Below are 52,389 nucleotides of genomic sequence, written 5' to 3'. Positions count from 1 at the left end.
ACCAGGCCATCACCAAAACCGGCAAGAACCGTAACAGCGCGATCGACGAACGAACCACCCGGCATCCGGGATACGGCATGTCGCAATCGCGCCGGCCGATGGTCGAGTGCATTTTCGGATGGGGCAAGCAGCATGGCACCATGCGCAAGACCAAACATCGGGGCATCGCTCGCGTCGCCGCCGACTTCCTGCTTAATCTGATCGCCTATAACCTGATCCGAATTCCCAAACTGCTCGCCGCATAGCCACCCCGCGCCGGGGCACACTCAATACCAAGCTAGAAATTACATCCAACTCTACCGCGCCGCTCCAAAAACGATCGGCGGAAATATGAAAATTCTCCATTTCAAGGTTTTTCAGCAGACTGCTAGATCAAAGATGAAATCGGCGACGCCGTCATTCTACGGTGATGGCCGATTTGATCGTTTTTCGATGCCCTCAAACGGGCATGAACGTGCAGACGCATCTCGAGAAGCAGCAGAGACAGGAGGGGCGAAGCTTCGCCTCCTTCGCCTGTCCCGCCTGCACGCGGCTCCATTTCATCGACCTCGCCTCCGGCCGGCCGATGAGCCGAGACCGTTGACGACGACATCGATCTGCCGGGCTTCATGCCATGATGTCCGCAATACTACGGCCCGGAATCCGGTTTACTGAAGCGCGATGTTTCGCCATTGATGACGATGTACTGACGTTCATTTGATTGTCACATTGCAGCATCCGGCCAGACACATGTTGTTCGACGGCCTCGCCCCATCCTCAGCGCTTCAACTGATCGGCTTTGCCGACGTCGATGCATTTTGGCCGATCGAGTCGATGGAGGATGCGAGAAGCATTCCGCTCGACGTCCCGAACTTCGCCGCGGCCCGTGCCGTCGTCTCCCTGCCGGCGTGCCGCATCGTCCTGACGCGCTCGTTCGCGCGCATCCTCGACACCGCCTATCGGATGCCCGGCGGGATGGTGATCCTGTCCATGACGGACGACCTTCAGGTCAATTCCAAGGGAATGGATCTCGACGCGCGCTTCTTCGTTGCGCTCCGCGGCAACGATGAATGCCATTTCGTCGAGCCCCAGACCAATCATCATGCGATGATCATCCTCTCACCCGGCCTGAGAGACCGGGGTTGGTTCGATCGGGCCGACGATTTGCGGGCCTATGTCGCGAACCGGCCCGCTTTGCTCCACATACGGCAACTCCTGCTCGACATTCTGCGAACCGCGTCGATGCAGCCGTTGCTGTTCGAAACCACCGAGGTCGCCGGCCATCTCCAGGAAGGCCTGCTGCTCGCGCTCGACGATCTGTTTCGAATCGATCCGCTCCCCGACCGGAGTGCCTCGGTCCAGGGCGAGCGATCGATCAAACTCGTGCAGCGGATCGACGATTACGTCGCGGCACATCCGACTGCTCCGATCTACACAGCCGATCTTGCCGGTGAATTTGGCGTCTCGATCCGGACGCTTGGCGGCGCCGTCAGCAAGGTACGCGGCATGAGCCTGCACCACTACATCCGCCTGAAAAGGTTGTGGGCCACCCGCGCCCGGCTCCTCAAAGGCGGCGGCGCCACCGTCGCCTCATGCGCGCGCGCCCAGGGCTTCCATCACCTCGGCGAGTTTGCCGCAGCTTACCGCGCGACATTTCGCGAGTCGCCCTCGGACACGCTGGCAAGGGGCCGGCACACGGGTTCGCCGGCAGACTGACCAGACACGGCTCCGGCCTTGCACATGCGGCGCCAGCCGCACGGGGAACCAGTTCCTTCGAGCCGCATTATCCCAGTCAACGCAGTGCGCCGCCAGCCCCGAGGCGTATCGATGCACCCCGCGCCCCCATGCGCGGGGTTTTTCTCGCGGTCAACCAAGTGGTTCAGGGAAAAGAATGTCCATCAGCCGCAATCTATTGTTTCTGATCATCGGTGCTCTGGTCGTCACGGCGGCCGTGCTCGGCTACAATCTTTACCAGACGAAGAAGCAGCCCGACGGCCTGCAAATCAATGTCGGTCCCAACGGGCTGAAGATCCAGGGCAAGTAGCGGCGGCTCCCGGCCGCGGCCAGATCCGAAAAACTCTGGCCTGAGAATTCGCGCGCTCGGAGAGATTCGAACTCCCGGCCCTCGGAATCGAACTCCGCCCAGCCGACCAGCAAAATCAACGCACGTTCTGAACTTTCCCGATCCGTTCACGCATTGACGGCATTGGAGAATTTCGCACGTTCAGAACGTTGCACCGGAGAAATCGATGGCTGACATAAGATTGGACGCCGTCCGGATCGAGCGGATCATATCGCAATTGCTGCGAGACGACGCCAAGTTGCCCCCCGCAGAGCTAACGAATTAGCTTCCAATATCTGCACTCGCCTCAATGCGTCGATGGCTACACCGACGCAGCCCCCGCCTCAGCGGCTATCGGATAATACCGTCGCACCCGTCCTTTTGGGGCGACTTCGATGAAGCCGCTAAGAAGCTGGCCCAAGCTGACCACATGGTTGCACGCACGCTTTGGGGGGCCACCGTCTTCGTCTATGTGAACACCGCCATGCAAGTTGGCGACGTCGAGCACATCAAAATCTTCTCGACCGAGGACGCCGCCAAGGCTTGGCTCGATGAGAACGATCCCGAGGGCGTGGCGTTCGAGTACGTGGTCATAGGCCCGCCAGCCTGAACTTGCACTCGCAAAACAGGCCGCCAACCATGCCAGAATAGGAACGACGCAACAGCCGCAGATTGATCGTAGCCGGCATGCCGCCGAAGATGCGGCCTTACTCCGGAGGCCGCAAACCGGACGAGGAAACCCAATCACTGAGGCGCGCGCCCGTTTCCGCGAACCGCGCCTTCCTGAGAAGGCGCTCGCGCTCCGCGCCAGCGGGCAATTGATTGGCTTGGTCTTTCAGCTCGGCGGCCAGTTCGGCCATTCGTTCTTCCAGGGAGCGGGTTTACTTCACTCTGCGGCGGTGCTCAGTCATGTCGCACTCCGTGAGCCGTATTGACGACTCCAAAACGGAAGAACGTAAGTTCAGTTCCCGCTCTGGAACAAAAAAGCCACCGGGTTACGCTTGGACCAATGGGGGAAAGGCCGCAGGGTGGTTCCAGCCTCCCACTGCGGCCATCCCGGACAACTGAAAATTGATGAGTACTTAAATCTCGCCGGTGTTCACACAGTAGAACACCCCGTTCCAAAAATGGAGTCGGTACAACTACCGGAGTCCGCCTTTCTACCAATTGTCGTTAAGAGGCGAACATGGCACGGCTCACTTTCCAGCCCCAATGCTCCCGGCTGCCGATTCAATTGCGGATCAGAGCGCCGGGAGTGCTAGGACCGCCAAGTGAAGCGGGTCACCATATTTTCGGGTTGTCGCTTCAGGCCCAAAGGCGATCCGCATCCGTCTTCGTATCGAGCCACGTCACGCCCACCGGGCTATTCAGGCTGTAATCGCCGTGAACCCGCGGCCTGTACCGCTGATCTTTCAAAAATTCACTGACGCGCGTTCTCGCGTCGCTCAGTTGCTTAAGTGGCGCGCTCGGAGAGATTCGAACTCCCGGCCCTCGGAATCGAAATCCGATGCTCTATCCAGCTGAGCTACGAGCGCCCTGGCCCAGGCGATGGGCCTCAACCGAGACGCCAAAGGACCGCTGCTTGCGAGCCAGCAGGCCGGACGACGTTCGGATGGGTTCGAATTAGCAGAGAGGCCGGCCAATAAAAAGCCCTTCCCGTGCCGATTCGAGACGGTTCAGACGGGCCCTTACCAGGTGCTGTTGAAGAAACCGAAATGCGGCTGCTGCGCCAACACCATCATCGGCCGACCCTGCTGCGGCGCCGGATGCGCTCTGGCGACCTTGCGCCTGGGATGAGCTGGAGCCTGCAGCTTGGGATCGGTCTTCCCGGCTCCGCGGGTATCGGCCTTTCCGGCCGGCGTAAATTGGGCGAACGTCTCGCGGACCCGCGTCTTGGCCGACATCTCGGCCAAAGCCGGCGACACGCCCTCCACGGGCGGCTTGGGAGCCGCGACAGCGGCGATCTCCACCGCAGGCGCGGCGATCGTCGGCTGACTGGTATCGAGCACGACGCGCTCTGGCAGGTGGCGATCGGACCGGATCCGGATCGACGGCTGTTCGTTGCTCGCGGTTGCGACAGCCTGCGTCACAGGCGAAGCGGGCAGAACGTAGTTCGCCGCGAACAGCAGTGCGAGCAGAGCTCCACCGACAAACATGAAATACCGAAAGATGGGCATTGGCCGCGCTCCGCCCGTCGCATCCCACGAGGGCTCTCCGTCTTAACAGGCGATCATTCAATTGGTTCCTGGCCCAGCCGTTCGGTTCAAATGGCGACGCCAAGTTTCTGGTCCAAGGCCCAAGGACAGTAACTTTTCCGCTATCGGAAAATGCCGCCCTCACGCCCGACGCGCGGCCACAAGCGAACACTTCGCCTGATCGGCATTCACGTTGACGAATCCGACGGGAATGCGCGCAAAAGTCTTGCGGCTCTTCATGCTGACCGGGTCCGCCAGAACGCGGCTGCGGTCGGTGAGATGACTCCCGTCGCGCCGGGCAAAAGCGCAGACGATCTCGACATCCTTTACGGCATAGTCATTGTCGTTTCGCAACGTGAACGTCACCAGCGCCTTCGAGCCAAGGCCGCCGCGGCGCCAGGTCTGCGATGAAATCCTCATCCGACCGAGTTCTGCCATTGCCGGAATCTGAGCTTCGGAAGCCGGTGACACGGCTTCTGCCGCTTTGCCCGAAGGCGCCGTCTCGACCGCTGCCACGTCGGACGTCACCGGCTCGGCACTATTGCCTCTGGAGAGTGGGAGCAGCATCCAGACGCCGCAACCAACGATCATGGCCGCCAACGTCCACAGCAGGACCCGCCCAAATGAGACGCTCGCGATCGTCACGGCCCGTGCCAGTCGCTCGCCGGTTCCGGCGAAACGCCTCAACCCGATGCGGTCAAACCCAGCATTCATGATTGCATCACCGATAGCGGCGGAAGCACGTTCGACGACGGACCCGGCCACTGTTTACCTTAATCTGGAAGACCAACTAAGGTTCCCGCGCAGCTATCGAATCGGCAAGGGCGGTGGCGGTCACCGGCCGGGGCCGCTAACATGCGCCGCAACATCGAAGACACGTCGGGAGAACATGACATGCCAGTCGTCACTTGGGATCACGTCCATCTGCGCAGCCCCAATCCGGAGGCTACGGCGGCCTGGTTGCGGGACATCCTCGGTGGCGAGATCGTGCACGCACCGGGACGGATCGACGTGAATCTCGGTGGCGCAAAAATCTTCATTGCACCGCTCGAGGGCGACAATGCGGTCAACCCCCCGCCGCCGCACCCGCACCAGGGCCTCGACCATTTAGGTCTCACGGTGAAGGACATCGACGCCGTCGCGGCCGAGATCAAGGCCAAGGGCGTCACCTTTACGCGCGAGCCGACCACGATCCGCCCCGGCGTCCGCATCTGCTTCATCCGCGGCCCCGAAGGCATCTCCATCGAGCTGCTCGAGCGCGACAAGAAATATACCTGAACGGCGCGTCGGTGTCCGAGAGCGCCGAGCCGTCGGCATCGGAGCAGCAAGGCCCCTCGCCGCTGCGCAGTCCGTCGAACCAGGCCTTCAATTCGGCACTGGTGTTGACGAACTGGTCGCGGTCTCGCGCGTGCGCGGAGGGGGCTGCGAGCGCAATCAGGGCCAAGGCGCAAGCGGAGGCTCGCCACGTTTCGCCAGCGTGCCGCGCCGCCAATCCGCCGTTGTCGTGTTTCGCAAATCGTGGGACGCGCACTGTGCAGACGCGGCTCATTCGCCGCCGGAATCGATCCAGTTGCTCACGTTTGTCTTGCTCCAGCACCCCGCGGCCAGTGCAACGATAGTTATGCATTTCGCGGGCCAACCTGATTAGCAACGACAGGCCTCGCTTCATGATCAGACCGTCATGACAGTCTCATAGACAATCCGGGACAACTACGGCTCACGGGCAGGCCCGCACGGCCGGCGGCCAAACTCCCGCGTTGCGTGAGCGGATGCGCTTTGGCATAAATGCCCTACCGGTTACGCCATTGGGCGATGGCGGCCGGCCTCGGGACGTTATGAAGAACGGCCTCTATTCAATTCACGTGAACCTGCTCGATGGTCGAGTCGGCAAGGGCAGCGGCGTGATTCTTTTTCGCGACGGCAAGATTCTTGGCGGCGATGCCTACCTCTATTACACCGGCCGCTACACGGTGAAGGACAACACCTTCAAGGGCGAGGTGCTGGTCCAGCGTCACACCTCGCCGCGGGGCGACGACAATCCGCTGTTCGGTGGCCCTGCCGCGGTCGGCATCGGCGTCAGCGGCACCTTCACGGAGACGCGCGGGGACATGACAGGCACCGCGCTGGTCGGCAAGGCCAGCCAGATTTTCGGCGCGACGCTGCACAAGCTCGCAGAGGCCGACTAGGGCATTATCGGTTCTGATTGAATCAGAACCGAAGCTCCAGATTTTGTTTTGAAGTGTTTTCTTCGCGAACCGATATCCACTTCGCCCGAAAACGCTCCAGCTATTCCGCGGCCTGCTCGAGCGGCGCCACGCGCGGCAGGATGATCTGGATGCGTGTGCCGCTGCCCGGCTCGGAATCGAGATCCAGCCGTCCGCCGAGCCGGTTCGTGACAATGCTGTAGACGATGTGCAGCCCGAGACCGGTCCCGCCCTGGTCGCGCCGCGTCGTGAAGAACGGATCAAATGCACGTCGGCGGACGTCGAGCGACATGCCGCAACCATTGTCGGAGAAGGTGATCTCGACATTGTCCTTGCCGGACTCGCGCACCTGGATATCGATGGTCCCCGGCCGTCCGTCCGGGAAGGCGTGCGCCACCGCGTTGAGAAACAGATTGGTCAGCACCTGGCCGTACGGTCCGGGATAGCTGTTCATGGTCAGATCAGGCTGGCATTCGACATTGAGCGTCAAATTGTGCTTGCGCAGGCCGGGCCGCAGACTCATCACTACCTGCTCGGTGAGGTCACCGAGATCGAAGCTGCGCTGATCCGAATAGTTGCGGTCGGCGGCGACCTGCTTGAACGACTGGATCAGCTCGGCGGCGCGGTTGAGATTGGAGACGAGCTGCGAGGACGCGTCGCGGCTGGTGTGAAGGAAGTCGTTGAGCGTAGAGCGGCGCAGCTCGCCGCGCTCGACCTCGGCGGTGAACATCGCGGTCTTGCGCTCCAGCGCGGAGGCAACCGTGAGGCTGATGCCGACGGGATTGTTGACCTCGTGGGCGACGCCGGCGACGAGGCGCCCGAGCGCCGCCAGCTTTTCCGCCTCTATCAGCGAGGCCTGAGTCTCGCGCAGATTGCGCAGCGCGGTCTCGGCGGATTCCTTGGCTTTGCGCATCTCCTGCTCGCCGCGCTTGCGCTCGCCGATGTCGAGCGCCACGGTGACGATCCGCTCGATCTCGCCCTCGATATCGAGCAGCGGCAGCTTATTGACCAGCCATTGCCGCATGTGGCCGGAAGAATCCTTGTACTCCTCTTCGTAGAAGCCGAGACCTTTTCGAAGCCTGAGCACGCGCTTGTCGTTCTCGTCGGTCTTGGCTGCACCGTAGCGCGACATCAGATCCGCCGTGGTGCGGCCGAGCGCATCGCCGGGCTCGATGCCGAAGATCCCGGCCATGTAGCGGTTCATCAGCACGTAGCGCAGGTCGCGGTCCTTGACGTTGATCACTGCCGGCACGGTGTCGATGACCTGCTGGAGCAGGCGCCGTCCTTCGGCGATGGCGTCTTCCGCCCGCTTCTGGTCGGTGATGTCGCGCAGCGTGCCTTCGTAGCGGACGATGTTGCCCGCCTCGTCGGGGACGCCGGTGGCGCTGTCGGACAGCCACAGGATGTTGCCGCTGCGCTGGCGTACCTGGTATTCGAACTCGCGCACAATGCCGTCGCGGGCCATCAGCCGCTGATATTCGACGCGCGCCTCGGGATTGACGTAGATGGTGTGGGCGATGTCGTCGATGCTGTCGATGAGCTGCTTGGGGCTGTCATAGCCCATCATCCGCGCCAGCGCCGGATTGGCGTTGAGGAGATCACCGGCCGGTGTCGTCACGTAAATGCCGTCGACCGAGCCCTCGAACAGTTTTCGGTAGCTCTCTTCGGCGAGGCGCTGCTCGGTCAGCGCGCGCACCGCTGCCTCGCGCGCCGTGTCGGCCTCCTCCAGCGCGCGGCGGAACACTTCGGCCGCGCGGGCGATGTCGCCGATCTCGTTGTCGACGTCGGCGGACGGGATCGAGGTATTCTTCTCGCCTGCTGCGAGCGCGCGGATCGACCGTGCGATCTGGGCGAGCGGACGGACCGTCCGCCGCACCACGAAGCCGGCCGCGAGAATGCCGATCAGCACGCCGATGGTGCCGAGCACGATACTCTGCCAGCGCGCCTCCGTCAGCGTCCGGGCGAAGTCGCGCGACAGCACGTGGCCGCGCCGGGCACTGACCTCGCGCAGCAATTCGGTGACGCGCCCGATCAGCCGGCCCTCGGTTCCCAGCACCTCGCGATCGATATCGGCGATCTGCCGTTCCCGGACCGCGACCGCAATGATGGCCCCGGCATAATTATTGACGGACGATTTCAGCCCGGCATCGCCGATGTCCATCGCCCGCATGCTCTGCGCCGCCTGCTCGGCCGCGGACGGATTGCGCGCGAGCAGTCCGAGCGCGATCCGGCTCTGCGCCTCCGACAGGCGGGAGGCCAGCTCGCGGTCGGCGGTGCCCGCGACCGCCACATCGAATTGGTCGCGCAGCGGCGGCAGGCCGGCGAGCAGCTGGGCGCGACGATCAATCAGCGTCGAGATCCGCTCCAGGCCGCTGCGATAGGTCGCAAGCCGCTCGGTGACCCCGTCGATCATGTCCTGCTGCTCGGGCGCAAGCTCGATGCGGGTCTTCTTCAGGATGTCGCTGAGCGTCGAGGCCGCCTCGCCCACCTGCTTGAATTGGGTGCCGGCGCCGGGGTCGGTGACGAAATCGCGCGCGGCGAGCCGCAACTCGTTCATGCGGCGGTCGATGTCCTCGGCGAGGTCGCCGACGCTCTGGAGCCGCTGCAATTCGACAAAGGTCGTGTCGATGTGCCGGATCGCGATCACGCTCGCGGTCGAGGTCACGATGATCACCGCCAGCACCAGAAGGAAGCTGCCGAACGTGAGCTGGCCGATGGAGAGCGAGAATATTCGCTTTTTCTCAGGGGTCGGCGTCAATTCGGCGGACATTCGTGATTTGAGGACCGGGGCTGCTGGAGGCGCAATATACGACGTATTGCGGCCCCGGGGGAACACGCGTCAGCCGCCGAATATCCTTAATATTGCAGCCCGGTCGCCTTTCCTGGCCCCGGCTTTATGACGTTTTGACGCTGGCCGGCCGCCGGGCCGGGATAGTCATGGCGGCGACGCCGAGGACGACGCAGGCAAGGCCGATCCAGGCGGTCCGGCTCAGGCTCTCGCCGAGGAAGGCGACGCTGATGGCAACCCCGATCGGCACGCGGAGATAGGCCTGCGCGGTGGTGCCGACCGAGCCCAGGGTCTGGATCAGGCGGAAATAGATCACGAAGGCCGCGGCGGTCGAGAAGGTCGCAAGCGCGAGCAGCGCCAGCACCGAGCTCTGGGAGGGAGACAGCGTCCAGGGCTGTTCAACGATCAGCGAGGCCGGGATCAGCGCCGCGGCCCCCGCCAGCAGCGAACCTGCCGCGGGCGCCATGGGATCGAGGCCTTTGAAGCCGCGGCCGAAGATCGCGGCGCATGCGTAACAGATGGTGGCGGCAACGATCGCGGCCTCCGCGACGAGACCGCTGCCGATATCATGGAAGGCATCGACGCCGACGATCAGCAGGATGCCGGCCATGCCGGCGACCACGCCGACCAGCTTTCGCGGTGTCGTCGACTCGTGGCGGGTGACGACCGCCGTGAGCAGGAAGGTGAAGATCGGCCCGGCCGAGTTGAGGATGGTGGCGAGCGCGGCATCGACGTGGCGCTCGCCCCAGGCGATCAACGTCCAGGGGATCACGCTGTTGAGCACGGCCTGAAAGGCGAAGCGCTGCCAGGTCGCGGCATCCGTCGGCATCCTGATGCCCCGCGCCCACATGATCGCGAGCAGCAGCAGGCCCGCAATCGTGGTGCGCGCCGCGATCAGCGTGATCGGCGGGATGGTGGCGACGCCGAGCTTGATGAAGGTGTAGGAGCCGCCCCAGAGCGTTGCGAGCGCGAGCAGCAGCGCCAGCTCGACGGCGACGTTGTTGTCCTGCCGGTTGTCCATGTCGCGCGCTCCGTCCCGTTGTCAGGCACGGAACCTAGCGCGTCTGCCCTCGTCAATACTTCGCTTTGTATCGAAGTGTCCTAGCCGACCGCCCCGACCTCGAACACCTCGCCGTCATAGCCGGCCTCGCGGGGGATGCGGAGCTGGCGGCCGGTTTCGGTCCTGGTCATGACAGGCATCACCGTCACGACGGACATGCCGCGGGCGTGCTCCAGCGCCGCGCTTACGCTCGACTGCTTGGCGAGCCGGATCAAATTACGTGTGGTCGGGAACGGCAGCTTGAAGCGGCCGCTCTCGCCGCCCTCAACTGCCTCGCGCGGGGAGACCCAGATCGAGTCGGTCGATTCCCGGCCGTCATGCGCGCCGAGCTGGTCGGGCGGGGCTGCGGCGAGGAAGAACCAGGTGTCGAAACGTTTTGGCATGCCCTCGGGCGTGATCCAGTGCGCGTAAGGCAAGAGCGTATCGAGCGCGAGCTGGAGACCGTTGTCGGCCAGAATGCTTAGGAAGCTGACCTTGTGCTCGTTGAGCGCGACGCGATGCGCATCGGCGATCTCGCCGGCGCGCTTGGCGTCAACAGGCGTGCCCGAATCCTTCGACCGTGCCAGCAAAATGCCGCTCTCCTCAAAGGTCTCGCGGATCGCGGCGATACGAAATCCGCGGTCCGATTCACTCAGGCCCTCGCCGCCCGAATACAGGTCGGAGCGCTTGACGATCTCCTGATCGCCGGCATCGACGCTGCCGCCGGGAAACACCAGCGCGCCCGAATTGAACTCGATCTGATGATGGCGGACCATCATGAAGACTTCGATTTCCTTCGCTGCGGCGCCGTCGCGCAGCAGGAGGATCGTCGACGCGGGACGTGATGCTGAGGCCTCGGCCATTCAACTTAACCTGCGGCGCTGGATTGCGGCCCAAGATTGGCGCGCTTGTCGATTCGAGCGACGCGCGACAGCAGGTACTCGACCTCTGCCTTTGCCGCCGGCGTGATGGTCGCGGCGGGCTTGCGCTGGGCGCTGGAGGCGATGATGCCGCGCCTCTGCAGCACGTATTTGCGCACGGCAAGGCCTGCACCCGGCTGCTGCTCGTAGCGGATCAGCGGCAGATGCGCGTCAAACAGATCATGCGCGGCGTCGCGCTTGCCGGCCTTCGAGAGGTTCACGATGTCGATCAGAAGCTCGGGGAAGGCGTAGCCGGTCATGGCGCCGTCGGCGCCGCGCTCCATCTCGAAATCAAGGAACGTGCCGCCATTGCCGCAGAGGATCGAGAGCGGTCGCAGCGAGCCGTCCTTCTGGAAGCTGCGCAGCGTCGATATCTTTTCCAGGCCCGGCCAGTCCTCGTGCTTGAGCATCACGCAGTTTGGATTGTCCGTGACGATCTTGCGGATCACGGCGGGGGTGAACACCACATTCAAGGTCAGCGGATAGTCCTGGAGTACCCAGGGCACGTCGGGACCGATCGCCTCGGCCGCCTGCTTGTAATAGCCGACGATCTGGTCGTCGGTGCGGAGCGACGGCGGCGGCGCGATCATCACACCGGCCGCACCGGCGTCCATCGATGCTTTGGCAAGTGAGCGCATGGTGGCAAAGCCCGGCGCGGAGACGCCGACGATCACCTGCATCTTCTTGGCACGCTTGACGAAGCGCACCGCCACCTGCTCGGCCTCGGCGGCGTCGAGCTTCGGCGCCTCACCAAGGATGCCCAGCACCGTGACGCCGTCGCAGCCGACCTCCTCGTAAAAATCGGTCAAGCGGTCGATCGAGCGCTCGTCGATCCGGCCGTCGTCGTGGAACGGCGTCGGCGCGATTGCGAAGGTGCCCTTGGCGTCGGCAGTGAGTTTCATCAGTCCCTGTATCCTTTGTTCGTGATCCCGGGCTCGCGCGTTGCGGGGTCCGGGAGACCATGGCCTAAAACCGTCGCGCGCCCATCTTGATCTGCTCCTCGGAGAAGAAGATCTCCTTGGCATGCTCAGCGATGTCCCGTGCGTTCCAGCCCGTGTGCGGTGGTTTCCAGCCGTCCATCTCCATCATCCGCATTTCGCGCACGCCGCGGGGCCCGGATACGCCCAGCACCTTGCCGGTCTGATCGCCCGACAAATCGCTGACCATGTATAGCACGGCCGGCGCGATGCCGTCCGGCCCCAGCGCCGCACCGGGGTTCTCCTTATAGCGGGGCAGGTCTGCGGTCATGCGGGTCAGCGCGCCCGGCGCGAGCGTCCAGATCCGGATGTTGTATTTCCGGCCCTCGATCGCCAGCACGTTGGACAGGCCCCAAATGCCGCCCTTGGCCGCGCCGTAATTGGTCTGGCCGAAATTGCCGATCAGGCCCGAGGTCGAGGAGGTGTTGACGATGACGCCGCCGCCGTTTTCCCGCATCCAGCGAAACACCGGCATGGTGCAACAAAAGGTGCCCTTCAGATGCACTTTGATGACCTTGTCCCAGTCGGACTCGCTGGCCTTGGAGAAGGTCTGATCACGTAGAATGCCCGCATTGTTGACGAGGATGTCGGCGCGGCCAAAATGCTTGATGGCGTCGTCGAACACCGACTGGCCGCCCTCCATCGTGGAGATGTCGGCGCCGTTGGCGACGGCCTTGCCGCCTTCGGCCTTGATCGCATCCACCACGAGCTGCGCCATCGATTTGTCGGCGCCGGAGCCGTCACGGGGGCCACCGAGGTCGTTGACGACGACGGAGGCCCCTTCCCGCGCGAACAGCTTTGCATAGGCCTCACCGAGCCCCCCGCCCGCGCCGGTGATCAGCGCAACCTTGCCGTCGAGTAGTCCCATGGTGGCGTCTCCCTGTTGTTTTTTTGTGTCCCGGACGCGATGCAGCGTGCAACGCTGCGTCGCAGAGCCGGGACCCAGCTCTTTCTTTGCTTGGGCTCGCTAGACCCCCGGCTCTGCAGCGCACCGCTGAAGAAGCGCTGCGCTGCGTCCGGGGCACGAGACCGCCCTAACCCAGCACCGTCTTGCCGTTCTTGATCACGGTGACGCCGCGCGACTTCACCTTGGCTTCGAACGAGATCGTGTTGCCGTCCTTCCAGAGGTCCATTGTCACGGTCTCGCCGGGATAGACCGGCGAGGAGAACCGCGCGACGTGCTGGCGGAAGGCGGAGGCGTCGTAATCGGCATAGGTCTGGAGCACGCCGCGGCAGGTGATGCCGTAGGTGCACATGCCGTGCAGGATCGGGCGCGGGAAGCCGGCCTTCTTCGCAAATTCGGGATCGGAGTGCAGCGGGTTGCGGTCGCCGCAGAGGCGATAGACCAGCGCCTGGTCGGGGCGCGTGACGATGTCGATGGTCTTGTCGGGTGAGCGCGACGGCATCTTGTGCGGATCGGGCTGGGTCAGGTTCGGCCCGCCAAAGCCGCCATCGCCGCGGGCGAAGCGCGAGGCGACCAGCGTTGCCAGCTTCTCGCCCTTCTCGTTCTTGAGCACGGTCTGATGGCTGATGACGACGCCCTTGTCCTTGCCCTTGTCGTAGACTTCGACGACGGAGGAATCGGCGGTGATGTACGCGGCGACCGGCAGCGGTTGGTGGAAGGTGATGTCGCGCTCGCCGTCGACCACCATCACGCGATTGAGGTTCATTTCGCCGGGCCCTGCGCCCCACGCCGCAACGGAGGCGAACGTCGGCACCACCTTGAGCGGCCGCGGCGTCAACGTACCCTCGTTGACGAAGGCAAGCTCGTTCTCGTCCATCGGATCGGCGCCGAGGCCGATGCCGTAGGCGTAGAGCATGACTTCGCGATCGCTGTAGGCGTATTTCTGGCCGATGTTTTTCAGACCTTTGAGCTCTTCGTATCTGGCGGACATTTTGTTTGTTTCCTTCCGGATGGTTCTCATCCCCATGGTGAGGAGGCGCTCTTGCGCCGTCTCGAACCATGAGGATGCCCGAAACGCTTTCTTTGTCGTGGCCATCCTTCGAGACGCTTGCTTCGCAAGCCCTCAGGATGAGGACCGTCCTACGCCGGCGTAAAGAACGGCAGCGGCGCGCCGTCGGTCGGCTTGAACACCACCTTCACCTTCTGGCCGATCTTCAGCTTCTCGAGATCGCAATCGACGAAGTTGGTCTGGAGCGAAGGTCCCTCTTTCAGCGTGACGTAACCGATTGCGTAAGGACCGGTCGGCGACTTCCGCATCAAGCTGTAAGTGTAGATCGTGGCTTCGCCCGAACTCTCCTCCCACACCGTCTTGTCCGAATAACAGAACGGGCAGATCGCGCGTGGAAAGTAGTGCGCTTCGCCGCAGGCGGTGCAGCGCTTGATCATGAACTTGCCCTCTTTGGCCGCGTCCCAGAACGCGGCGGTCTCGGGGTTCGTCGCCGGGGCCGGATATTTCTTTGTCTCGCTCATCACACGCGCTCCAGAATAGCAGTCGAGGCAGCGTGGCGCACGCCCAGCAATCCGCCGGTGCCGTGGGCGATCGCGAGATCGCAGTTTTGAACCTGCACCTTCGGATGCGCCTCACCGCGCAACTGCCGGACTGCCTCAAGGATCTTGGTCATGCCGCCGCGGTTGACGGGATGATTGCTGCAGAGGCCGCCGCCGTCGGTGTTGAACGGCAGCTTGCCGACGCCCGAGATCAGATTGCCGTCGGCGACGAACTTGCCGCCCTCGCCTTTCTTGCAGAAGCCAAGGTCTTCGAGTTGCATCAGCACGGTGATGGTGAAGCTGTCGTAGATCGAGGCGTACTTGATGTCCTTCGGCGTGATGCCGGCTTCCTCGAACGCACGCGGGCCGGACCAGATCCCGGCGGAGTAAGTGAGGTCGAGATCCTTGCCGCCGCGCGGGCCCTTCATGGCCTCGCCATGTCCGATTAGTCTGACCAGCGGCTTCTTGAGGCTCTTGGCGATCTCGGGCGTGGTCACGATCAGCGCACCGCCGCCATCAGAGACGACGCAGCAATCCATGCGATGCAGCGGATCTGAGATCATCGGCGAGTTCAGCACGTCCTCGACGGTGACGACATCCTTGAGCATCGCATGCGGATTGTATTGCGCGTGATGCGAAGCCGCGACCTTGATCCAGGCGAGCTGCTCGCTCGTGGTGCCATAGTCGTGCATGTGGCGCATGGCACACATGCCATAGGCATTGTGCGTGGTCGCGCCGTAAGCCATCTCGAAATCGGCCTCGGCGCCGGCCGCACGCGGCGGCATCGCCCCGGTGCGCGGTTTCCCTGCCAGCGTGATCAGCGCGATCGAGCACTTGCCCGCGGCGATCGCCTCGGCGGCGTGGCCGAGATGGATGATGTAGGAACAGCCGCCGGTTTCGGTGGAATCGACGTGGCGGAGCTTTTTGGTATTCAGGCCGAGATAATCGACCATCGGCCAGGCGCCGCCGGGCGCATCGCCCGCGCAAAAATAGCCGTCGACATCGTCCTTGCTGAGCCCGGCATCCTCGATCGCGCCCTTGGCGACCTCGGCATGAAGCTGAGCGGTGGATTTGTCCGGCGCATGCCGGGTCGGGTGTTCAAAAATCCCGGCAATGTAGGCCTTGCCCTTGATGGTCAAAACTTCAGGTCTCCGCTGGCGTTTCTTCTTGCTCCGTTTTTCTGAACCGCGGTGGCCTGATTGGCAAGCGCGGAAATATTCCGTCGGGCGAGAGGGCGGCGGCTTGGCGCAAATGATGCGCCCGTGTCCGGACGCGCTGCAACGCCTCAACGTTGCCGCGCAGAGCCGGGGCACGAGAGCTTCGTTCGGTCCAAGTCGTAAAGGTGTTTTGCCCGACGGCACAAGCGGTTTCGTTTTATCGAAAGCCTGTTTTTATCGAAAACAACCCCATGCACAGTAGAACGGTGGTTGATTTCAAACATGATTTCGCAGGGTGGGTAAGCGAACCCACCCTGCGAAGTTCTACTCCGCCGCGATCTGCCTCGGCGCGGGCGGCGGGTTGGCAAGATCCGCCGCGAGCTGGGCGTAGCGGGCCTTGGCGTCCGCGACGGCCTTCTCCTTGACCGGGCCGTAGCCGCGGATGCGGTCGGGCAACGAGAGCAGCTCCACCGCGGTGTCGATCGTGAGCGGCGACAGCAGGCCGAGCACGGTGGCGACGTCCTTCTCGTAGCCGGTGATCAGGTCGCGTTCGAGCTTGCGGTCAGCGCTGCGGCCGAAGATGTCGAGCGGCGTGCCGCGCAGCACCTTGAATTTCGCAAGCACGCGGAACATCGGAAGCATCCACGGGCCGAACGCGCGCTTCTTCGGGCGGCCGAGCGCATCGACGCCACGGCTAAGGATCGGCGGTGCCAGATTGAAGCTGAACTTGAAGTCGCCCTCGAACTGGTCGCGGAGCTGCTTTTCGAACGCGCCGTCGGTGTAAAGGCGCGCGACTTCGTATTCGTCCTTGTAGGCCAGCAGCTTGGCGTAGTTGACCGCGACGGCGCGGGTCAGCGCCTCGTCATAGCCGCCCTGCCTGGCGGCTTCGCTGACCTGGTCCACCAGCTTGCGGTAACGCTTGGCCAGCCGGCCGTTCTGATAAGCGGTGAGATGCTTGGCACGGTGATCGACGATCTCATCGAGCGTCATTGCGTCCAGTGTCTTGGGCGCGATGACCTCGTCCGTTCCCTTCAACATACCGGCGAGACGCTGGGGGTCCGCGACCGCGAGACGGCCGAGGCGGAAAGCTTCCTTGTTCATCTTGATCGAGACGCCGTTGACCTCGATCGCCTGCTCGATCGACTCCGCTGACAACGGCAAGAGCCCCTTCTGATAGGCGTAGCCCATCATCATCATGTTGGTGGCGATGCTGTCGCCGAGCAGCTGCTCTGCCGGCTTGGTGAAGTCGAAGAACACGGAGTCCTTGTGCAGCGCCGTTTCCAGCAACCCATTCAACTTGCGGGTCTGGAAGTTGAAGTCGCGGTTGAGGACGAAGTCGGCGGTGGGAATGACGTGGCTGTTGATGATGCCGCGGGTGCGGCTGGTGTCGCAGAGCGAGATCGTGTCCTTGGCGACCGCGACCACCTCATCGGCGGCGAGCACGACATCGGCCGTGCCTGTGACGATGCGCGAGCAAGTCACCTCGGCCGGATGGTCGGACAGGCGCACATGGCTGAGCACCGCCCCGCCCTTCTGCGCCAGACCGGACATGTCGAGGATCATCGAGGCCTTGCCCTCGATATGGGCGGCCATGCCGAGCAGCGCGCCGATGGTCAGCACGCCGGTACCGCCGACGCCGCCGACCGCAATGTTGTAGGGCTTGTCCAAATTGGGGCGCGACGCCGGCTCAGGCAGATCGCCGATATCGCCGACGCCCGCCGGCGCGCGCTTGCGCATCTTGCCACCATCGACGGTGACGAAGGACGGGCAAAAGCCCTTTACGCAGGAATAATCCTTATTGCAGGTCGACTGGTTGATGGCGCGCTTGCGGCCGAACTCGGTCTCCAGCGGCTCGACCGAAATGCAGTTCGATTGCACCGAGCAATCGCCGCAGCCTTCACACACCGCGGGATTGATGAGCACGCGGCGTGCCGGATCCTCCAGCGTGCCGCGCTTGCGGCGGCGGCGCTTCTCGGCCGCGCAGGTCTGCACGAAAACGATCGCGGACGCGCCCTTGACCTTGCGCAGCGTTTTCTGGACCGCGTCGAGCTCGTCACGATGCGCGGTCTTGACGCCGGGCGCGATCTCGCTCGCCGGATAGGCGTCGGGATTTTCCGAGACCAGATAGATCTCGCGGATGCCTTCGCTATGGAGCTGGAAGGTGATCTGCTGGGGCGACAATTCGCCGTCGACGTGCTGGCCGCCGGTCATCGCGGTCGCGTCGTTATAAAGGATCTTGTAGGTGATGTTGGCGCCGGAGGCGATCGCCTGGCGGATTGCTAGGCTGCCGGAGTGGAAATACGTGCCGTCGCCGAGATTGGCGAACACGTGCTCTTCCTTGGTAAAGGGGGCAACGCCGACCCACGGCACACCCTCGCCGCCCATATGGGTGAAGGTCTCAGTGGAGCGATCCATCCACAACGCCATGAAGTGGCAGCCGATGCCGGCAAAGGCGCGACTGCCTTCGGGCACCTTGGTCGAGGTGTTGTGCGGACAGCCGGAGCAGAAATACGGGGTGCGGGCGACAGGCGCGGTCGCCTGCATCTGCGAAGCCTGGCGGCCGTTGAACCAATCGGCCTTGGCACGCAGCATCGTTGCAATTTCGGGATTGAGATCAAGTCGAAGCAGACGCTCGGTCAGCGAACTGGCCAAAGAGGCGACGCTGAGTTCTTCGGCAAAGGGAAGGAAGCGCTTGTCGTGATCGTCCATCTTGCCGATGATGCGGGGACGGACATCGTCGCGCCAGTTGAACAGCTCCTGCTTCACTTGATTCTCGACGATCTCGCGGCGCTCTTCGATGATGAAGATTTCCTCGAGGCCTACAGCGAATTGCCTGACGCCTTCCGGCTCCAGAGGCCAGGGCATGCCGATCTTGTACAATCGAAGTCCGATCTTGGCCGCGACCTCGGGTGTGATGCCGAGCTCACGCAGCGCCTGCCGGATATCCTCGTAGCTCTTGCCGGACGCCATGATGCCATAGCGGGCGTTCGGCGAATCCATGGTGATGCGGTTGACCTTGTTGGCACGCGCAAAGGCGATCGCGGCAAAACCCTTGTAGTCCTGCAGCCGGCGGTCCTGGGCAAAGCGGTCGTCGGGCCAGCGCAGATTGAGGCCACCCTCGGGCATCTCGAAATCGGTCGGGATCACGAACGGCGTCATCTCGTCCGTGAGGTCGATCTCGGCGGTGGTCTCCACCGTCTCCGTGATCACCTTCATGCCGACCCAGCAGCCCGAGTAGCGCGACATCGCGATACCCAGAAGGCCCATCTCGATCATCTCGTGGACGCTCGAGGGGTAGAGATAGGGCATCAGCGCCGACATGAAGGCGTGGTCGGACTGATGCGGGACGGTGGAGGATTTTGCACCGTGGTCGTCGCCGGCAAGACACAGCACGCCGCCGTTCTTGGCGGAGCCAGCAGCATTGCCGTGACGGAACACGTCGCCGCAGCGATCGACGCCGGGGCCCTTGCCGTACCAGATGCCGACCACGCCGTCATATTTGGCGCCGGGCGAGAGGTTGAGCTGCTGCGAGCCCCAGACCGCGGTCGCGGCCAGATCCTCGTTCACGCCGGGCTGGAACTTGATGTTGTACTGCTCGAGATGCTTGCGCGCGGCGAAGAGCTGCTGGTCATAGCCGCCGAGCGGCGAGCCGCGATAGCCGGAGATGAAGCCCGCGGTGTTCAGCCCCGCGGCACGGTCGCGCCGGATCTGGGCCATCGGCAGGCGGACCAGCGCCTGAATGCCGGTTGTGAAAATATGTCCCGTGTCCTGGGTGTATTTCTGATCGAGACTGATCGGACCCTGGTTGATGCCCATTATGTCCTCTTCCGCCCTTTTGAGCGCTTGGCTGCTTAAGCCGTTGCCTGCCCGTTGTTTTTAGCTAGGGCGCGCCGACCATCTTTGCCACTCTATGTCGGATATTTCACGCTCCGCATCACAAATCTGGCCCAGAGACGGCGCCGGGTGATAATCGCAATTTCGTGGCTGCAATGGCATCGGCGATTGTCAATTTGTGTCACGATACCCCCGCCGTCGCGAAACGAATTGACGCCCCGGTCACGCGGGACGGCGTCGATGGGTCGCAGGAGAGGCTTTCGATGCGGACGATTCTGGCTGGCTTGGCTCTCGTGGGTCTGGCGTTGTGCAGTGCGGTTACGAGCGCGGCCCTCGCTTCAGAGCCGTCGCCGGAGCTGATCGCCTACGGCAAGGTGCTGGTTGAGGCCGGCGATTGTGCGGGCTGCCACACCGCTGATCCCGCAAAACCGTTCGCGGGCGGAAAACGCATCGACACGCCCTTTGGCGCAATCTACGCGCCGAACCTGACCCCGGACCGCGACACCGGCATCGGCTCCTGGACGGATGCCGATTTTACCCGCGCTGTGCGCACCGGCGTCGCACCCGACGGCTCGAACTATTATCCGGCGTTCCCCTATCCCTACTTCACGCGGATGACGAAAGACGACACGCTGGCGATCCGGGCCTATCTCGGAACGCTCGCGGCCGTCACGAGCCGGAACAAGCCGCCGGAGCTACGCTGGCCGTTCGGCTATCGCGGCCTGATGCGGATCTGGAACATGGTGTATTTCAAGCCCGGCTTGTTCGAGCCGGACCAGAGCCAGAGCGCGGCGTGGAATCGGGGCGGTTATCTCGTCACCGGGCTCGGCCATTGCGGCGCCTGCCATACGCCGAAGAACTATTTTGGCGCAGACAAGCAGGCGCAAGCACTCTCGGGCAACAAGGTCGGCGGCTGGTACGCACCAAGACTCGATGGCGCTCCCCGCGCCGGGCTGAAGTCGTGGAGCGTCGAGGACATCACCGAATATCTTCAGAGCGGGCGCAACGCCAGGAGCCATGCCGGCGGGCTGATGGCAGAGGTGGTCGTCAACTCGACCTCGAAAATGAGCGATGCCGATGTGCGTGCGATCGCGGTTTACCTGAAGGGCCTGCCGCCGGCACGGCGCGAGACGATCGTGACGCCGCCTGACGATGCCGAGATGAAGGCCGGCCAGGCGGTCTACGCCAAACTCTGCATTGCCTGCCACGAGGCCGACGGCTCCGGCGCGCCGCGCATCTATCCGCCGCTGCCTGGCAACGCGCTGCTGCAATCGGTCAATCCGTCCTCGACATTGCGCATCATCCTCGACGGCGCCCAAACCGTGACAACGCGGCGTGCGCCCAACACCGGCGAGATGCCGGCCTATGGCAAGCAATTGTCCGACGAAGAGATCGCGGCGGTGACGAACTACATCCGCAATTCCTGGGGCAATGCCGCGCCGCTGGTGACGGCATCACAGGTCGCCAAGGCGCGGAGGCAGGAGCCGTAGTCAGGGCTTTCGCTCCTCATCTTCCGTGAAGACGAATTTCGGCATCTCCCATTTGTAGCGCACCGCCAGCAGGCGGAAGCTGATGCCGAGGATAAAGGTCAAAATGGTCCAGAGCTCGGTGTTGAGCTTGAGGCCGAAGGCGGTCGCATAGAACAAGCCGGTAACGACCGAGACGCTGGCGTAGAGCTCGGAGCGGAACAGCAGCGGCACGTCATTGCAGAGCACGTCGCGCAACACGCCGCCGGCGCAGCCGGTCACCATGCCGGAGACGATGACGATCGGCAGCGTGGCGTCCATCTGCCAGGCGATATCGCAGCCCGTCATTGTGAAGACGACGAGGCCGATGGCATCGAGCACGATGAAGGCCACCTTCAGCCGGTGCACGAGGCGCGCCATCAGGATGGTGAGGAAAGCGGCGCCGCCGGCCAGCGCGAGGTAGATTGGGTTTTGCACCCAGGCCAGCGGATAGTGACCCAGGAAGAGATCGCGCAAGGTGCCGCCGCCGAGCGCCGTGATGCAGCCGAGGAAGCAGACGCCGAGCCAGTCCATGCTGCGGCGGCCGGCTGCGAGCGCGGCGCTCATGCCTTGCGCTGCGACCGCGACCAGCGACAGCAGGTGCAGCACGCTATCGCTCGGCGGCAAGCTCCACATCGTTCAGTTCCTTCCTATGCCACGGAACTTACGCTTCGGGTTCCCAGGCGAACAGGTTCCCGATTCCCGGCATGGGGGCAACATGCGACGAAAGCATAATGGGGAATGGAACAGAATCTCGCACCTGAGGGTTGTCCGAGCGCAATAATCGAGGAGACCAAATCGATGGCTGACGACCGTTTTACCAACGATCCGTATCGCCCGAATCTCGCCGATGATGAGTATCGCAACGCGGCGCGACGGGATGCCCAGCTTCAGGCCGATCCCGAGCTTGGTGAAGGCCCTGCCTCCAGCGGCAAGGTTGCGATGTTTGCAGTAGCAATTGCGCTGGTGCTGGGTGCCGTATTCTACGGCCTGAACAACACACACACCGGCAACGAGGCGAGCAACGCGCCGGCGACGCAGACTGCGCAGCAGGCGCCGTCGGCCAATCCGGCGGCACCTCCCGGCATGCGCGACGTGACGCCGCCGCGCACCAACACCGGGCCTGGCGTGACCACGGGCGCCGCGCCGAGCAAGCCGGCCCCGGATACCCAGAAGCCGTCTGACGGCGCGAAGTAACGATTTGCAACAACATGCAACAGCGGCGGGACTCACGTCCCGCCGTTTTCGTTTGCCTCTACCGTCTGAGCATGATCTTTTCGGAGAACCGCTGCACACTTCTCCGGATCATGCTCTAGCTGAACATCTTGTTGAGCTCGCCGCCGGGATAGCCGCTCCCGAGTTCCGCGAAGGTGCCCTTCTCCGCCATTTCCTTGGCGGCCCGCATGAAGCCGCCCCAGGCGGCGCGTGCGAGCGAGCCGCCGACGCTGATCCGGCGCACACCGAGATCGGCCGCTTCCTGCAATGACAGCCCGGAGCCGCCGATCAACAGGTTGAACGGTTTGGGATGAACCGCCTTCACCACCGCGGCGATGTCCTCACGGCTCTTCAGGCCCGGCGCGTAAAGGCAATCGGCGCCGGCATCGGCGTAAGCGGCGAGCCGGTCGATAACGAGCTTGAGGTCCGTCACGCCCCACAGATATGCCTCGCAGCGGCCCACCAGCAGGGTGTTGCTGTCACCGATCGCCTTGCGCGAAGCCCTGATACGCTCGACCGCGAGCGCGCGCTCGTAGATCGGCTTGTCCTTGTCGCCGGTAGAGTCCTCGATCGAGAGACCGGCAACGCCGGTGCGCACGCAGCGCTCGACATTGTCCGCGACCTTGTCGGGTTCGACCGCGAAGCCGCCCTCGAAATCAGCATTGACGGGGATGTCGACGGAGGAGCTCAATGCTGCCAGATGCTGACAGACGTCCTCGACCGAGACGCGGTTGTCGGCCTTGCCGATGGTCCATGCAAAGCCCGCGCTCGACGACGCAAGCGCCTTGAAACCGAGATGCTGCAACGCTTTGGCGCTGCCGACGTCGACCGGATTGGGCAGGATGAAACAGCCGCTCTCGTGCAGCTTCCTGAAGATCGCGCGCTTGTCAGCAATTGTCACCGGCATGTTTCTCTCCCTTGTTGGTCGCGCAGAGATGGGGACGTGCCGCCGCGAGCGCTAGTGCGCGTCGTGCACCGCGCGGCTGTCCTTCGGCGCCTGCTCGCGATCATTCATGCTGTAGTCACGGATGACGCTGGCGATACGCAAATGATAATCGGCGAAGATTTTTGCGCGGCCCTTCGCTTGCGTGCGCCGGTGCTCCATCGTGTTGCGCCACGCCTGAACCGCCGCCTCATCCCGCCAGAACGATACCGACAGGATCTTGCCCTTGTCGGTCAGGCTCTCGAAACGCTCGACCGAGATGAAGCCGTCGATGGTTTGCAGGATGGGCTTGAGGTCGGCCGCGAGGTCGAAATAATCCTGGCGGTGTTCCGGCTTCGGCCAAACCTCGAAGATCACGGCAATCATGGGCATCTCTCCTGTCATTGATGGCCTACAATACCACCTACAAGATCACTTGGCGCAAAAACGTGCGCTCTTCGGCGAGGATGAATTTGTGCTCCTCGGCGAAGTGGAAGTTTGCCATGCCTTCGGTATCCTGACGCAGCCGGGCGCGATAGGCCTCGTACGCGGCCAGACTCTCGAAGGTGATCAGCCCAAACGCGATGTTGTTGGTGCCCTCGTGCGGCATGAAATAGCCGATCAGGTCACCGCCGCATTTCGGGATGATGGTGAGCCAACGCTTTGAATACTCCTCAAACTGCGCGCGCTTGAACGGATCGAGCTGGTAGCGGATGAAGACGGTGACGGACATGATGAGCTCCTGACCTTTTTCTTCGTCATTGCGAGCGAAGCGAAGCAATCCAGAGTGCCTCCGCGGGGACATGCTGGATTGCTTCGTCGCTTCGCTTCCCGCAATGACGACGTGGTGAAAGAATACGCGCTTGCCCGACCGCGATGCTTCGGCTATCATCGAAGTATGAAGTCCGGCCCAGACATTGCCATGATCGCCTCGCTGGTCGGCGATCCCGCCCGCGCCAACATGCTCACGGCGCTGATGAACGGCCGCGCGCTCACTGCGAGCGAGCTGGCGCAGGAGGCCGGCATCACGCCGCAGACCGCAAGCTCGCATCTTTCCAAGCTTGAGGCCGGTGGCCTCATCGAGCCGGAGAAGCAGGGCCGCCACCGCTACTATCGCCTCACCGACGACGACGTCGCTGGCGTGCTCGAAGGCCTTGCGGGCCTCGCTGCGCGGACCGGCCATATGCGGGTGCGCACCGGGCCGAAGGATCCGGCGCTGCGGCGTGCGCGGATCTGCTACGACCATCTCGCCGGCGATCTCGGCGTGCAGATGCTCGACACCCTGCGCGCGCAAAACCTGGTCAGGCAGAAGAAGCAGGACATCGAGCTGACGGCGGAGGGCGAGCGCTTCCTGGCCAAGCATTTGCAGATCTCGCCCGACATGCTCACCCATCCGCGCCGGCCGGTCTGCAAGGCCTGCCTCGACTGGAGCGAGCGGCGCCACCATCTCGCCGGTACGCTTGGTGCCGCCATGATGCAACGTTTCGCCGAGCTGAAATGGGCCGCCCGCGACGCCACGCCCGGCAGCCGCGTGGTGAATTTTACGCGCAACGGCGAGAAGCAGTTTGCGGCGTTGTTCGGTGATGGGCGGGAATAAACACAAGTCCGTGTGAACGACGTCTCTCGTCGTGGCCGGGCTTGACCCGGCCATCCACGTCTTTATGCGAACGATCGTTCGGTGACCTTCAGAGACCCCCATGAACCGCTTCGCTTTGGCCGCGCTCGCCGCCGCCCTCATCGCCGCTCCGCTCACCTCTACTCGCGCCGCCGACACCGCCTCGCGCGAGCCCTACGGCATCGCGCTCGAAGGCTTTGCCTATCCCTACCCCGTGCAATTGCTGCCTGTGACCAATGACGGCGAGCAGCTCAGCATGGCCTATATGGATGTTGCGCCTGCGCGGCCGAACGGCCGCACCGTCGTGCTGCTGCACGGGCGCAATTTCCCGTCGAGCTATTGGGCGCCTGTCATCAAGATGCTGAGCGAGGCCGGTTTCCGCGTCGTGGTGCCGGACCAGATCGGCTTCGGCAAATCCTCCAAGCCGACGGGTGAGCTGCATTTCGACACACTGGCACGCAATACGATGGCGCTACTTGATCATCTCAAGATCGAAACAGCGGAGATCGTCGCCCATTCGCTCGGGGGCATGCTGGGCGTGCGCATCGCCCGCGCCTATCCCGACCGCGTCGCTCACCTTGTTCTGACGGCCCCAATTGGGCTGGAAGACTACCGCCTCTACGTGCCGCCGACACCGACCGAGAAGATTTTCCAGACCGAAGACAAGCTCACGGCCGAAGGCTATCGCAAGCAGCTCCAGACCAATTACGCGATCAAGCTGCCGCCGGACGCGATCACGCCGTTCATCGACGCCCGCTTCAACATCAAGGGCAGTCCTGATTATCCACGCTGGCTGCGCGCCTTTGTCAGCTCCGGCCAGATGATCTATCGCGAGCCGGTGGCGCACGAGGTCTCGCTGATCACCGAGCCGACGCTGTTCATCATGGGTGCCGACGACCACAACGCACCGGGCCGACCGAACGCACCGGAGGCGCTGCGCGCGAAAATGGGGCAGAACGCCGAACTGGCTAAGGCACTGGCTGCGAAGATGCCGAACGCGCGGGCCGAGGTGATCCCGGACACCGGCCATCTCGTCTTCCTGGAATCACCGGAGAAGTACAAGGAGCTGGTCCTGGGCTTTCTCGGCCGCTAACGCCATTGCCGTCGCCTGAGGCCGCCTGCGGGGAATGTTCATGCCGCATTCAGGTCATGATTGGCAGATTTGCGTCGCGTCGTGTCGGCATGTTGCGAGCTTTAACGTGTCGAATCGTGTCTTTTGATTCATTGTGCGCCGAAAGCGCCAAGCCCTCCTAGAACCTCCCCCAATCCTGCCCGCCAAAGCCTGCCCCCCAAAGCCTGCCCTCCAAAGCCTACCCCCAAAGACGAGAAGGAAGATCAAATGAAATACCTGTTTGCCGCCGTGATGCTGGCCAGCGCAGTCGTTGGTTTCAGCGAGGCGGCCAGCGCCGCCGGCGGTTGCGGCCCCGGCTGGCATCGCGGCGCCTATGGCGGTTGCCGCCCGATGCGCGGTCCGGTCGTCGTCCGCCCCCGTCCGATCGTGGTTGCGCCGGCCCCTGTCGTGGTCGTGCCGCGCGCGCGCGTATGCCCCTACGGCTTCCGCTGGTACGCCGGCCGCTGCCGCCCGCTCTGATCTCGTTTTTTCGCATAGCGAAATGGCCGCGCGACGAAAGCCTGAGCGGCCATTTTCTTTTTGCGACGTCTCCAAACAGTTGGTCCGCGTTCCTGCAAGCGGCTCCGAATCAAACGGGGGTCGCAACCGCGATCCCCCGTCCCGACGTCGATCGACGAGCGGTTACCAATGGCGGCGATGCCAGCGCCGGCGGCGCCAGCCCCAGTGACGGCGATGCCAGTGGCCGTGGCCGCGCCAATGCACCTGTTCCGGTTTCAATTGCGCCGCTTCATCGCTGCTGGTGACTGCGGGACGAGCGTCCGGATTGCGCTGCGGCATGCCGGGATCACCGAGCGGGTGCGGCGCCAGCGGCGCGGCCTGTGCGGCGGTGGTGAACGCGGCGGCTCCGGCAGCGACACCGATTGCAAATTTCAAAAAGTTCCGGCGCTCCATGGCATGTCCTCTGGGCTATCGAGCAAGTGATGCAGAGGCAGTGTCGTGGTCACGACATGAACCAAAGCTGAATCCCGCATTCAGCTTAGTTGCGAAGTGAGAGGTTTCGTAGCCCCGACGCCGGGCTACAACGCCGGTGCGCTATTTCCCAAACTCCTGCGCCAGCACCAGCGTTTCGCGCGTGCGCTTCACGTCGGGCCAATCGCGGTTGAAATCGGCGACCAGCTGCTTCAAGGCATCGCCCTTCAGCATCGCCGCGAGCCTGGCCTCGTCGTCGAACTGATACATGGCCTGATGCAGTGAGGGATCGTCCAGGCTCCAGAACCGCCAGGCTTTGCTCACACCGAACGCCTTCACCGCGTCGGGCAGATGTTCCGTCTCGTACCATCTGTCGAAGGCGGCGCGCTTGCCGGCATCGGTGACGGTGGCACGAACGACGAAGAAGGCTGACGGCATGGGAGTTCCTCCTGTTGTTTGGCGTGAGACTAGCCGGTTACGTCGCCGACGACAAAAGAGTTGGCATCGCTGTCGGAACGCATCAGCTTCATCCGTCCTATGCCCAGACAGCACGGAGACACCACATGGCCGACCTCACCCTGACCACCTTCGATTGGGTTCCCGAGATGCCGCGCGGCTTCGTGCGGGACCTTCGCGTGCGCTGGGCCCTTGAAGAAGCTGCCTTGCCGTATCGCGTTGCGAGCGTGCCGTTCGGTGACCGCGACGCTGCGCATTTCGTGCACCAGCCCTTTGGGCAGGTGCCGTGGCTCACCGATGGCGGCATCTCGATCTTCGAGAGCGGCGCGATCCTGCTCCATCTCGGCGAACGCAGCGCAAAGCTGATCCCGACTGATCCGCGCGGCCGCAGCGAAGCGATCGCGTGGGTGTTCGCCGCACTCAACTCGGTGGAGATGCCAAGCCTGCCGTGGTCGATGCTGAAATTCATGGGCGATGCGGGCGATACGCCGGCGTGGAAATTCGTGGACGGCTTCCTCAAGCTCCGCCTCAAGCATCTTGAGCCCGTGCTGGCCGGCCGCGAATGGCTGGCGGGCTCCTTCTCCATCGCCGACATCCTGATGTCGGACGTGCTGCGCCCCGTCGATCGCTTCGACGGTTTGGCGGAACATCCGGCCTGCCGCGCCTACGTCGCGCGCGCCACAGCCCGCCCCGCCTTCGTCAAGGCCCGCGCCGACCAGATGGCGCATTTCGCCGCGGCGGACGCCGTACGATCTGCGTGACGTGCCTCACATAACTAGCCCGGCATTGGCCATACGATCGCGACCATCGGAACGAAGCAAACGGCTTCAATTATCAGGGCGGAAGGTGACACATGGCCCGCATCGAATATCTCAAAGACCAGCTTGCCCGCGCCGAGCGCCTGGCAAAGGCGATCCTCGACCAACAAACCGCGCAACGCCTTCAGGCGCTCGCAGCCGAATGCCGCACGGAGTTGCAGGTGCTGACGCACAAGGCCGCGGCATAAGGCAGCTCGTTACACGAGCTTCATCGGCGTATCGGCGACCACGCGAAGGTCGAAGCTGCTGATCAAAGCTGAACGACGCGCCTCCGCAGCACCGATGGCCTCGTCAGTCTGTCGCAGCGTACTGACGTTCGAGCCGAGCGAGACGATCCCGCCGAGCACGAGAGCTACTGATCCCAGCGCGGCGGTCTGACCTGTCCCGAACAGACCGAGGATCGTGATTAGCAACAGTGCAGCCCCGCCGCCAATGGCGATCTTGGACGCCAGAATATACTTCCGGCATCGCTCGGCGATCTCGGCCAAAGCCGCGATCCGGTCTTCAATGTCTGAAATCTCGTCAGTCGGATCGGTTTCGGTCATCGGATTTCAAAATTTGGGAAGCTCGATTGCGAATAAAGCCTAGCGGCAAAGTCCTTCGCTTAGCTAGGTAGCTTGCCCCCAACCGATTTATAGAATTCCGCAAGTTGGTTCGCTAACAGTGAGGCCAACAAATCTTCCATCTTCGAAACATCGGTCCGGCCTCCGCCGCGAAAGACCAAATCTGCTTCATCCAACGCGTCAAAATAGGGCTTTCGGTTGTCGATGATTTGATCTGGTATCGTTGGCGTGCCTGGCAGAACCGCACCAGCGCGAACCGAAAGCACAACATATGAGACAATTCGGGAGGTACGACCGTTCCCATCCGCGAACGGATGAATCCAGTTTAGCCGCCACATGACGTAAGCGGCGAGATGGATCGGCGTGCTAGCTTCCCAGTGATCATTGACGTAGTCGCACATGTCCTCAACGAGTTCGGGGACCAGATGTGCACCGACGGGCTCATGCTTACTTCCGTCGATGGCAACGCCACCGGGGCGATAGTTTCCAGCATAGGAGCTGATGCCTGCTAAGGCTTCTCGCTGCAAACCGAGGATGAGTGAGGGGCGGAGCTTGAATGAGCCCCGCTCAAAGGCCGTATGGATCGCACCAATGGCTGCGTCGTATTGGCGGAACCCGTTCCGAGCTTCCGCAGCGGCCTTCTGCTGAGGATCTGTAATTAACTCAGGTTCGAGCGCACGGCTATCGCGCCGTTCACGCTCTTCGCTTGTCATTTCTTTTCCTTGGCCAATTTTTCGGCCTCACGGTCCACCATTTCGCGCGTAATAAGCGAATTCTCGAAATGGGTGTTGCCATATACGAAGCTGCGCCGCTGCTCCTCCCGGTGTTCGGGGGACGGATTGGCGGTCTTCGCAGCTTCGATTAGTTTCTTGAGAGCGTCAGTCATCGCACCAATATAGTCGAGTCCGTTCAGGGGCACCACGCGATTTTGTACAGAATAGCCGCTGTAAGTTCCTCACAACGGCAAATTGTCGTGCTTCTTCGCAGGCGTTTCCACCTTCTTGTCCTTCAGCATCGACAACGCCCTTGCAATCCGTTTTCGCGTCGAGTGCGGCATGATGACGTCGTCGATGTAGCCGCGCTCGGCGGCGATGAACGGCGACAGGAAGCGGTCTTCGTACTCCTTGGTGCGGGCCGCGATCTTGTCGGGGTCGCCGATGTCGGCGCGGAAGATGATCTCGACCGCACCCTTGGCGCCCATCACCGCGATCTGGGCGGTCGGCCATGCATAGTTCATGTCGGCGCCGATCTCCTTGGAGGCCATGACGTCGAAGGCGCCGCCATAGGCCTTGCGGGTGATGATGGTCACCAGCGGCACGGTGCACTGCGAGTAGGCGAACAGCAGCTTTGCGCCGTGCTTGATCAAGCCGCCATATTCCTGCGCGGTGCCCGGCAGGAAGCCCGGTACATCCACGAAGGTGACGATCGGGATGTTGAAGGCGTCGCAGAAGCGGACGAAGCGCGCGGCTTTCCGCGAAGCATCGCTGTCGAGCACGCCGGCCAGCACCATCGGCTGATTGGCGACGAAGCCCACCGTGCGGCCGGCGATGCGGCCGAATCCGGTGACGATGTTCTTGGCGAAGGCGTCCGCGATCTCGAAGAAGTCGCCCTCGTCCACGACCTTCAGGATCAGCTCCTTCATGTCGTAGGGCTTGTTCGGATTGTCAGGGATCAGCGTGTCCAGGGACATGTCGACGCGGCCGATGTCGTCGAAGCTCGGCCATTCCGGCACGCCGTCGGTGTTGTTGGACGGCAGGAAGTCGATCAGGCGTCGCATCTGCAGCAGCGTCTCGACGTCGTTCTCGAAGGCGCCGTCCGCGATCGAGGAGCGCGTCGCGTGCACCGAAGCGCCGCCGAGCTCTTCCGCGGTGACGACCTCGTTGGTGACGGTCTTCACCACGTCCGGGCCGGTGACGAACATGTAGCTGGTGTTCTTCACCATGAAGATGAAATCGGTCATGGCCGGCGAATAGACGTCGCCGCCGGCACACGGGCCCATGATGACTGAGATCTGCGGGATCACGCCCGAGGCGAGCACGTTGCGGCGGAACACGTAGGAATAACCGGCCAAGGCAGCTACGCCCTCCTGGATGCGGGCGCCGCCCGCGTCATAGAGGCCGATGATCGGCGCCCGCGCCTTCATCGCCATGTCCTGAAGTTTTGTGATCTTCAGCGCGTGCGTTTCAGAGAGCGACCCGCCGAACACCGTAAAATCCTTGGCGAAGACGAACGTCTTGCGGCCGTTGACAGTGCCCCAGCCGGTGACAACGCCGTCGCCGGGCACCTTGTTCTTCTCCATGCCGAACTCGATGGAGCGGTGCTCGACGAACATGTCGAATTCCTCGAACGATCCCTTGTCGAGCAAGAGCTCGATGCGCTCGCGCGCGGTCAGCTTGCCGCGGGCGTGCTGCGCCTCGATGCGCTTCTCCCCGCCGCCGAGCTTTGCGCCGGCGCGACGGTCTTCGAGGGCGTCCAGGATATTCTTCATTTGCTCCCGCCAGTTCTTAGCCTAAATGCGATTGCCGGGGTTCTAACACGGCATTTTACAGGCCGGGAAGCCGCTTTCGGCGCCGCAGAGCTGCCTTGCCGCAGCGCGAAAGCGCAAGGAATTACAAAGTTTGCCTGGGAGGCGAGCATGACCGAAGGAACGGCTGAGACGGGCGCCGCGACGGGCGGCGTCAACATCGTGCTGCGGCTGGAGGGCCTGACCTTGTTTGTGGGGATGGTGATGCTCTACTGGACCTGGGACGGCTCTTGGGCAGTCTTTGCCCTGCTCTTCCTGGTCCCCGATCTGAGTTTTCTCGCCTATCTTGCCGACGCCAAATTCGGCGCGCTGGTCTACAACGCGGCCCACAGCTACATGGCGCCGGTCGCGCTGATGACGCTTGGCTTTGGCTTCGCCTCGCCGCTCACCCTGTCCATCGCCTTGATCTGGCTCGCCCATATCGGCCTCGACCGGACGCTCGGCTATGGCCTGAAATATGCGGCCGGGTTCGGCTTCACCCATCTCGGCCGGATCGGCCGGATCGGCCGGCAGAAGGACGCCTGACCCACTCCGCGCAATGACGAGCTCTACGGCTCACCCGCCTTGAACGGCTCCTGCTTGTCCGGCGGCACCGTCTCTTCCGCCATCGCCAGCAGCATGGCGACCATCACATAGTTGCCTGCGAGCGCGGTGAGGTCGACGATCTGCTGATCGTTGAAGACCTTCCTAGCGCGCGCATAGGTTTCGTCGCCGACCTTCTTGGTCGTGGTGAGTTCGGTGACGAAGTCGTAGACGACGGTCTCGTCCTCGGCCATCTTCGACGGCCGCTTGTTGGCCTTCAGCTCCGCGATGATGTCGGCCGACAGGCCAGCCTTGGCCGCGAGCGGCGCATGGGCGTACCACTCGACCTGCGAGCGCCACTGCCGCCCGATGATCAAAATCGCAAACTCGTTGAGCTTGGTCGGGACGGAGGTTTCCCAGCGCAGATAATAGAACAGATCGAACAGGCGCTGGCCGAGCACGGGACTGCGGATCATCGGATTGTACGGACCGCCGATGCCGACGCTCGACACCTTCATGATCTGCTCGCCGAGCGGCTTCTGCTTGGCGTCGAGCTGGTCCATCGTGAGCTGCGGAAAGCGCGGCTCCTTGCTGGTGGCAGGCGCTGCAAACATCGTGGCGGCGAGCCAGCCGCCTGCGGCGGCAAGCGTGAGCGACGGCAGCCAGAGTGGCGTTGAGTTCATTTTGTCCTCCCGGTTTTCTTGACCCGGGGGATGCTAATCGAGCGGCGCCAGCCTGGTAGCGCTAGATCGCGCCGATCTCGGCAAGGCAGGCTTGCGTCAGCGGCATGCGCTCGCCGACCAGACGCGGCTCCTTGCAGTCCATGTTGAGCGCGAACACGGTATGCGCTTCGCCCTTCTCGGCCCAGCCCACCATCCAGCCAAGCGACGGCTCGCCGCGCTCGGCGCCGAGAAGTCCGGACTTTGCGCGGATGACGCTATCGCCGACCTTGGTCACCGGCAGGATGTCCGCGACGAGATCCTGGCTGCGCCTGGAAATCGGCAGCGCGCGGCGGCGCAGCCGGTCGACGAAATCGACCTGCTCGACCGGATCGATGCGCAAGGCGCCGGTGAGCCAGAACTGGTCGATGCCGCCGCCGATGTCGCGGTTGCCGTAGTCGAACAGATCGACATACTTTTGCATGCGCTCTTGCCCGATGCGGCGCGCGATCTCCTGATAGACCGGTACCGCGCTCACCGCGATCGCGCTGCGTAGCGTGTGATCCTTATTCCAGGCCTCGATCGGACGCTTCACGCCATCCCAGGGAAATACGTCCTTGTCGGGATCGGCGACGACGCCAGTTTCGAGCGCGATCAGCGAGTTCGGAATCTTGAAGGTCGAGGCCGGCAGCTTCGCCTCGCCCGAACGTTCCTTGTCGCTCGCGACGATCAGATAGTCCTCGACCTTGTAGCCGACGAACGTCCCGGCCGTGCCGAGGTCGGTGAAGCGCTTTGCGAGGCTGTCACGGATCTCGTTGCGTGGCGGCGCGACATGGGCGAATGCACGCGATGGCAAAGCGGCAGCTGCGGCGAGAAAGCCGAGGGTGGAACGGCGGGTGAGCACTGGCGGTGTCCGTTACGCGATGAAGATGGCCGCGACCATGCGGTCGCTATCGTGGTGAAACGATGACAGGTTATTTCTTGAGCATGATCTCTTCGGAAAACCGCTGCACACTTTGCGCTCACGCGGCCCTTCGGGTCCGGATCATGCTCTACCGCCTGCCCGACAGCCGCAGCACGAACACCAGCACTTCGGCGACGGCCTTGTAGAGATCGGGCGGGATCTCCTCGCCGAGTTCGACCTTGGACAGCGCGCCAGCCAAGATCTCGTTCTCCTCGATCGGTATGTCGTTGGCCTTGGCGATCTCGACGATCTTTTCGCCGATCGTGCCCTTGCCCTTGGCGACGACGACCGGCGCGTTGCTGCCCTTCTCGTAATGTAGCGCAATCGCAAGCTTCGACGGGTCGCTCATGTGGCGCGATCCAGGAAGTGGCCGGCGCGGGCCGGTGCGGGCTGTGGCGGGGTACCATCGCGGACCAGGATGTCGCCGGGCTTGAGCTCGGCCCTGGTCATGGCCTGGTTGAGCTCGCCGAGTCCTGCGCGGAGCTGCTGCGCCGTCGTCGGCCGCTCCGCCCACATCCGCACGAAAGTCTTGTCGCCGTTGAGCGTAATCAGAGCATGCACGGGACCGGCCGGCTCGACATTGAGCGTGAAGCGCGCGCGCCATGCGCGCTTGGCGGGATCGGCGGATTCATTGCCGCCGTCGCGCGAGATTTCGAACTGCGCCATTGCGGTGCCCTGCGGCGTTGCGAAGGGAATCTCGAAATTCCACTGCGGCACGCTCGGATCGATCCTGTGACCGCTGGCGTCAATGCGATCAGGGAGCGAAGCAACCTGGAGCAAGGTCTGGCGCGCGATCGCAGCATCGGTGTCGTCGAGCAGCCGATGCACGGTCGCAGCGAGCGGCGTATCCGGTGCGAGTGATGGCGAGGCAATGGATTGCGGCGACGGCAACGCGCCGCGAACCGGCGGCGGCGTCGCGCGCGAGGCGGCTTCGAAAACATGTCCGTCAGGCACGGCCTTGTTTGAGCCCGGCACGTTGCCGGTCATGCGCGGCAGGCTCTGCGTGATCTCCTGCAGGAGGCTCGCGGTCATGGTTCGTGGCATCGCGGCCTGTGGAGAGTTGCCGGCGATGTCGGCCAGTATGGTAGCCGCGAGATTGGCGTTGCGCGGCGGTTGGGCGATGTCGGATTCGGTTGACGGCAATGCGGTCGGCGCGGCCTCACCTGCTGCCGGAGCCGGCGCGACAGCGGCCTGCGGTGTCCCCGGGATGCCAGCAGGAATCGCGGCCCCCTCGAGCGTCGTCAGCGTCTGTCGCAGCACCAGCAGCGCCGCTTTCAGGTCGGGCATGGTGCCGGAGGACGGCGTCGCGCCCGCGGCGAGCGACGCCTCGAGGAACAGGCCGGACTTCTGGAAGGCGGATTCGATGTCGCCGCCATCGAGCCCGGTGTCGAGCGGCGTCTGCTGCGCCAGCACGCCCAGCACCGCCTGCTTCAGCCCCGCGGGCAGATCACTGCCGGCGACGACCGCGGCCAGATTGGCGAATATCGGTGCCTGGCTGCCCTGCTTCGTCACGGCCTCGGCCGAGGCCGTTGTGACGGCGACCTGTTCCAACGGCGTCAGCGTGTTGCGGGCCGCGCTCGCCGACAGCGCCAGCGCCAGCGACGGACTGTCCACCAGCGAGGCCGCAGCCGGCGTCAGCGTGACCTGATCGGTCGCCGCCTCGCCTGCCCCGCCCATAATGGCGAGCCGGATGGTGCCGTCGTTCTGCGACACCGCGAGCTGAAGATTTTGCCCGGGCGACAGCGCCACCTCGGACATCACATCCATCGAGAGGTTGGCGATCGCGATCCGCACCAGATTGGCGGCGAGCACGCTGACGACTTTTGCGTCCACTACGCTGCCGGCCTGCAGCACAAGATCAGGCGTCGCCGCATCAGCAACAGGGCTGGCAGCACTGACGGGAACGATCGAGCTTATCGGCGTCGGCATCTTGGGGCGGCCCAGGGAACGCCCACCCTAAGGACGCCTCGTAAACCTCTCGTTAAGGACCTTCGGCCGTGGGCGGCTTCACCGCAGTCAAAACCGCCACGGCAGCCTCGAAATCCCGCAGGCGGGCGACCCGGCGGCCGGCCGCCTCCTCGTCCGCGCCCCATTTCTCGGCGTTCCAGTCCTCGTCGACATGAGCGGCCGCCCAGACCTGGCCGGCATCGCGGACGCCGTGGGCCAGCGCCAGCGCCAGCAGTGCCGAGCCGGTCAGGGTCGTCACCACATGGAGCGCCGCGACCGACCAGGCATCCCGCGGCAGCGCAGCGCGCGCAGCCTGGACCGCCTCGTCCGGCTGCTTCACATGCATGATGCCCTCGGACAGGATGAAATGCGCGCCCAACGCCTCCGCGGCCCAGAACAGCACGGGGTCCCAATGTGCGGCCTCGCGGGCAACCAGCCCCTCCGGATCGCCGGCGCGATAGAACAGCAGATCAGTCTGAAGGTATTTCGCGAGATCGTTGCTGACGAGATCGACGCGATCCACGACGCCTTCGACCACGCTGTTGGCGATCCGGGTCAGCGGCATGGTCATGGGATTGATCGTCTCGCCCTGAGCCGCCCATTCCGCGGCGACCGCATCGGCCAGCGCGCGCGACGGGATCACGACCTGGCGGCCGGACGGCGTACGGATCGGTTTGCAGTCGAGCGTGATGGCGAAGCCGCCTTCGGCATCAGCAACGCCGGCGTCCTTGTAGAAGCGCTTGCGCTGCGGCGCGCGCGCGGCCTGGCGGACCGCCTCCTGCGGATCAAGCGGGGGGCGCCCCGCAGCTTCATCGAACAATTCGCGCATCTCGTTTTCGGTCCCGATCACTCAACGCTAGGCTTGTAAGGTAAGACCGGCCGCCGATAAAGCGAGCGGGAGGTATGAGGGAACTTGCGGGCATTGTGTCTCTGCTCGCCGGGTTTTGGCAGGCCACAGCGGAGGCCGGCTCTCGGACTCCGGAATCGGTGGTCCGCAACGTCTACGCTCATTACGGCTAGGGCGCGCCGGAGCGTTCGAAAGGCCTGCCACGGGATGCCGCCACCGCCCCGCAATTCTTCGACCCTCCTTACGCAACGTGTGGTCCATGCCGCGGGTCGAGCCCTACGATTTCCTGGTGCAGAGCCCGAGCTGGAAGCTCTGCCCCGTCGCGATCGCGATCATTCGCATGCAATACGACAAGACCTATGTCGCGGCGAATTTCGACAACCGCGGCCGGCCGGTCACGCTGAACTTCATCCTGGTCAACGGGCCCGAGGGTTGGCTGATCACTGGTATCGAGAGCCCGGATGACAGCTTGCCGATATTTCTCGAGCAGTTTCGGAATTGAGGTAGTCTAGCCTATCTGGCGCTCTGTTCGCCGGCCATGCATTCATGGGGGCAAGCAATGGCTACATGCGACTATTGCAGTGGGACTTATAGAGGCTGGGCAATAAAGGACGGATCGTATCGCTATTGTAATGGGCTTTGTCACTCAAGAGGAAAGGCGTTGCTCAGCTGCCTCGACGGTTTTCCCTCCGACAAGTTGGATGCAATTATTGCGCGGGAGCACGCGGGACCTTGCCCGAATTGCGGTCAGAACCGTAATGTCGACATCTACGAGTCTCACAAAATACAGTCCTTCTTCGTATATTCATCGTGGCAAACGAGTTCTTTCGTTGCTTGCCAGACATGTGCTCATCAGCGGCAGAAGGAGGATCTATTGTGTTGCCTCTTGGCGGGATGGTGGTCTCCAAGAGGAATGCTCACTACCCCATTCTTTTTAGTATTCAACATTCTCGCGATGTTTCGTCGCCAGGATCCCGTAGTGGCGTCCGACCGGTTTCGCAAATTGATCAGAATGAACCTAGCCCGCCAACTTGCGAGCCAATAAGACAGCCCAACTACTCTTCCGGCGCGTTCTCGATCGGATCAAATCTGGTTGCATCGAGCCCGAGCAAATTCCACGACTGCTGCATGTGCTGCGGCAATGGCGCGGTGGCGTCGATCACGCCGCCGCGCGGATGCGGAATGACGATACGGCGCGCCAGCAGATGCAGCCGGTTTTGCAGGCCGCCCGGCAGTTGCCAGTTCTCGATGTTGAAATATTTGGGATCGCCGACGATGGGGTGGCCGATATGTTCCATGTGGGCGCGCAGCTGGTGGGTGCGCCCCGTCACCGGCTTCAGCGACACCCAGGTCAGCTTGTTGCCGGCAGTCTCGACCACCGCATAGTATGTCACCGCGTGGCTTGCGCCCTCGTCGCCATGCTGGGCGATGCGCATGATGGTGTCGTCCTCGCTTTCTTCCTTCGCAAGGAAGGTAGAGATGCGGCCCTGCTTCGGCTTCGGCAGGCCCGGCACCAGCGCCCAATAGGTCTTTCGCGCCGACCGCGAACGAAATGCGCCGGTCAGATGCGAGGCGGCAAAGCGCGTCTTCGCGACCAGGAGGCAGCCCGACGTCTCCCTGTCGATGCGGTGCACGAGGCGCGGCTTCTGGCCCTTGGAATCGCGCATCACCTCGAGCATCTGGTCGATGTGCCGCGTCATGCCCGAGCCGCCCTGCACGGCGAGGCCGGCCGGCTTGTTCAGGACGAGAACGTCGTCGTCCTCGTAGATCGTCATTTCCTTCAGCGCGGCAAGCGTCTTTTGCGCTGCCTCCGACTGCGGATTGGGCGCCTTCGGCGTGTCGAGCTTCAGCGGCGGAATGCGGACGCTCTGGCCCTCCTCCAGCCGGTCCTTGCTATCAACGCGCTTGCCGTCGACCCGCAGCTCACCTTTGCGGACGACGCGCTGGATGTGGGAGAACGACAGGCCGGGAAAGCGCGCTTCGAGGAAACGATCGACGCGCATGTTGTTCTCGTCGGCCGTAACCTTGACGGTCTCCACCTTGGTTGGCAGCAGCGCCTCGACCGGCTTTGGCGGCGCAGCCTGTTCCAGCGCAGGCTCCGACACACGCCGCTCAATGCGCTCGGCCGCAAAGCGCGGTGGCTTCGCGCCGGGCTTGCCGCCCGGCCGCGGCCCAGCTGTCTTCGCGCTGCGCGCCTTGAACGGGCGTGTTTCCTTGCGCTCATCGCGCGAACGGGGCTTTGGATCGGTTCTTTTGATGTGGCGGCTCATGGTGCCTGCCTAGCCCAAAAGTGCCCTTTCGTCACGACGAAATGGCGCTTCTGGCCTCAGCCACCCCGCTCCTTCCGCAACTTGGCCCAATAATCCAGCCGCTTGCGGATCTCGCGTTCAAAACCGCGCTCGGGCGGGTCGTAGAAGGTCTGGCGGCCCAGGGCTTCCGGAAAGTAGTCCTGGCCGGAGAACGCGTCCGGGGTGTCGTGGTCGTATTCGTAAGATGCGCCGTAGCCTTCCGATTTCATCAGCTTGGTCGGGGAATTCAGGATGTGCTTCGGCGGCAGCAGTGAGCCGGCCTGCTTTGCGACCTGCATCGCCGTGCCGAAGGCGGTGTAGACGGCGTTCGATTTCGGCGCGGTGGCGAGATAGACCACGGCCTGCGCGATGGCGAGCTCGCCCTCGGGATGGCCGAGGAAGTCGAAGGCATCCTTGGCGGCGTTAGCAATGACGAGCGCCTGCGGATCGGCGAGGCCGATGTCCTCCACTGCCATGCGCACGACGCGCCGGGCCAGGAACAGCGGGTCCTCGCCGGCATCGAGCATGCGTGCGAGATAATACAGCGCGGCATCGGGATCGGAGCCCCGCACCGACTTATGCAGCGCCGAGATCAAATTGTAATGGCCATCGGCCGACTTGTCGTAGATGGGCGCGCGACGCTGCAAAATCTCCTGCAATTGCGTGGCGTCGAAAACCTCGTCCTTGCGCGCGGCGCGCCAGACTTCCTCGACGAGCGTCAGCGACGCACGGCCGTCGCCATCGGCCATGCGAACCAGCACGGCGCGCGCTTCCTCGTCGAGCGGCAGCTTGCGCCCCTCGACCTCCTCGGCATGCGCAAACAGCTTTTCGATCGCGGCCGCATCGAGCGAGCGAAACACCAGCACGCGCGCCCGGGATAGAAGCGCCGCATTGAGCTCGAAGGACGGGTTTTCGGTGGTGGCGCCGACCATCACCACCGTGCCGTCTTCCATGACGGGCAGGAACGAATCCTGCTGGGCGCGGTTGAAGCGATGCACCTCGTCGACGAACAGCAGCGTGCCCTTGCCCATCTCGCGGCGGGCACGCGCGGCCTCAAAGGCTTTCTTCAAATCGGCGACGCCGGAGAACACCGCGGATATCTGCTCGAAATGCAAATCGGTGGCGTCCGCGAGCAGCCGCGCTACCGTGGTCTTGCCGGTGCCGGGCGGGCCCCAGAATACCAGCGACCCCAGCGTGCGCGTCTCCAGCATGCGCGTCAGCGCGCCGTCGGGACCCAGGATGTGATCCTGGCCCACGACCTCCGAGAGCGCGCGCGGCCGCAGCCGATCCGGCAGCGGATGCGGAGCCTCGTGATCGAGCCCCGCCGCGGCAAAGAGAGTTGGCGTCTCCTGTGGTCGCTTCGGACTCATCCGCCCAGCGTGACGTTGATTTGCTGCCCGCCGCGCACTAGCGTGATGCGCCAGATGCGCTGGCGCTCGGCCGCCGCCTTTTCGAGGTCGCTGGTCTTGCTGATCTTCTGGTTGTTGACCGCCAGGATCACGTCGCCCTTCTGGAAGCCGACATTCGCGGCCGCGCTGTCGCCGCCGAGATCGGTGACCACGACGCCTTCGGTGTCGGCGTCCAGATGCAGCTCGTCGGCGAGCGCCGGGGTGATGGTCGAGACCTTCGCGCCCTGGAGAGGCGAGCGAGCGGTGATGACGAGTTCGTTGCGGCCGATATCGGGCGCGGCGTCCAGCGCGACCGTCAGCCTGACCGGCTTGCCGCCGCGCTGCACGTCGATCTGCGCCGTGCCGCCGAGCGGCCGTGTGGCGAAGCGATAGTCGAAGGCGTTGGGATCATCCACGGTCTGGCCGTCGATGGAGACGATCAGGTCGGAGGATTTCAGCCCGGCCTTGGCCGCCGGTCCGTTCGGAACGACGCTTGCGACCAGCGCGCCGGTGGGCGAACGCAGGCCGAGGCTTTCGGCGATCTCGGGCGTCACCGCCTGCAATTTCGCGCCAAGCCACGGCCGCTTCACCGCCTTGCCGCCGCCCTTTGCGGAGGCGACGACGACGCGCACCATGTTGGCGGGGATCGCGAAGCCGATGCCCTGCGAGCCGCCGGAGCGCGAATAGATCGCGGTGTTGATGCCCGCGAGCCTGCCGTTCATGTCGACCAACGCGCCGCCGGAATTGCCGGGATTGATCGCCGCATCGGTCTGGATGAAGAACTGGTAGTCGGTGATACCGACCTGCGTGCGCGCCAGCGCCGAGATGATGCCGTGAGTCACGGTCTGGCCAACGCCAAAGGGATTGCCGATGGCCATCACGACGTCGCCTACCATCAGCTCGTCCGAATTGGTGAATTCGAGAGCCGGAAACTTCTCTTTGGTGTCCTTGAGACGCAACACCGCGAGATCGCTGCGAGAGTCCTTCAGCACGATCTCGGCCTCGAACTCACGCTTGTCCGACAGCGACACCTTGACCTGGTCGGCGCCTTCGATGACATGGACGTTGGTGACGACGAGCCCGGACGCATCGACGATCACGCCCGAACCAAGTGAGCGCTGCACCTGCTCCTGCTGCTGGCCGGGCGCGCCGAAGAAGCGGCGGAAAATCGGATCGTCGAGCAGCGGGTTGCGGTTCTGCACTACCTTGGCGGCATAGACGTTGACGACCGCCGGCTGCACCCGCTGCACGATCGGCGCATAGGACAGCCGCAGTTCGGCGGGCGAGGACGGGACACGGCGGTCCTGCGCGGCGGCCGGATTGAAGTTGGCCGAAAAGGCTATGCACAGTGCCGTGACGACGGCAGCCCAGGTCGATCGAAACATTCCTACCTCTCGGAAAAGACGCCGGAATATAGGCGCGTTCGCCCGCTAATAGAAGGGTGCCCGGCGGCATATTCAGCCCCCTTTTGGTGTGTCCGGCCTGCAAGCCCTGCGTGCGAAATAGCAATTTGCCGGGGCTGTGGATTGGCATGATGCACGTCATCTTGCATGGTGGTGCAAGGCGGATTCGGTTGCGGCGAATTTACATCAGTGGGAACCGCGCAACCGGGCGCAGAGTCGCGGGGCAGTCATCGATCATACCTAGGCTCTCCGTTGCGACTTGAGGAAGTTCGTCAACCGATGGAGTCATGACGTGAGCAGGATCAGAATTGCAGCCACGGCGATCGGTCTCGCCGGCGCGCTGGCGGCCTCGCAGGCCCAGGCCCAATCGGCGAGCAGCAGCGATCAGGAGATCGCGCTCCTGAAGCAGCAGTTGAAGATGCTGGAGCAGAAGCTCGACAAGCTCCAGAGCCAGACCGCCGCGAACACCGCGGCTGCGGCCAAGGCCAGGACCGAAGCGAAGGCGGAGGCGAAAGCCGAAGCGCGTTCCGAAGCGAAGGCCGTCGTTGCCAATGCCAACGCGGCGATCCCGCTCAAGGGACCGGCGCCAGCGTCCGGCGTCGTGGTGACGATGCCGAATAACCGGCCGACCATCTGCACCGCCGATGGGGCGAACTGCGTGGGGATCACCGGCCGCGTGCATTGGGATGTCGGCGGCTATGACTATCGGCCCAACACGGCGGCGACCGTGCCGCAAAAGCTCGACAGCGGCGAGAACGTCCGTCGCGCGCGCATCGGTCTCGCCGGCAGATTCTTCAACGACTGGAATTTCGCGCTGGTCTACGACTTCGGCGGTTCCTCCGACGGATTTGGCGGCTCTGCGCCCGGCTCGCTACCCGGCGGCGGCGTCTCAGGCGTCGAGAACGCCTATCTCAGTTACACCGGCTTGAAACCGTTCGGCGGCAAGATGGCCATCGAAGGCGGCATCATGGACCTGCCCTACACCCTCGATGAGGCCACGAGCTCCAACGACATCATGTTCATGGAGCGCGCCTCAGCGGGCATCGTCGCGACCAGCATCGCCGCGGGCGACTTCCGCTCCGCCGTCGGCACGCGCTGGTACAACGACCAGCTCTGGATCGGCGGCTATGTCACGGGACCCTCGACCGGTGCGATCCATTCCGCGTCCAGCGTGGCACCGAACGGTACCTCCGAGCAGTATGGCGCCGTCGCCCGCGTTGCCGGCCAGGTCGTCAGCGGCAAGGATTACTCGCTCCATCTCGGCGGAAACGCCGAATGGCTGATCCAGCCGCCGCGCAACATGGTGACGGGTGCGCAGACGGTCACGCTCAGCGACCGCCCGGAACTGCGCATCGATCCGACAGCACTGGCTACCACCGGCGCGATCGCCAATGCCTCCGGCGCGCAGGTCTACAGCGTCGAAGCGGCCGCCACCTACGGACCGCTGATCCTGCAGGGCGAATATTTCTGGTACAACATCGACCGCAGCGCCAATACCGGCCTGCCGCCGCTGGGTGCGCCGAGCCTCAAATTCCAGGGCGGCTATGCACAGGCCGGCTACGTGCTGACGGGCGAAGGCCGCAGCTACAACGCGGCGAACGCGGCCTATGGCGGCGTCAAGCCCGCGCACCCGTTCTCGCTCGATGGCGGCGGCTGGGGCGCATGGGAAATCGCGGGACGCTTCTCGACCATCGACCTCAATGATCAATTCGGAACGGCCACCGGCATCGCAGGCGGCCGGCAGACCGTCTACACGGCGGCCCTGAACTGGTACGTCAACGGCAACGTTCGCTTCATGCTCGACTATCTGCATGGCACGGTATCGAAACAGGCCTCACCGGTCTCGGCCGCCGATGTCGGCTCGAAGTTCGACGCTGTCGCGATGCGAACCCAGTTCGCGTTCTGAGATGATCTCTGCCGGGAGCGGCACCGTCCGCTCCCGGAAATCTACGCGGCGCGCTTCGGTTTCTTTACGACGACCGGCGCCGGCGCGCAGGACAGCCGCTGCTGATGGCTCTCGCCCCAGGCCTTCAGGATGTCGATCACGGGCTTGAGGCTCTCGCCGAGATCGGAGAGAGAATATTCCACGCGCGGCGGCACCTCTGCGTAGACCTTGCGAATGACGAGCTTGTCCTCCTCCAGCGCACGAAGCTGCTTGGTCAGCATGCGCTGGGTGATGCCGGGCACCCGGCGGCGTAATTCGCCGAAACGCTGGGTGCCGTCTTGGAGGTGGTAGAGGATCACGCCCTTCCACTTGCCGTCGATGAGATCGAGCGTCGCCTCGACCGAGCATCCGGGACGACGGGCGAAGTCGCGCCGTTTCATGTGTGTTTTCCCAATAGTATCCAAACAGGGACTATATCCCCGAATTTACAGTACTTGCCAAATTAGAGCCAGAGCGACAGTTAGGACGGCAGGCGAGCACGCCATCTGATGGAGACAAGCCATGAAGGCCGTCGGCTACAAAAAGTCGCTTCCGATCGAGGATCGGGACGCGCTGATCGATTTCGAGATCGCCAAGCCCGAGCCCAGAGGACGCGACATCCGCGTGGCCGTGAAGGCGATCTCGGCCAATCCGGTCGATTACAAGGTGCGCAAGCGCGCCGCCCCACCCGAGGGCGAGACGAAGATTCTGGGCTATGACGCGGCCGGCGTGGTCGACGCCGTCGGTCCCGACGTCACGCTGTTCAAGCCGGGCGACGAGGTGTTTTACGCCGGCTCGATCCTGCGCCAGGGCACCAACTCCGAATTCCATCTGGTCGACGAGCGTATCGTCGGCAACAAGCCGAAAAGCCTGTCGTTCGCGCAAGCCGCCGCCCTTCCCCTCACCTCCATCACCGCCTGGGAGCTGTTGTTCGATCGGCTCGGTGCGGTGCCCGGCAAGAGTGTCGATCCGCGCACCCTGTTGATCACGGGCGGCGCCGGCGGCGTCGGCTCGATCCTGATCCAGCTCGCCCGCCGCCTCACCGGGCTGACGGTGGTCGCGACCGCGACGCGGCCCGAATCGCAAAAATGGTGCCTCGATCTCGGCGCGCATGCGGTGATCGACCACGGCCAGCCAATGAAGGAGCAGATCGAGAAGCTGAAGCTGCCGCCGGTCGCGCTGGTCGCGAGCCTCACCTTCACCGACCAGCACTACAAGGCGATCGCGGACGTGATGGCACCCCAGGGCAAGTTCGGCCTGATCGACGATCCCCCGGAATTCACCATGAGCACGTTCAAGGGCAAGGCGATCTCGGTGCATTGGGAATCGATGTTCACGCGCTCCTCGTTCCAGACCGCCGACATGATCGCGCAGCATCATCTGCTGGGCGATGTCGCCGACCTCATCGACAAGGGCGTGCTGCGCACCACGCTCGACCAGACCTTTGGCACGATCAACGCCGCCAACCTCAAGCGCGCGCATGCGCTGCTCGAGAGCGGCAAGTCGCGCGGCAAGATCGTGCTGGAGGGGTGGTAGATAATGCTGCGTAGGGTGGTTAGCCTTGCGACTGCGCGAAGCACAGTTCGCACGGCGCAACCCACCCTGCGATTCCGCGCTTGACGCTGCACTGCAGCCTTTACGCAATCGTGTTGACGATGCCGCCCTCGGCACGCAACGCCGCGCCGTTGGTCGCGGAGGCTTCCTTCGAAGCCGCATAAACCACCATGTTGGCGATTTCATCGACGCTGGCGAAGCGCTGGAGCAGCGAGCTTGGGCGATGCTGTTTGACGAAATTGGCCGCGGCCTCGTCGAGTGACTGGCCGTTCTGCTTGGCAAGATCCTTTACAAACGTCTCGACGCCTTCAGACATGGTCGGGCCCGGCAGCACGGAATTGACGGTGACGCCGGTGCCGCGGGTTAGCTGCGCCAAGCCTCGCGCGACCGAAAGCTGGGCCGTCTTGCTCATTCCATAGTGGATCATCTCGACGGGAATGTTGAGCCCGGACTCCGAGGAGATGAAGACGACGCGGCCCCAGTTACGCCCAAGCATGCCCTTCAAATACGCGCGCGAGAGACGCACGCCGCTCATGACGTTGACCTCGAAGAAGCGGCTCCAGTCCTCGTCCGGAATGTCGAAAAAGTCTTTCGGCTCGAAGATGCCGGCGTTGTTGATGAGGATATCGACCTCAGGCAGCGCCGCCACGAGTGCCTTGCAGCCCGCAGCGGTCGAGACATCGGCGGCGATGCCGCGGACCTTCCCGCCCACACCTTGCAGCTTGCGCACGACCGCATCGACCTTCTCCTGGCCGCGTCCGTTGATCACGACGCTAGCTCCCGAGCCGGCAAGACCCTTGGCGATGGCGTGGCCGATGCCGGCGGTCGAGCCGGTCACGAGGGCGGTCTTTCCGGAAAGGTCGATGTTCATGCGATGTCTCCATTGATGCTGACGGAGATATCGTGCGCTGCAAGGGCGGCCGCAATCGCCCCTCACCGACGCGTGAGGATTCAGTTGCGAGGCGGAAGCGTCCTGAGAAACGCGACCATGGCGTCGAAACGATGCGCGCCATGAGACGTCGCCGCGTCATACAAAAAAGCGGCGCCCAAGGGCGCCGCTTTCTGAAAACTCGCTACCGGTCGACTTACGCCGCCTCGGCTTCCTTTTCCTGCACCGGACCGGAGTCCTGGCCCTTGGCATCGACGTCGCGATCGACGAACTCGATCACGGCCATCGGGGCGTTGTCGCCGTAGCGGAAGCCGGCCTTGATGATACGGGTGTAGCCACCCTGGCGATCCTTGTAGCGGGGCGCGAGCGTGTCGAACAGCTTCCTGACCTGATCCTTGTCGCGCATCTCGGAGATGGCCTGGCGGCGCATGGCCAGGCCGCCCTTCTTGCCGAGAGTGATAAGCTTCTCGACGATCGGGCGCAATTCCTTCGCCTTCGGCAGCGTCGTGACGATCTGCTCGTGCTTGATCAGCGCGGCGCACATGTTGGCGAACATCGCGCGGCGATGCTCCGCGGTGCGGTTGAGCTTGCGATGAACCTTGCCGTGACGCATTTTTCTATTCCTTGAATTTCATTCGTCGCGACGGTTCGTCGGACTTGTTGCTCAGGTGGGCTGCCTGCGTTCGCCCGCAAAGGCGCGATGAATTCGCGCCTTTGCCTGTTGTAGTTCAGATCAGTAGTGATCCTCGAAGCGCTTGGCGAGCTCGTCGATGTTCTCCGGCGGCCAGCCCGGCACTTCCATGCCGAGATGCAGACCCATCTGGGCCAGCACTTCCTTGATCTCGTTCAGCGACTTGCGGCCGAAGTTCGGAGTGCGGAGCATTTCCGCTTCGCTCTTCTGCACGAGGTCGCCGATGTAGACGATGTTGTCGTTCTTCAAGCAGTTGGCCGAACGCACCGACAGCTCGAGCTCGTCCACCTTTTTGAGGAAGGCCGGATTGAAGGCGAGGTCCGGGATGATCTCCTGGGCGACTTCCTTGCGCGGCTCTTCGAAGTTGACGAACACGTTGAGCTGATCCTGCAGGATGCGCGCGGCGTAGGCCACGGAGTCATCCGGCGACAGCGCGCCGTTGGTCTCGATCGTCATGGTCAGCTTGTCGTAGTCGAGGATCTGGCCCTCGCGGGTGTTCTCGACCTTGTAGGAGACCTTGCGGACCGGCGAGTACAGGCTGTCGACCGGGATCAGGCCGATCGGCGCATCCTCGGGACGGTTGCGCTCGGCGGGCACGTAGCCCTTGCCGGTGGCGACCGTGAACTCCATGCGGATCTCGGCGCCCTCGTCCAGGGTGCAGATCTGCAGGTCCGGGTTGAGCACGACCACGTCGCCGACGGTCTGGATGTCGCCGGCGGTGACAGCGCCCGGGCCGGACTTCTTGACGACCATGCGCTTGGGGCCTTCGCCCTGCATCCTGATCGCGATGTCCTTGATGTTGAGCACGATGTCGGTGACGTCCTCACGGACGCCCGCGATCGAGGAGAACTCGTGCAGCACGCCGTCGATATGCACCGACTGAACCGCTGCGCCCTGGAGCGAGGACAGCAGAATGCGGCGCAGCGCGTTGCCGAGCGTCTGGCCGAATCCGCGCTCGAGCGGCTCGGCGACGATGGTCGCGAAACGGGTCGGATCGCTGCCGGGCTGCACCTGGAGCTTGTTCGGCCGAATCAATTCTTGCCAATTTTTCTGGATTGTCACTGTTTCACCCATACAGGCCAGTCAAACTGCTGCTGCAGACACTGGCGTTGGAGAAAGGCCGCAGATCATTCCCACGGCTTTGCAAAAAGTCATTGCGGGCGTCAGAGCGCCCGCAATTTGGTATCAAACGCGCCGACGCTTGCGGGGACGGCAACCGTTGTGCGGGATCGTGGTCACGTCACGGATCGAGGTGACGGTGAAGCCTGCGGCCTGGAGCGCGCGGAGCGCCGATTCACGGCCCGAACCGGGACCCGCGACTTCGACTTCCAGCGTGCGCATGCCGTGCTCCTGCGCCTTCTTCGACACGTCCTCGGCGGCAACCTGCGCGGCATACGGGGTCGACTTGCGCGAACCCTTGAAGCCCATCGTGCCGGCGGAAGACCACGCAATCGTGTTGCCCTGCGCGTCGGTGATGGTGATGGTCGTGTTGTTGAACGACGAGTTCACGTGCGCGACGCCGGAGGCGATGTTCTTGCGCTCACGACGACGAACGCGGGTGGCTTCCTTGCCCATAGAGTACCTTTCCTGGAGATCTCAAACGCCGCCGTAGTGCCAGCGGCTACACCTGATGGAACGAAAGGCGCGCGGCGAACGGGTCATCCCCCTTCGCCACACGCCGCGATCTGGATTCGAAAACTTACTTCTTCTTGCCGGCGATGGCCTTCGCCGGGCCCTTGCGCGTGCGCGCATTGGTGTGGGTACGCTGGCCGCGCACCGGCAGGCCGCGACGATGGCGCAGGCCGCGATAGCAGCCGAGGTCCATCAGACGCTTGATGTTGATGCCGACCTCACGACGCAGGTCGCCCTCGACGAGATAGTCGCGGTCGATCACTTCGCGGATCTGGAGCACTTCGGCGTCGCTGAGCTGATTGACGCGACGATCCTCGGGGATCTTCACCTTCTCGATGATCTCACCGGCAATCTTCTGGCCGATGCCATGGATGTACTGGAGCGCGATCAGAACGCGCTTGTTGGTCGGAATGTTCACGCCGGCAATACGGGCCACGGCCTTCTCTCCTGTCGCCGATCCCTCGTCAGGAATCTGGCTTTAAGTGCTTGGTTTCTCGGGCAGGTGTTCACAAACGCGAACACGACGCCCACCCCTGGTCTTCCTGGGGCCCGGCATCGTTTTAAACTATCCGACTTGGATGCGGGGCTTATTAGGGGATTCAGGGGGCTTTCGTCAACCGCCGCTAGCGCTTGGCTCGCTTTTTCGTGACCTTTTTTGCAGTCTTTTTGGCACCCTTTTTGACAGCCTTCTTGGCAGCCTTTTTGGTCGTCTTTTTGTTGGTCGCCTTCTTGCCGGCTTTCTTGACCGCCTTCTTGGCACCCGTCACGGCCTTCTTGCCGGCTTTTTTGGCGGATTTTGCAGCCTTTTTGGCTGTTCTGGTCGGCTTTTTGGCCGATTTCTTCGCCGCTTTGGCCTTTTTGGCCAGGGCCGCCTTGGCCGCGCTCCGGGCGCGGGTCCTGCCATGCGTCTTGGGCTCGACCGCTCCGAGCGCCAGGAGCTGGCGATGAATGGCGCGGGTGACCTCGTCGATGGCCATCATGCCGTCGATGGTCGAAAGCTTCCGCCGCTCGGAATAGTAGTGAATCAGCGGTTCCGTCTGGTTGCGGTAGCTGGCGAGTCGCTTGGTCAGAACCTCCGGAGTGTCGTCGAGTCGGACCTCCTCCCCGCGCTCCCGCATCTGGGCGACGCGAGTTTCGACACGACTCAGGAGCGCGCTCTCGTTGACGCGGAGCTCGATCACGGCGTCGAGCTTGAGGTGCTTGTGCTTGAGCAGCTCATCCAGCGCCTCGGCCTGCGGCACGGTACGCGGGAAACCGTCGAGGATGAAACCGTTTCTGGCGTCCGGCTGATCGATCCGGTCGGAGATGATTCCGACCACGACATCGTCGGGCACGAGGCCGCCGCTGGCCATGATCTCCTTGGCCTTGAGTCCGACCGGCGTTCCGGCCGCAACGGCCGCGCGCAACATCTCGCCGGTCGAGAGCTGGACGATGCCATAGCGCTGCACCAGCAGTTGCGCCTGGGTCCCCTTGCCCGATCCCGGCGGTCCCAGAAGTATGATTCTCATCGGCGTACGCCCCCCGCATTGGTGAGCGATACGTCGCGCACCCGTGTTTTGAAGTCCAACTACAGTGCAAATCATAATCGGCGCCGCACCGCCACCCATATCATAGGGGAGCAAATGGCCGGACGCCAAGAAGGCCTTTGAGATCAGTGTTTGCGCTACAGGGAGAGCCGCTCTTCCGATGCGACCGAATGGCTCGCTGGACGTCCCTGCAGGCGCCGCGCGTTGCTCGCGCGACGAATCGGGGGCGCAGTCGCGCCGCCCGAGAGGACGCCGCGCTTAACGGCGGCGGCCGCGCAGCTTCGACTTCCGGATCAGGCCTTCGTACTGATGCGCCAGCAGATAGCCCTGCACCTGCGCCACCGTGTCCATGGTGACGCTGACGACGATCAGCAGCGAGGTGCCGCCGAAATAGAACGGCACCGAGGCGTAGGAGATCAGGATTTCCGGGATCAAGCAGACGATCGCCAGATAGACCGCGCCAAGCACGGTGACGCGCGACAGCACGTAATCGATATATTCCGCGGTGCGCTCGCCGGGACGAATGCCCGGAATGAAGCCGCCGTGCTTTTTCAGATTGTCCGCGGTCTCGGTCGGATTGAACACGATCGCTGTGTAGAAGAAGGCGAAGAACACGATCAGCGCCAGATACATGATCAGGAACAGCGGACGGCCGTGGCCGAGCTGGGTGGTGATCCACTGGAACCATTCCGGCCCGCTGCCCGCGTTGAAGTTCGCAACCGTGGTCGGCAGCAGCAGCAGCGAGGAGGCGAAGATCGGAGGAATCACGCCCGAGGTGTTGAGCTTGAGCGGCAGATGCGAGGACTGGCCCTCGAACATCTTGTTGCCGACCTGGCGCTTCGGATACTGGATCAAGAGCCGGCGCTGGGCGCGCTCCATGAACACGATGAAGGCGATCACGGCGACCGCCATGATGATGACAACTAGGATCAGGCCGGTCGACATCGCACCCTGACGGCCGAGCTCGAGCATGTTGGCGAGCGCCGCGGGCAGCTCGGCGACGATGCCGGCGAGAATGATCAGGGAGATGCCGTTGCCGATACCTCGCGAGGTGATCTGCTCGCCCAGCCACATCAGGAACATGGTGCCGCCGGTCAGCGTGATCGCCGTGGACAGGCGGAAGAACATGCCGGGGTCGCTGACGACGTTGCCGGCGCCTTCGAGGCCCACCGCGATGCCGTAGGACTGGAACGCCGCGAGAATCACCGTGAGATAACGGGTGTACTGGTTCAGCAGCTTGCGGCCGGACTCGCCTTCCTTCTTCAGCGCCTCGAGCTGGGGCGAGACGGTGGTCAGAAGCTGAATGATGATCGAGGCCGAGATGTACGGCATGATGTTCAACGCAAAGATCGCCATGCGGTGAATGCCGCCGCCGGCGAACATGTTGAACATGCCGAGGATGCCGCCCGCCTGTGAGCGGAACACCTGCTCCCAGATGTTGGGGTCGATGCCGGGCAGCGGGATATAGGTCCCGAGCCGATAAACCAGCAGCGCACCCAGGGTGAACCAGATGCGCTTCTTCAGTTCGTCGGCCTTGGCAAACGCACCGAAATTGAGATTGGCTGCCAGTTGTTCCGCTGCAGAGGCCATCTTGGACTTTCTCCCGCCGCCTATTGCGCCGTTATGCCCGCGGCCGGGCTACATTATACCGGACACCGGACATTATCTGGGGCTACGGCTTCGATAAGTCCATCGTCCCGCATGCGCAAAGGCCCGCGAACCGCGGGCCAATGACGCAGTTGTTACGCCGCCTCGCCTTCTTCCTTGGCAGGCGCGAGGATCTTCACCGAGCCGCCGGCCTTCTCGACCGCTTCAATCGCGGTCTTCGTGGCACCATGGACTTCGATGTTGAGCTTGGCCTTGAGCTCGCCGCGGCCGAGCAGCCGCAGGCCGCCCTTGGGGCGGCGGAGCACGCCAGCCTTGACCAGCGATTCGACGTTCACGACGCTGCCGGAGTCGATCTTCTTGGCATCGACCGCGTCCTGGAGCCGGTCGAGATTGATCTCGACGAACTCGACCCGGAAGATATTCGTGAAGCCGCGCTTCGGCAGACGGCGATGCAACGGCATCTGGCCGCCTTCGAAACCCTTGATGCGCACGCCCGAACGCGCGGTCTGACCCTTGCCACCGCGGCCAGCCTGCTTGCCCTTGCCCGAACCAATGCCGCGGCCGACGCGCATGCGCTTCTTGCGCGAGCCGGCATTGTCGGCGATATCGCTGAGCTTCATCGCCCTGCTCCTTGTTTCTTGCGCATGACCTTCACCGAAAACGGGTCCCCGCTTTTCGGGATCGTGCGCCTTTGCTTACTTCTCGTCGACGATGCGAACGAGATGGTGAACTTTCAAGATCATGCCGCGGACCGCCGGAGTGTCCGGCAGTTCGCTGGTGCGGCCGATCTTGTTGAGCTTGAGCCCGATCAGCGTCGAACGCTGCGAGTGATGGCGGCGGATTGCGCTGCCAGTCTGCTCGAGCTTGATCGTCTTTGCGGTCGTAACGGCACTCTTGGCCATGGGCGTCTACTCCGAAAGCTTCCGTTATTCGGCAACCGCCTCGGCGTCGCCACCGATACGGCGGGACTGGAGGGTGGACACCTTGATGTTGCGGCGGGCAGCGACCGAGCGCGGCGAATCCTGATGCTTCAGCGCGTCGAAGGTTGCGCGAACCATGTTGTACGGGTTCGAGGAGCCGATCGACTTCGCGACCACGTCCTGAACGCCGAGCGTCTCGAACACGGCGCGCATCGGACCGCCAGCGATGATACCGGTACCGGCCGGGGCTGCGCGCAGGTAGACACGCCCAGCGCCATGACGGCCGGCGATGTCGTGATGCAGCGTACGGCCCTCGCGCAGCGAGACGCGTGTCAGGTTGCGCTTGGCGGATTCAGTTGCC

General features: G+C 63.6%; 57 protein-coding genes, 1 tRNA gene and 2 pseudogenes (1 of these 60 only partly in view). 17 read left to right on the top strand and 43 right to left on the bottom strand.

Annotation, left to right across the window (positions count from 1 at the left end):
* The 4 genes from ABIB00_RS10060 to ABIB00_RS10045 all read left to right on the top strand — a co-directional run.
* The coding region (locus ABIB00_RS10060) for a transposase (RefSeq protein ID WP_354104191.1) at positions 1–245 on the top strand (245 nt) is incomplete at its 5' end.
* Between the two features lie 484 nt (positions 246–729).
* A complete protein-coding gene (locus ABIB00_RS10055) occupies positions 730–1,695 on the top strand; it encodes an AraC family transcriptional regulator (protein WP_354104190.1) in 966 nt (321 codons plus the stop codon).
* Positions 1,696–1,870: 175 nt separating this feature from the next.
* Positions 1,871–2,023, top strand: coding sequence for a hypothetical protein (locus ABIB00_RS10050; protein WP_247348393.1), 153 nt, complete (start codon positions 1,871–1,873; stop codon positions 2,021–2,023).
* Between the two features lie 448 nt (positions 2,024–2,471).
* A complete protein-coding gene (locus ABIB00_RS10045; protein WP_354104189.1) occupies positions 2,472–2,651 on the top strand; it encodes a hypothetical protein in 180 nt (59 codons plus the stop codon).
* Between the two features lie 97 nt (positions 2,652–2,748).
* Here ABIB00_RS10045 and ABIB00_RS10040 read toward each other — a convergent pair whose 3' ends face one another.
* The 4 genes from ABIB00_RS10040 to ABIB00_RS10025 all read right to left on the bottom strand — a co-directional run bounded on the left by ABIB00_RS10040 (position 2,749) and on the right by ABIB00_RS10025 (position 4,950).
* A complete protein-coding gene (locus ABIB00_RS10040) occupies positions 2,749–2,901 on the bottom strand; it encodes a hypothetical protein (protein WP_354104188.1) in 153 nt (50 codons plus the stop codon).
* Between the two features lie 598 nt (positions 2,902–3,499).
* A tRNA-Arg gene (locus ABIB00_RS10035) sits at positions 3,500–3,576 on the bottom strand.
* A gap of 153 nt (positions 3,577–3,729) precedes the next feature.
* Positions 3,730–4,218, bottom strand: a complete 489-nt coding sequence (locus ABIB00_RS10030; RefSeq protein ID WP_354104187.1) for a hypothetical protein — start codon at positions 4,216–4,218, stop codon at positions 3,730–3,732.
* 159 nt (positions 4,219–4,377) lie between these two features.
* Entirely contained in the window at positions 4,378–4,950 is a 573-nt protein-coding gene (locus ABIB00_RS10025) for a hypothetical protein (protein ID WP_247348397.1), read from the bottom strand.
* 180 nt (positions 4,951–5,130) lie between these two features.
* Between ABIB00_RS10025 and ABIB00_RS10020 the strand changes: the two genes are divergently transcribed.
* On the top strand, positions 5,131–5,514 hold the full coding sequence (locus tag ABIB00_RS10020; RefSeq protein ID WP_354104186.1) for a VOC family protein: 384 nt from the start codon (positions 5,131–5,133) through the stop codon (positions 5,512–5,514).
* Between the two features lie 7 nt (positions 5,515–5,521).
* On the opposite strand, the pseudogene ABIB00_RS10015 reads toward ABIB00_RS10020, so the two are convergent.
* A pseudogene (locus tag ABIB00_RS10015) lies at positions 5,522–5,814 on the bottom strand (hypothetical protein); the annotation flags it as partial.
* A gap of 257 nt (positions 5,815–6,071) precedes the next feature.
* On the opposite strand from ABIB00_RS10015, the gene ABIB00_RS10010 reads away from it, so the two are divergent.
* Complete coding sequence (locus ABIB00_RS10010; RefSeq protein ID WP_354052131.1) at positions 6,072–6,422, top strand: GrlR family regulatory protein; 351 nt, start codon at positions 6,072–6,074, stop codon at positions 6,420–6,422.
* Between the two features lie 100 nt (positions 6,423–6,522).
* On the opposite strand, the gene ABIB00_RS10005 is transcribed toward ABIB00_RS10010, so the two are convergent.
* The 9 genes from ABIB00_RS10005 to ABIB00_RS09965 all read right to left on the bottom strand — a co-directional run bounded on the left by ABIB00_RS10005 (position 6,523) and on the right by ABIB00_RS09965 (position 19,589).
* Positions 6,523–9,210: a PAS domain S-box protein gene (locus ABIB00_RS10005; protein ID WP_354104185.1), complete on the bottom strand. Its 2,688-nt coding sequence runs from the start codon at positions 9,208–9,210 to the stop codon at positions 6,523–6,525.
* A 124-nt stretch (positions 9,211–9,334) separates the two neighbouring features.
* Positions 9,335–10,249, bottom strand: coding sequence for a DMT family transporter (locus tag ABIB00_RS10000; RefSeq protein ID WP_354104184.1), 915 nt, complete (start codon positions 10,247–10,249; stop codon positions 9,335–9,337).
* A gap of 80 nt (positions 10,250–10,329) precedes the next feature.
* Positions 10,330–11,130 (bottom strand): NUDIX hydrolase, encoded by an 801-nt coding sequence (locus ABIB00_RS09995; RefSeq protein ID WP_354104183.1) that lies wholly within the window; start codon positions 11,128–11,130, stop codon positions 10,330–10,332.
* A 5-nt stretch (positions 11,131–11,135) separates the two neighbouring features.
* Positions 11,136–12,089 carry a dihydrodipicolinate synthase family protein gene (locus tag ABIB00_RS09990; protein ID WP_354104182.1) on the bottom strand — a complete coding sequence of 318 codons (954 nt, stop codon included), beginning with the start codon at positions 12,087–12,089 and terminating at the stop codon, positions 11,136–11,138.
* A 64-nt stretch (positions 12,090–12,153) separates the two neighbouring features.
* Positions 12,154–13,032: an SDR family oxidoreductase gene (locus ABIB00_RS09985; RefSeq protein WP_354104181.1), complete on the bottom strand. Its 879-nt coding sequence runs from the start codon at positions 13,030–13,032 to the stop codon at positions 12,154–12,156.
* A 166-nt stretch (positions 13,033–13,198) separates the two neighbouring features.
* Positions 13,199–14,059, bottom strand: a complete 861-nt coding sequence (locus tag ABIB00_RS09980) for a MaoC family dehydratase (protein ID WP_354104180.1) — start codon at positions 14,057–14,059, stop codon at positions 13,199–13,201.
* Positions 14,060–14,208: 149 nt separating this feature from the next.
* Positions 14,209–14,598: a Zn-ribbon domain-containing OB-fold protein gene (locus ABIB00_RS09975; protein ID WP_354104179.1), complete on the bottom strand. Its 390-nt coding sequence runs from the start codon at positions 14,596–14,598 to the stop codon at positions 14,209–14,211.
* On the bottom strand, positions 14,598–15,755 hold the full coding sequence (locus ABIB00_RS09970; RefSeq protein ID WP_247341259.1) for a thiolase family protein: 1,158 nt from the start codon (positions 15,753–15,755) through the stop codon (positions 14,598–14,600). Before ABIB00_RS09970 ends, ABIB00_RS09975 begins: the two co-directional genes overlap by 1 nt.
* 342 nt (positions 15,756–16,097) lie before the next feature.
* Positions 16,098–19,589 (bottom strand): indolepyruvate ferredoxin oxidoreductase family protein, encoded by a 3,492-nt coding sequence (locus tag ABIB00_RS09965; protein ID WP_354104178.1) that lies wholly within the window; start codon positions 19,587–19,589, stop codon positions 16,098–16,100.
* 281 nt (positions 19,590–19,870) lie between these two features.
* Here ABIB00_RS09965 and ABIB00_RS09960 point away from each other — a divergent pair, with 281 nt between their 5' ends.
* Positions 19,871–21,097 carry a c-type cytochrome gene (locus tag ABIB00_RS09960; protein WP_354104177.1) on the top strand — a complete coding sequence of 409 codons (1,227 nt, stop codon included), beginning with the start codon at positions 19,871–19,873 and terminating at the stop codon, positions 21,095–21,097.
* On the opposite strand, the gene ABIB00_RS09955 is transcribed toward ABIB00_RS09960, so the two are convergent.
* Positions 21,098–21,748, bottom strand: coding sequence for a trimeric intracellular cation channel family protein (locus ABIB00_RS09955; RefSeq protein ID WP_247341253.1), 651 nt, complete (start codon positions 21,746–21,748; stop codon positions 21,098–21,100).
* 165 nt (positions 21,749–21,913) lie between these two features.
* On the opposite strand from ABIB00_RS09955, the gene ABIB00_RS09950 reads away from it, so the two are divergent.
* Complete coding sequence (locus ABIB00_RS09950; RefSeq protein ID WP_247341251.1) at positions 21,914–22,309, top strand: hypothetical protein; 396 nt, start codon at positions 21,914–21,916, stop codon at positions 22,307–22,309.
* 115 nt (positions 22,310–22,424) lie between these two features.
* Here the strand turns inward: ABIB00_RS09950 and ABIB00_RS09945 are convergent, their stop codons facing one another.
* Genes ABIB00_RS09945 through ABIB00_RS09935 form a run of 3 tightly spaced genes read right to left on the bottom strand, consistent with a single transcriptional unit; the run spans position 22,425 to position 23,982 of the window.
* Entirely contained in the window at positions 22,425–23,234 is an 810-nt protein-coding gene (locus tag ABIB00_RS09945) for an isocitrate lyase/PEP mutase family protein (protein WP_354104176.1), read from the bottom strand.
* A 51-nt stretch (positions 23,235–23,285) separates the two neighbouring features.
* The gene (locus ABIB00_RS09940; protein ID WP_007603077.1) at positions 23,286–23,636 is read right to left on the bottom strand and encodes an antibiotic biosynthesis monooxygenase family protein; all 351 of its coding nucleotides are present in this window, start codon (positions 23,634–23,636) and stop codon (positions 23,286–23,288) included.
* 37 nt (positions 23,637–23,673) lie between these two features.
* The gene (locus ABIB00_RS09935) at positions 23,674–23,982 is read right to left on the bottom strand and encodes an NIPSNAP family protein (RefSeq protein WP_354104175.1); all 309 of its coding nucleotides are present in this window, start codon (positions 23,980–23,982) and stop codon (positions 23,674–23,676) included.
* Between the two features lie 165 nt (positions 23,983–24,147).
* On the opposite strand from ABIB00_RS09935, the gene ABIB00_RS09930 reads away from it, so the two are divergent.
* From ABIB00_RS09930 to ABIB00_RS09920, 3 genes are all read left to right on the top strand, one after another.
* Positions 24,148–24,846, top strand: coding sequence for a metalloregulator ArsR/SmtB family transcription factor (locus tag ABIB00_RS09930; RefSeq protein WP_354070382.1), 699 nt, complete (start codon positions 24,148–24,150; stop codon positions 24,844–24,846).
* A gap of 100 nt (positions 24,847–24,946) precedes the next feature.
* A complete protein-coding gene (locus tag ABIB00_RS09925) occupies positions 24,947–25,957 on the top strand; it encodes an alpha/beta fold hydrolase (RefSeq protein ID WP_354104174.1) in 1,011 nt (336 codons plus the stop codon).
* Positions 25,958–26,203: 246 nt separating this feature from the next.
* Positions 26,204–26,455: a GCG_CRPN prefix-to-repeats domain-containing protein gene (locus ABIB00_RS09920; RefSeq protein WP_247341239.1), complete on the top strand. Its 252-nt coding sequence runs from the start codon at positions 26,204–26,206 to the stop codon at positions 26,453–26,455.
* 162 nt (positions 26,456–26,617) lie between these two features.
* On the opposite strand, the gene ABIB00_RS09915 is transcribed toward ABIB00_RS09920, so the two are convergent.
* Both ABIB00_RS09915 and ABIB00_RS09910 read right to left on the bottom strand, forming a co-directional pair.
* Positions 26,618–26,887 (bottom strand): twin-arginine translocation signal domain-containing protein, encoded by a 270-nt coding sequence (locus ABIB00_RS09915; RefSeq protein ID WP_354104173.1) that lies wholly within the window; start codon positions 26,885–26,887, stop codon positions 26,618–26,620.
* Positions 26,888–27,028: 141 nt separating this feature from the next.
* Positions 27,029–27,343 carry a hypothetical protein gene (locus ABIB00_RS09910; RefSeq protein WP_354104172.1) on the bottom strand — a complete coding sequence of 105 codons (315 nt, stop codon included), beginning with the start codon at positions 27,341–27,343 and terminating at the stop codon, positions 27,029–27,031.
* A 125-nt stretch (positions 27,344–27,468) separates the two neighbouring features.
* On the opposite strand from ABIB00_RS09910, the gene ABIB00_RS09905 reads away from it, so the two are divergent.
* Both ABIB00_RS09905 and ABIB00_RS09900 read left to right on the top strand, forming a co-directional pair.
* Positions 27,469–28,122 carry a glutathione S-transferase family protein gene (locus ABIB00_RS09905; protein ID WP_354104171.1) on the top strand — a complete coding sequence of 218 codons (654 nt, stop codon included), beginning with the start codon at positions 27,469–27,471 and terminating at the stop codon, positions 28,120–28,122.
* A 92-nt stretch (positions 28,123–28,214) separates the two neighbouring features.
* Positions 28,215–28,367 (top strand): hypothetical protein, encoded by a 153-nt coding sequence (locus ABIB00_RS09900; protein ID WP_247341228.1) that lies wholly within the window; start codon positions 28,215–28,217, stop codon positions 28,365–28,367.
* Between the two features lie 9 nt (positions 28,368–28,376).
* On the opposite strand, the gene ABIB00_RS09895 is transcribed toward ABIB00_RS09900, so the two are convergent.
* From ABIB00_RS09895 to ABIB00_RS09880, 4 genes are read right to left on the bottom strand one after another with little or no spacing between them, the layout of a single operon-like run.
* The gene (locus tag ABIB00_RS09895) at positions 28,377–28,724 is read right to left on the bottom strand and encodes a hypothetical protein (protein ID WP_354104170.1); all 348 of its coding nucleotides are present in this window, start codon (positions 28,722–28,724) and stop codon (positions 28,377–28,379) included.
* A 59-nt stretch (positions 28,725–28,783) separates the two neighbouring features.
* Positions 28,784–29,455, bottom strand: a complete 672-nt coding sequence (locus tag ABIB00_RS09890; protein WP_354104169.1) for a Fic family protein — start codon at positions 29,453–29,455, stop codon at positions 28,784–28,786.
* Positions 29,452–29,664, bottom strand: coding sequence for a hypothetical protein (locus ABIB00_RS09885; protein WP_247341278.1), 213 nt, complete (start codon positions 29,662–29,664; stop codon positions 29,452–29,454). The genes ABIB00_RS09890 and ABIB00_RS09885 overlap by 4 nt, the downstream gene beginning before the upstream one ends.
* A 33-nt stretch (positions 29,665–29,697) precedes the next feature.
* Positions 29,698–31,230 carry an acyl-CoA carboxylase subunit beta gene (locus ABIB00_RS09880; protein WP_247341222.1) on the bottom strand — a complete coding sequence of 511 codons (1,533 nt, stop codon included), beginning with the start codon at positions 31,228–31,230 and terminating at the stop codon, positions 29,698–29,700.
* 147 nt (positions 31,231–31,377) lie between these two features.
* Here ABIB00_RS09880 and ABIB00_RS09875 point away from each other — a divergent pair, with 147 nt between their 5' ends.
* Positions 31,378–31,791 carry a DUF4260 domain-containing protein gene (locus tag ABIB00_RS09875; RefSeq protein ID WP_354104168.1) on the top strand — a complete coding sequence of 138 codons (414 nt, stop codon included), beginning with the start codon at positions 31,378–31,380 and terminating at the stop codon, positions 31,789–31,791.
* Positions 31,792–31,814: 23 nt separating this feature from the next.
* On the opposite strand, the gene ABIB00_RS09870 is transcribed toward ABIB00_RS09875, so the two are convergent.
* From ABIB00_RS09870 to ABIB00_RS09850, 5 genes are all read right to left on the bottom strand, one after another.
* A complete protein-coding gene (locus ABIB00_RS09870) occupies positions 31,815–32,471 on the bottom strand; it encodes a carboxymuconolactone decarboxylase family protein (RefSeq protein ID WP_354104167.1) in 657 nt (218 codons plus the stop codon).
* Positions 32,472–32,532: 61 nt separating this feature from the next.
* Positions 32,533–33,351, bottom strand: coding sequence for a penicillin-binding transpeptidase domain-containing protein (locus tag ABIB00_RS09865; protein ID WP_354104166.1), 819 nt, complete (start codon positions 33,349–33,351; stop codon positions 32,533–32,535).
* Positions 33,352–33,499: 148 nt separating this feature from the next.
* Positions 33,500–33,760 carry an EscU/YscU/HrcU family type III secretion system export apparatus switch protein gene (locus ABIB00_RS09860; protein WP_007603059.1) on the bottom strand — a complete coding sequence of 87 codons (261 nt, stop codon included), beginning with the start codon at positions 33,758–33,760 and terminating at the stop codon, positions 33,500–33,502.
* Complete coding sequence (gene fliK, locus ABIB00_RS09855) at positions 33,757–35,340, bottom strand: flagellar hook-length control protein FliK (RefSeq protein WP_354104165.1); 1,584 nt, start codon at positions 35,338–35,340, stop codon at positions 33,757–33,759. The genes ABIB00_RS09860 and fliK overlap by 4 nt, the downstream gene beginning before the upstream one ends.
* Positions 35,341–35,392: 52 nt before the next feature.
* Positions 35,393–36,187 (bottom strand): ATP12 family chaperone protein, encoded by a 795-nt coding sequence (locus ABIB00_RS09850; RefSeq protein WP_354104164.1) that lies wholly within the window; start codon positions 36,185–36,187, stop codon positions 35,393–35,395.
* Positions 36,188–36,261: 74 nt separating this feature from the next.
* Between ABIB00_RS09850 and ABIB00_RS09845 the strand changes: the two are divergent.
* Positions 36,262–36,707, top strand: a pseudogene (locus ABIB00_RS09845) (hypothetical protein).
* A 553-nt stretch (positions 36,708–37,260) separates the two neighbouring features.
* On the opposite strand, the gene ABIB00_RS09840 reads toward ABIB00_RS09845, so the two are convergent.
* The 3 genes from ABIB00_RS09840 to ABIB00_RS09830 are packed head-to-tail and all read right to left on the bottom strand — an operon-like array spanning position 37,261 to position 41,266.
* Positions 37,261–38,475: an RluA family pseudouridine synthase gene (locus ABIB00_RS09840; RefSeq protein ID WP_354104163.1), complete on the bottom strand. Its 1,215-nt coding sequence runs from the start codon at positions 38,473–38,475 to the stop codon at positions 37,261–37,263.
* 56 nt (positions 38,476–38,531) lie between these two features.
* Positions 38,532–39,863, bottom strand: a complete 1,332-nt coding sequence (locus ABIB00_RS09835; RefSeq protein ID WP_354104162.1) for a replication-associated recombination protein A — start codon at positions 39,861–39,863, stop codon at positions 38,532–38,534.
* A complete protein-coding gene (locus tag ABIB00_RS09830) occupies positions 39,860–41,266 on the bottom strand; it encodes a DegQ family serine endoprotease (RefSeq protein WP_354104161.1) in 1,407 nt (468 codons plus the stop codon). Before ABIB00_RS09830 ends, ABIB00_RS09835 begins: the two co-directional genes overlap by 4 nt.
* Positions 41,267–41,576: 310 nt before the next feature.
* On the opposite strand from ABIB00_RS09830, the gene ABIB00_RS09825 reads away from it, so the two are divergent.
* A complete protein-coding gene (locus tag ABIB00_RS09825) occupies positions 41,577–43,190 on the top strand; it encodes an OprO/OprP family phosphate-selective porin (protein WP_354104160.1) in 1,614 nt (537 codons plus the stop codon).
* A gap of 41 nt (positions 43,191–43,231) precedes the next feature.
* Here ABIB00_RS09825 and ABIB00_RS09820 read toward each other — a convergent pair whose 3' ends face one another.
* Entirely contained in the window at positions 43,232–43,609 is a 378-nt protein-coding gene (locus ABIB00_RS09820) for a winged helix-turn-helix transcriptional regulator (protein WP_354104159.1), read from the bottom strand.
* Between the two features lie 121 nt (positions 43,610–43,730).
* On the opposite strand from ABIB00_RS09820, the gene ABIB00_RS09815 reads away from it, so the two are divergent.
* A complete protein-coding gene (locus tag ABIB00_RS09815) occupies positions 43,731–44,744 on the top strand; it encodes a zinc-binding alcohol dehydrogenase family protein (RefSeq protein WP_354104158.1) in 1,014 nt (337 codons plus the stop codon).
* Positions 44,745–44,844: 100 nt separating this feature from the next.
* Here ABIB00_RS09815 and ABIB00_RS09810 read toward each other — a convergent pair whose 3' ends face one another.
* The 10 genes from ABIB00_RS09810 to rpsE all read right to left on the bottom strand — a co-directional run.
* The gene (locus tag ABIB00_RS09810; RefSeq protein ID WP_247341189.1) at positions 44,845–45,633 is read right to left on the bottom strand and encodes an SDR family NAD(P)-dependent oxidoreductase; all 789 of its coding nucleotides are present in this window, start codon (positions 45,631–45,633) and stop codon (positions 44,845–44,847) included.
* A gap of 214 nt (positions 45,634–45,847) precedes the next feature.
* Positions 45,848–46,264, bottom strand: a complete 417-nt coding sequence (rplQ, locus tag ABIB00_RS09805) for a 50S ribosomal protein L17 (protein ID WP_007603047.1) — start codon at positions 46,262–46,264, stop codon at positions 45,848–45,850.
* A 120-nt stretch (positions 46,265–46,384) separates the two neighbouring features.
* Positions 46,385–47,416, bottom strand: a complete 1,032-nt coding sequence (locus ABIB00_RS09800; RefSeq protein WP_354050813.1) for a DNA-directed RNA polymerase subunit alpha — start codon at positions 47,414–47,416, stop codon at positions 46,385–46,387.
* A gap of 111 nt (positions 47,417–47,527) precedes the next feature.
* On the bottom strand, positions 47,528–47,917 hold the full coding sequence (rpsK, locus tag ABIB00_RS09795; protein WP_007603045.1) for a 30S ribosomal protein S11: 390 nt from the start codon (positions 47,915–47,917) through the stop codon (positions 47,528–47,530).
* Between the two features lie 124 nt (positions 47,918–48,041).
* Positions 48,042–48,410 carry a 30S ribosomal protein S13 gene (rpsM, locus tag ABIB00_RS09790; protein ID WP_092034909.1) on the bottom strand — a complete coding sequence of 123 codons (369 nt, stop codon included), beginning with the start codon at positions 48,408–48,410 and terminating at the stop codon, positions 48,042–48,044.
* Between the two features lie 187 nt (positions 48,411–48,597).
* Entirely contained in the window at positions 48,598–49,482 is an 885-nt protein-coding gene (locus ABIB00_RS09785) for an adenylate kinase (RefSeq protein ID WP_354050815.1), read from the bottom strand.
* Positions 49,483–49,758: 276 nt separating this feature from the next.
* Positions 49,759–51,090: a preprotein translocase subunit SecY gene (secY, locus tag ABIB00_RS09780; RefSeq protein WP_246916884.1), complete on the bottom strand. Its 1,332-nt coding sequence runs from the start codon at positions 51,088–51,090 to the stop codon at positions 49,759–49,761.
* Positions 51,091–51,242: 152 nt separating this feature from the next.
* Positions 51,243–51,728: a 50S ribosomal protein L15 gene (gene rplO / locus ABIB00_RS09775; protein WP_354050817.1), complete on the bottom strand. Its 486-nt coding sequence runs from the start codon at positions 51,726–51,728 to the stop codon at positions 51,243–51,245.
* Positions 51,729–51,803: 75 nt separating this feature from the next.
* Entirely contained in the window at positions 51,804–52,010 is a 207-nt protein-coding gene (rpmD, locus tag ABIB00_RS09770; protein ID WP_211399432.1) for a 50S ribosomal protein L30, read from the bottom strand.
* A 24-nt stretch (positions 52,011–52,034) separates the two neighbouring features.
* Positions 52,035–52,389 carry the 3' portion of a 30S ribosomal protein S5 gene (gene rpsE / locus ABIB00_RS09765; protein ID WP_007603037.1) on the bottom strand. It continues 233 nt past the right edge of the window, so 355 of the gene's 588 nt are visible here — the last part of the coding sequence; its start codon lies beyond the right edge, outside the window; it ends in the stop codon at positions 52,035–52,037.

This window comes from Bradyrhizobium sp. LB14.3, from assembly GCF_040547985.1.
Taxonomy (GTDB): Bacteria; Pseudomonadota; Alphaproteobacteria; order Rhizobiales; family Xanthobacteraceae; genus Bradyrhizobium.
The sequence above is the reverse complement of the archived record's forward strand: the minus strand, read 5'-3'. Positions and strand labels throughout refer to the sequence as shown.

Excerpts from the sequence above, each read along its gene's own strand:
- ABIB00_RS09965 (WP_354104178.1), bottom strand. The coding sequence starts at position 19,589 with ATGGGCATCAACCAGGGTCCGATCAGTCTCGATCAGAAATACACCCAG.
- ABIB00_RS09800 (WP_354050813.1), bottom strand. The coding sequence starts at position 47,416 with ATGGGTGAAACAGTGACAATCCAGAAAAATTGGCAAGAATTGATTCGG.
- ABIB00_RS09785 (WP_354050815.1), bottom strand. The coding sequence starts at position 49,482 with ATGAGAATCATACTTCTGGGACCGCCGGGATCGGGCAAGGGGACCCAG.
- rplQ (WP_007603047.1), bottom strand. The coding sequence starts at position 46,264 with ATGCGTCACGGCAAGGTTCATCGCAAGCTCAACCGCACCGCGGAGCAT.
- ABIB00_RS10005 (WP_354104185.1), bottom strand. The coding sequence starts at position 9,210 with ATGTCCGCCGAATTGACGCCGACCCCTGAGAAAAAGCGAATATTCTCG.
- ABIB00_RS09910 (WP_354104172.1), bottom strand. The coding sequence starts at position 27,343 with ATGCCGTCAGCCTTCTTCGTCGTTCGTGCCACCGTCACCGATGCCGGC.
- ABIB00_RS10030 (WP_354104187.1), bottom strand. The coding sequence starts at position 4,218 with ATGCCCATCTTTCGGTATTTCATGTTTGTCGGTGGAGCTCTGCTCGCA.
- ABIB00_RS09945 (WP_354104176.1), bottom strand. The coding sequence starts at position 23,234 with ATGCCGGTGACAATTGCTGACAAGCGCGCGATCTTCAGGAAGCTGCAC.
- ABIB00_RS09980 (WP_354104180.1), bottom strand. The coding sequence starts at position 14,059 with ATGTCCGCCAGATACGAAGAGCTCAAAGGTCTGAAAAACATCGGCCAG.
- ABIB00_RS09890 (WP_354104169.1), bottom strand. The coding sequence starts at position 29,455 with ATGACAAGCGAAGAGCGTGAACGGCGCGATAGCCGTGCGCTCGAACCT.
- ABIB00_RS09815 (WP_354104158.1), top strand. The coding sequence starts at position 43,731 with ATGAAGGCCGTCGGCTACAAAAAGTCGCTTCCGATCGAGGATCGGGAC.
- ABIB00_RS09995 (WP_354104183.1), bottom strand. The coding sequence starts at position 11,130 with ATGGCCGAGGCCTCAGCATCACGTCCCGCGTCGACGATCCTCCTGCTG.
- ABIB00_RS09895 (WP_354104170.1), bottom strand. The coding sequence starts at position 28,724 with ATGACCGAAACCGATCCGACTGACGAGATTTCAGACATTGAAGACCGG.
- ABIB00_RS09870 (WP_354104167.1), bottom strand. The coding sequence starts at position 32,471 with ATGAACTCAACGCCACTCTGGCTGCCGTCGCTCACGCTTGCCGCCGCA.
- fliK (WP_354104165.1), bottom strand. The coding sequence starts at position 35,340 with ATGCCGACGCCGATAAGCTCGATCGTTCCCGTCAGTGCTGCCAGCCCT.
- ABIB00_RS09990 (WP_354104182.1), bottom strand. The coding sequence starts at position 12,089 with ATGAAACTCACTGCCGACGCCAAGGGCACCTTCGCAATCGCGCCGACG.
- ABIB00_RS09835 (WP_354104162.1), bottom strand. The coding sequence starts at position 39,863 with ATGAGTCCGAAGCGACCACAGGAGACGCCAACTCTCTTTGCCGCGGCG.
- ABIB00_RS09920 (WP_247341239.1), top strand. The coding sequence starts at position 26,204 with ATGAAATACCTGTTTGCCGCCGTGATGCTGGCCAGCGCAGTCGTTGGT.
- ABIB00_RS09915 (WP_354104173.1), bottom strand. The coding sequence starts at position 26,887 with ATGGAGCGCCGGAACTTTTTGAAATTTGCAATCGGTGTCGCTGCCGGA.
- ABIB00_RS10045 (WP_354104189.1), top strand. The coding sequence starts at position 2,472 with ATGGTTGCACGCACGCTTTGGGGGGCCACCGTCTTCGTCTATGTGAAC.
- ABIB00_RS10010 (WP_354052131.1), top strand. The coding sequence starts at position 6,072 with ATGAAGAACGGCCTCTATTCAATTCACGTGAACCTGCTCGATGGTCGA.
- ABIB00_RS09930 (WP_354070382.1), top strand. The coding sequence starts at position 24,148 with ATGAAGTCCGGCCCAGACATTGCCATGATCGCCTCGCTGGTCGGCGAT.
- ABIB00_RS09940 (WP_007603077.1), bottom strand. The coding sequence starts at position 23,636 with ATGATTGCCGTGATCTTCGAGGTTTGGCCGAAGCCGGAACACCGCCAG.
- ABIB00_RS10055 (WP_354104190.1), top strand. The coding sequence starts at position 730 with ATGTTGTTCGACGGCCTCGCCCCATCCTCAGCGCTTCAACTGATCGGC.
- ABIB00_RS09830 (WP_354104161.1), bottom strand. The coding sequence starts at position 41,266 with ATGTTTCGATCGACCTGGGCTGCCGTCGTCACGGCACTGTGCATAGCC.
- ABIB00_RS09925 (WP_354104174.1), top strand. The coding sequence starts at position 24,947 with ATGAACCGCTTCGCTTTGGCCGCGCTCGCCGCCGCCCTCATCGCCGCT.
- ABIB00_RS09935 (WP_354104175.1), bottom strand. The coding sequence starts at position 23,982 with ATGTCCGTCACCGTCTTCATCCGCTACCAGCTCGATCCGTTCAAGCGC.
- ABIB00_RS09905 (WP_354104171.1), top strand. The coding sequence starts at position 27,469 with ATGGCCGACCTCACCCTGACCACCTTCGATTGGGTTCCCGAGATGCCG.
- ABIB00_RS09955 (WP_247341253.1), bottom strand. The coding sequence starts at position 21,748 with ATGTGGAGCTTGCCGCCGAGCGATAGCGTGCTGCACCTGCTGTCGCTG.
- ABIB00_RS09900 (WP_247341228.1), top strand. The coding sequence starts at position 28,215 with ATGGCCCGCATCGAATATCTCAAAGACCAGCTTGCCCGCGCCGAGCGC.
- ABIB00_RS10020 (WP_354104186.1), top strand. The coding sequence starts at position 5,131 with ATGCCAGTCGTCACTTGGGATCACGTCCATCTGCGCAGCCCCAATCCG.
- ABIB00_RS09820 (WP_354104159.1), bottom strand. The coding sequence starts at position 43,609 with ATGAAACGGCGCGACTTCGCCCGTCGTCCCGGATGCTCGGTCGAGGCG.
- ABIB00_RS10050 (WP_247348393.1), top strand. The coding sequence starts at position 1,871 with ATGTCCATCAGCCGCAATCTATTGTTTCTGATCATCGGTGCTCTGGTC.
- ABIB00_RS09840 (WP_354104163.1), bottom strand. The coding sequence starts at position 38,475 with ATGAGCCGCCACATCAAAAGAACCGATCCAAAGCCCCGTTCGCGCGAT.
- ABIB00_RS09950 (WP_247341251.1), top strand. The coding sequence starts at position 21,914 with ATGGCTGACGACCGTTTTACCAACGATCCGTATCGCCCGAATCTCGCC.
- ABIB00_RS09960 (WP_354104177.1), top strand. The coding sequence starts at position 19,871 with ATGCGGACGATTCTGGCTGGCTTGGCTCTCGTGGGTCTGGCGTTGTGC.
- ABIB00_RS09880 (WP_247341222.1), bottom strand. The coding sequence starts at position 31,230 with ATGAAGAATATCCTGGACGCCCTCGAAGACCGTCGCGCCGGCGCAAAG.
- ABIB00_RS09850 (WP_354104164.1), bottom strand. The coding sequence starts at position 36,187 with ATGCGCGAATTGTTCGATGAAGCTGCGGGGCGCCCCCCGCTTGATCCG.
- ABIB00_RS09985 (WP_354104181.1), bottom strand. The coding sequence starts at position 13,032 with ATGGGACTACTCGACGGCAAGGTTGCGCTGATCACCGGCGCGGGCGGG.
- ABIB00_RS09810 (WP_247341189.1), bottom strand. The coding sequence starts at position 45,633 with ATGAACATCGACCTTTCCGGAAAGACCGCCCTCGTGACCGGCTCGACC.
- ABIB00_RS09875 (WP_354104168.1), top strand. The coding sequence starts at position 31,378 with ATGACCGAAGGAACGGCTGAGACGGGCGCCGCGACGGGCGGCGTCAAC.
- ABIB00_RS09975 (WP_354104179.1), bottom strand. The coding sequence starts at position 14,598 with ATGAGCGAGACAAAGAAATATCCGGCCCCGGCGACGAACCCCGAGACC.
- ABIB00_RS10040 (WP_354104188.1), bottom strand. The coding sequence starts at position 2,901 with ATGGCCGAACTGGCCGCCGAGCTGAAAGACCAAGCCAATCAATTGCCC.
- ABIB00_RS10000 (WP_354104184.1), bottom strand. The coding sequence starts at position 10,249 with ATGGACAACCGGCAGGACAACAACGTCGCCGTCGAGCTGGCGCTGCTG.
- ABIB00_RS09860 (WP_007603059.1), bottom strand. The coding sequence starts at position 33,760 with ATGAGCGACCCGTCGAAGCTTGCGATTGCGCTACATTACGAGAAGGGC.
- rpmD (WP_211399432.1), bottom strand. The coding sequence starts at position 52,010 with ATGGCCAAGAGTGCCGTTACGACCGCAAAGACGATCAAGCTCGAGCAG.
- rpsK (WP_007603045.1), bottom strand. The coding sequence starts at position 47,917 with ATGGGCAAGGAAGCCACCCGCGTTCGTCGTCGTGAGCGCAAGAACATC.
- rplO (WP_354050817.1), bottom strand. The coding sequence starts at position 51,728 with ATGAAGCTCAGCGATATCGCCGACAATGCCGGCTCGCGCAAGAAGCGC.
- ABIB00_RS10025 (WP_247348397.1), bottom strand. The coding sequence starts at position 4,950 with ATGAATGCTGGGTTTGACCGCATCGGGTTGAGGCGTTTCGCCGGAACC.
- secY (WP_246916884.1), bottom strand. The coding sequence starts at position 51,090 with ATGGCCTCTGCAGCGGAACAACTGGCAGCCAATCTCAATTTCGGTGCG.